Origin of the sequence: Streptomyces sp. NPDC048584 (assembly GCF_043199595.1) — a bacterium.
Taxonomy (GTDB): Bacteria; Actinomycetota; Actinomycetes; order Streptomycetales; family Streptomycetaceae; genus Streptomyces; species Streptomyces edwardsiae.
Genome location: NZ_JBICWF010000013.1, coordinates 152,288 through 208,510, shown reverse-complemented (window position 1 = coordinate 208,510; position 56,223 = coordinate 152,288). Strand labels below are relative to the sequence as shown.

General features: G+C 71.2%; 51 protein-coding genes and 5 pseudogenes (1 of these 56 running past the window's edge). 33 read left to right on the top strand and 23 right to left on the bottom strand.

Translation table 11 applies throughout. The features are described from left to right. Positions 1–86: 86 nt before the first annotated feature. Positions 87–1,247, bottom strand: a complete 1,161-nt coding sequence (gene rhaI, locus ACGFR9_RS27050) for an L-rhamnose isomerase (RefSeq protein ID WP_393213025.1) — start codon at positions 1,245–1,247, stop codon at positions 87–89. Positions 1,248–1,530: 283 nt separating this feature from the next. Here rhaI and ACGFR9_RS27045 point away from each other — a divergent pair, with 283 nt between their 5' ends. The 11 genes and pseudogenes from ACGFR9_RS27045 to ACGFR9_RS26995 all read left to right on the top strand — a co-directional run. Next, on the top strand, positions 1,531–3,048 hold the full coding sequence (locus tag ACGFR9_RS27045; RefSeq protein WP_393213022.1) for a sugar ABC transporter ATP-binding protein: 1,518 nt from the start codon (positions 1,531–1,533) through the stop codon (positions 3,046–3,048). Further along, complete coding sequence (locus ACGFR9_RS27040) at positions 3,045–4,085, top strand: ABC transporter permease (RefSeq protein ID WP_393213019.1); 1,041 nt, start codon at positions 3,045–3,047, stop codon at positions 4,083–4,085. Before ACGFR9_RS27045 ends, ACGFR9_RS27040 begins: the two co-directional genes overlap by 4 nt. After that, the gene (locus ACGFR9_RS27035) at positions 4,078–5,058 is read left to right on the top strand and encodes an ABC transporter permease (protein WP_393213016.1); all 981 of its coding nucleotides are present in this window, start codon (positions 4,078–4,080) and stop codon (positions 5,056–5,058) included. Before ACGFR9_RS27040 ends, ACGFR9_RS27035 begins: the two co-directional genes overlap by 8 nt. A 122-nt stretch (positions 5,059–5,180) precedes the next feature. Beyond that, the gene (gene rhaS, locus ACGFR9_RS27030) at positions 5,181–6,266 is read left to right on the top strand and encodes a rhamnose ABC transporter substrate-binding protein (protein WP_393213013.1); all 1,086 of its coding nucleotides are present in this window, start codon (positions 5,181–5,183) and stop codon (positions 6,264–6,266) included. A gap of 31 nt (positions 6,267–6,297) precedes the next feature. Beyond that, positions 6,298–6,618: an L-rhamnose mutarotase gene (locus tag ACGFR9_RS27025; protein WP_393213010.1), complete on the top strand. Its 321-nt coding sequence runs from the start codon at positions 6,298–6,300 to the stop codon at positions 6,616–6,618. Between the two features lie 14 nt (positions 6,619–6,632). Beyond that, positions 6,633–8,057, top strand: a complete 1,425-nt coding sequence (locus ACGFR9_RS27020; RefSeq protein WP_393213007.1) for a BNR repeat-containing protein — start codon at positions 6,633–6,635, stop codon at positions 8,055–8,057. Positions 8,058–8,137: 80 nt separating this feature from the next. Further along, positions 8,138–9,163 (top strand): LacI family DNA-binding transcriptional regulator, encoded by a 1,026-nt coding sequence (locus ACGFR9_RS27015; RefSeq protein ID WP_393213004.1) that lies wholly within the window; start codon positions 8,138–8,140, stop codon positions 9,161–9,163. 101 nt (positions 9,164–9,264) lie between these two features. After that, a complete protein-coding gene (locus ACGFR9_RS27010; protein WP_393213002.1) occupies positions 9,265–10,566 on the top strand; it encodes an alpha/beta fold hydrolase in 1,302 nt (433 codons plus the stop codon). 42 nt (positions 10,567–10,608) lie between these two features. Continuing rightward, a complete protein-coding gene (locus tag ACGFR9_RS27005; protein ID WP_393212999.1) occupies positions 10,609–11,352 on the top strand; it encodes a PIG-L deacetylase family protein in 744 nt (247 codons plus the stop codon). Further along, positions 11,349–12,239, top strand: a complete 891-nt coding sequence (sigJ, locus tag ACGFR9_RS27000) for an RNA polymerase sigma factor SigJ (RefSeq protein WP_393212996.1) — start codon at positions 11,349–11,351, stop codon at positions 12,237–12,239. Before ACGFR9_RS27005 ends, sigJ begins: the two co-directional genes overlap by 4 nt. A 161-nt stretch (positions 12,240–12,400) precedes the next feature. Further along, a pseudogene (locus ACGFR9_RS26995) lies at positions 12,401–13,188 on the top strand (site-specific integrase); the annotation flags it as partial. A gap of 48 nt (positions 13,189–13,236) precedes the next feature. Here the strand turns inward: ACGFR9_RS26995 and ACGFR9_RS26990 are convergent. The 3 genes from ACGFR9_RS26990 to ACGFR9_RS26980 are packed head-to-tail and all read right to left on the bottom strand — an operon-like array spanning position 13,237 to position 15,159. Further along, positions 13,237–13,734 carry a barstar family protein gene (locus tag ACGFR9_RS26990; RefSeq protein WP_393212993.1) on the bottom strand — a complete coding sequence of 166 codons (498 nt, stop codon included), beginning with the start codon at positions 13,732–13,734 and terminating at the stop codon, positions 13,237–13,239. Then, on the bottom strand, positions 13,731–14,210 hold the full coding sequence (locus ACGFR9_RS26985; RefSeq protein WP_393212991.1) for a MarR family winged helix-turn-helix transcriptional regulator: 480 nt from the start codon (positions 14,208–14,210) through the stop codon (positions 13,731–13,733). Before ACGFR9_RS26985 ends, ACGFR9_RS26990 begins: the two co-directional genes overlap by 4 nt. Positions 14,211–14,244: 34 nt before the next feature. After that, entirely contained in the window at positions 14,245–15,159 is a 915-nt protein-coding gene (locus tag ACGFR9_RS26980) for an NADP-dependent oxidoreductase (RefSeq protein ID WP_393212988.1), read from the bottom strand. 811 nt (positions 15,160–15,970) lie between these two features. Here ACGFR9_RS26980 and ACGFR9_RS26975 point away from each other — a divergent pair. The 7 genes and pseudogenes from ACGFR9_RS26975 to ACGFR9_RS26945 form a co-directional block, all read left to right on the top strand. Next, positions 15,971–16,153, top strand: coding sequence for a hypothetical protein (locus ACGFR9_RS26975; RefSeq protein WP_393212985.1), 183 nt, complete (start codon positions 15,971–15,973; stop codon positions 16,151–16,153). After that, positions 16,153–17,031 carry an XRE family transcriptional regulator gene (locus ACGFR9_RS26970; protein WP_393212982.1) on the top strand — a complete coding sequence of 293 codons (879 nt, stop codon included), beginning with the start codon at positions 16,153–16,155 and terminating at the stop codon, positions 17,029–17,031. The genes ACGFR9_RS26975 and ACGFR9_RS26970 overlap by 1 nt, the downstream gene beginning before the upstream one ends. Before the next feature lie 11 nt (positions 17,032–17,042). Next, entirely contained in the window at positions 17,043–17,873 is an 831-nt protein-coding gene (locus ACGFR9_RS26965; RefSeq protein ID WP_393212979.1) for a hypothetical protein, read from the top strand. A gap of 179 nt (positions 17,874–18,052) precedes the next feature. Continuing rightward, positions 18,053–18,427 (top strand): hypothetical protein, encoded by a 375-nt coding sequence (locus tag ACGFR9_RS26960; RefSeq protein WP_393212976.1) that lies wholly within the window; start codon positions 18,053–18,055, stop codon positions 18,425–18,427. After that, positions 18,424–18,860 (top strand): annotated as a pseudogene (locus ACGFR9_RS26955) (nucleotidyl transferase AbiEii/AbiGii toxin family protein); the annotation flags it as partial. The gene ACGFR9_RS26960 and the pseudogene ACGFR9_RS26955, both read left to right, overlap by 4 nt. A gap of 377 nt (positions 18,861–19,237) precedes the next feature. Continuing rightward, positions 19,238–19,516 (top strand): annotated as a pseudogene (locus tag ACGFR9_RS26950) (RICIN domain-containing protein); the annotation flags it as partial. 12 nt (positions 19,517–19,528) lie between these two features. Continuing rightward, positions 19,529–19,642, top strand: a pseudogene (locus ACGFR9_RS26945) (RICIN domain-containing protein); the annotation flags it as partial. 268 nt (positions 19,643–19,910) lie between these two features. Here ACGFR9_RS26945 and ACGFR9_RS26940 read toward each other — a convergent pair. The 3 genes from ACGFR9_RS26940 to ACGFR9_RS26930 form a co-directional block, all read right to left on the bottom strand. Further along, entirely contained in the window at positions 19,911–24,563 is a 4,653-nt protein-coding gene (locus tag ACGFR9_RS26940) for a hypothetical protein (RefSeq protein ID WP_393212974.1), read from the bottom strand. Between the two features lie 149 nt (positions 24,564–24,712). Continuing rightward, positions 24,713–25,519, bottom strand: a complete 807-nt coding sequence (locus ACGFR9_RS26935; protein ID WP_393212973.1) for a hypothetical protein — start codon at positions 25,517–25,519, stop codon at positions 24,713–24,715. 210 nt (positions 25,520–25,729) lie between these two features. Next, positions 25,730–26,254, bottom strand: a complete 525-nt coding sequence (locus tag ACGFR9_RS26930; RefSeq protein WP_393212972.1) for a hypothetical protein — start codon at positions 26,252–26,254, stop codon at positions 25,730–25,732. Positions 26,255–26,694: 440 nt separating this feature from the next. On the opposite strand from ACGFR9_RS26930, the gene ACGFR9_RS26925 reads away from it, so the two are divergent. From ACGFR9_RS26925 to ACGFR9_RS26915, 3 genes and pseudogenes are all read left to right on the top strand, one after another. Further along, positions 26,695–27,354 (top strand): NADPH-dependent F420 reductase, encoded by a 660-nt coding sequence (locus tag ACGFR9_RS26925; RefSeq protein ID WP_393213140.1) that lies wholly within the window; start codon positions 26,695–26,697, stop codon positions 27,352–27,354. Between the two features lie 87 nt (positions 27,355–27,441). Further along, positions 27,442–27,858: an epoxide hydrolase N-terminal domain-containing protein gene (locus ACGFR9_RS26920; protein ID WP_393212970.1), complete on the top strand. Its 417-nt coding sequence runs from the start codon at positions 27,442–27,444 to the stop codon at positions 27,856–27,858. Between the two features lie 13 nt (positions 27,859–27,871). Next, positions 27,872–29,081, top strand: a pseudogene (locus ACGFR9_RS26915) (IS110 family transposase). A 262-nt stretch (positions 29,082–29,343) separates the two neighbouring features. Here ACGFR9_RS26915 and ACGFR9_RS26910 read toward each other — a convergent pair. Continuing rightward, positions 29,344–30,786: a cytochrome P450 gene (locus ACGFR9_RS26910; protein WP_393212968.1), complete on the bottom strand. Its 1,443-nt coding sequence runs from the start codon at positions 30,784–30,786 to the stop codon at positions 29,344–29,346. Between the two features lie 104 nt (positions 30,787–30,890). On the opposite strand from ACGFR9_RS26910, the gene ACGFR9_RS26905 reads away from it, so the two are divergent. Further along, the gene (locus ACGFR9_RS26905) at positions 30,891–31,499 is read left to right on the top strand and encodes a TetR/AcrR family transcriptional regulator (RefSeq protein ID WP_393212966.1); all 609 of its coding nucleotides are present in this window, start codon (positions 30,891–30,893) and stop codon (positions 31,497–31,499) included. 87 nt (positions 31,500–31,586) lie between these two features. Beyond that, positions 31,587–32,315 (top strand): DUF2470 domain-containing protein, encoded by a 729-nt coding sequence (locus ACGFR9_RS26900; protein WP_393212964.1) that lies wholly within the window; start codon positions 31,587–31,589, stop codon positions 32,313–32,315. Positions 32,316–32,342: 27 nt separating this feature from the next. Here ACGFR9_RS26900 and ACGFR9_RS26895 read toward each other — a convergent pair whose 3' ends face one another. Together ACGFR9_RS26895 and ACGFR9_RS26890 are read right to left on the bottom strand one after the other, a co-directional pair. Continuing rightward, complete coding sequence (locus tag ACGFR9_RS26895; protein ID WP_393212962.1) at positions 32,343–33,581, bottom strand: aromatic acid exporter family protein; 1,239 nt, start codon at positions 33,579–33,581, stop codon at positions 32,343–32,345. 81 nt (positions 33,582–33,662) lie between these two features. Continuing rightward, positions 33,663–34,151: an FBP domain-containing protein gene (locus ACGFR9_RS26890; protein ID WP_393212960.1), complete on the bottom strand. Its 489-nt coding sequence runs from the start codon at positions 34,149–34,151 to the stop codon at positions 33,663–33,665. 160 nt (positions 34,152–34,311) lie between these two features. On the opposite strand from ACGFR9_RS26890, the gene ACGFR9_RS26885 reads away from it, so the two are divergent. Next, the gene (locus ACGFR9_RS26885) at positions 34,312–35,292 is read left to right on the top strand and encodes a phosphotransferase family protein (protein WP_393212958.1); all 981 of its coding nucleotides are present in this window, start codon (positions 34,312–34,314) and stop codon (positions 35,290–35,292) included. A 91-nt stretch (positions 35,293–35,383) separates the two neighbouring features. After that, positions 35,384–36,673, top strand: a complete 1,290-nt coding sequence (locus tag ACGFR9_RS26880; protein WP_393212956.1) for an ROK family protein — start codon at positions 35,384–35,386, stop codon at positions 36,671–36,673. A 9-nt stretch (positions 36,674–36,682) separates the two neighbouring features. Here the strand turns inward: ACGFR9_RS26880 and ACGFR9_RS26875 are convergent, their stop codons facing one another. From ACGFR9_RS26875 to ACGFR9_RS26860, 4 genes are all read right to left on the bottom strand, one after another. Then, complete coding sequence (locus tag ACGFR9_RS26875) at positions 36,683–36,958, bottom strand: hypothetical protein (protein WP_393212954.1); 276 nt, start codon at positions 36,956–36,958, stop codon at positions 36,683–36,685. 300 nt (positions 36,959–37,258) lie between these two features. Continuing rightward, entirely contained in the window at positions 37,259–38,473 is a 1,215-nt protein-coding gene (locus ACGFR9_RS26870) for an aromatic acid exporter family protein (protein ID WP_393212952.1), read from the bottom strand. Between the two features lie 30 nt (positions 38,474–38,503). Continuing rightward, positions 38,504–39,160 carry an HAD family hydrolase gene (locus ACGFR9_RS26865; protein WP_393212950.1) on the bottom strand — a complete coding sequence of 219 codons (657 nt, stop codon included), beginning with the start codon at positions 39,158–39,160 and terminating at the stop codon, positions 38,504–38,506. A 44-nt stretch (positions 39,161–39,204) separates the two neighbouring features. Continuing rightward, on the bottom strand, positions 39,205–40,245 hold the full coding sequence (locus ACGFR9_RS26860) for a PHP domain-containing protein (RefSeq protein WP_393212948.1): 1,041 nt from the start codon (positions 40,243–40,245) through the stop codon (positions 39,205–39,207). Positions 40,246–40,355: 110 nt separating this feature from the next. Here ACGFR9_RS26860 and ACGFR9_RS26855 point away from each other — a divergent pair, with 110 nt between their 5' ends. After that, on the top strand, positions 40,356–40,637 hold the full coding sequence (locus ACGFR9_RS26855) for a hypothetical protein (protein WP_393212946.1): 282 nt from the start codon (positions 40,356–40,358) through the stop codon (positions 40,635–40,637). A gap of 2 nt (positions 40,638–40,639) precedes the next feature. Here ACGFR9_RS26855 and ACGFR9_RS26850 read toward each other — a convergent pair whose 3' ends face one another. From ACGFR9_RS26850 to ACGFR9_RS26840, 3 genes are all read right to left on the bottom strand, one after another. Next, on the bottom strand, positions 40,640–41,185 hold the full coding sequence (locus ACGFR9_RS26850) for a VanZ family protein (RefSeq protein WP_393212944.1): 546 nt from the start codon (positions 41,183–41,185) through the stop codon (positions 40,640–40,642). 59 nt (positions 41,186–41,244) lie between these two features. Next, positions 41,245–41,907: a DUF4230 domain-containing protein gene (locus ACGFR9_RS26845; protein WP_393212942.1), complete on the bottom strand. Its 663-nt coding sequence runs from the start codon at positions 41,905–41,907 to the stop codon at positions 41,245–41,247. Between the two features lie 131 nt (positions 41,908–42,038). Continuing rightward, positions 42,039–42,419 (bottom strand): anti-sigma factor antagonist, encoded by a 381-nt coding sequence (locus ACGFR9_RS26840; protein ID WP_393212940.1) that lies wholly within the window; start codon positions 42,417–42,419, stop codon positions 42,039–42,041. A gap of 319 nt (positions 42,420–42,738) precedes the next feature. On the opposite strand from ACGFR9_RS26840, the gene ACGFR9_RS26835 reads away from it, so the two are divergent. Further along, complete coding sequence (locus ACGFR9_RS26835) at positions 42,739–43,131, top strand: VOC family protein (protein ID WP_393212938.1); 393 nt, start codon at positions 42,739–42,741, stop codon at positions 43,129–43,131. Positions 43,132–43,173: 42 nt separating this feature from the next. On the opposite strand, the gene ACGFR9_RS26830 is transcribed toward ACGFR9_RS26835, so the two are convergent. Together ACGFR9_RS26830 and ACGFR9_RS26825 are read right to left on the bottom strand one after the other, a co-directional pair. Next, positions 43,174–43,485: a DUF4235 domain-containing protein gene (locus ACGFR9_RS26830; RefSeq protein ID WP_393212936.1), complete on the bottom strand. Its 312-nt coding sequence runs from the start codon at positions 43,483–43,485 to the stop codon at positions 43,174–43,176. A gap of 61 nt (positions 43,486–43,546) precedes the next feature. Then, positions 43,547–44,578 carry a glutathione S-transferase family protein gene (locus ACGFR9_RS26825; protein WP_393212934.1) on the bottom strand — a complete coding sequence of 344 codons (1,032 nt, stop codon included), beginning with the start codon at positions 44,576–44,578 and terminating at the stop codon, positions 43,547–43,549. Positions 44,579–44,679: 101 nt separating this feature from the next. Here ACGFR9_RS26825 and ACGFR9_RS26820 point away from each other — a divergent pair, with 101 nt between their 5' ends. Beyond that, positions 44,680–45,645, top strand: coding sequence for a cation diffusion facilitator family transporter (locus tag ACGFR9_RS26820; protein ID WP_393212932.1), 966 nt, complete (start codon positions 44,680–44,682; stop codon positions 45,643–45,645). A 229-nt stretch (positions 45,646–45,874) separates the two neighbouring features. Here ACGFR9_RS26820 and ACGFR9_RS26815 read toward each other — a convergent pair whose 3' ends face one another. Beyond that, positions 45,875–46,507: a LysE family transporter gene (locus ACGFR9_RS26815; protein ID WP_393213137.1), complete on the bottom strand. Its 633-nt coding sequence runs from the start codon at positions 46,505–46,507 to the stop codon at positions 45,875–45,877. 243 nt (positions 46,508–46,750) lie between these two features. Between ACGFR9_RS26815 and ACGFR9_RS26810 the strand changes: the two genes are divergently transcribed. Continuing rightward, on the top strand, positions 46,751–47,719 hold the full coding sequence (locus ACGFR9_RS26810) for an aldo/keto reductase (RefSeq protein ID WP_393212930.1): 969 nt from the start codon (positions 46,751–46,753) through the stop codon (positions 47,717–47,719). Between the two features lie 9 nt (positions 47,720–47,728). Here ACGFR9_RS26810 and ACGFR9_RS26805 read toward each other — a convergent pair whose 3' ends face one another. Next, a complete protein-coding gene (locus ACGFR9_RS26805; protein WP_393212928.1) occupies positions 47,729–48,310 on the bottom strand; it encodes a DUF4232 domain-containing protein in 582 nt (193 codons plus the stop codon). Between the two features lie 14 nt (positions 48,311–48,324). Next, the gene (locus ACGFR9_RS26800) at positions 48,325–50,703 is read right to left on the bottom strand and encodes a SpoIIE family protein phosphatase (RefSeq protein WP_393212926.1); all 2,379 of its coding nucleotides are present in this window, start codon (positions 50,701–50,703) and stop codon (positions 48,325–48,327) included. A gap of 233 nt (positions 50,704–50,936) precedes the next feature. Here ACGFR9_RS26800 and ACGFR9_RS26795 point away from each other — a divergent pair, with 233 nt between their 5' ends. From ACGFR9_RS26795 to ACGFR9_RS26780, 4 genes are all read left to right on the top strand, one after another. Then, positions 50,937–53,183, top strand: a complete 2,247-nt coding sequence (locus ACGFR9_RS26795) for a glycoside hydrolase family 9 protein (RefSeq protein ID WP_393212924.1) — start codon at positions 50,937–50,939, stop codon at positions 53,181–53,183. 113 nt (positions 53,184–53,296) lie between these two features. Further along, complete coding sequence (locus ACGFR9_RS26790; protein WP_393212922.1) at positions 53,297–53,542, top strand: hypothetical protein; 246 nt, start codon at positions 53,297–53,299, stop codon at positions 53,540–53,542. A 3-nt stretch (positions 53,543–53,545) separates the two neighbouring features. Next, positions 53,546–53,923 (top strand): toxin Doc, encoded by a 378-nt coding sequence (locus ACGFR9_RS26785; protein ID WP_393212920.1) that lies wholly within the window; start codon positions 53,546–53,548, stop codon positions 53,921–53,923. Between the two features lie 336 nt (positions 53,924–54,259). After that, complete coding sequence (locus ACGFR9_RS26780; RefSeq protein ID WP_393212918.1) at positions 54,260–55,900, top strand: RICIN domain-containing protein; 1,641 nt, start codon at positions 54,260–54,262, stop codon at positions 55,898–55,900. 130 nt (positions 55,901–56,030) lie between these two features. Here ACGFR9_RS26780 and ACGFR9_RS26775 read toward each other — a convergent pair whose 3' ends face one another. After that, positions 56,031–56,223: the 3' portion of a lactate 2-monooxygenase gene (locus ACGFR9_RS26775; RefSeq protein WP_393212916.1), read on the bottom strand. 977 nt of this gene lie beyond the right edge of the window; only the last 193 of its 1,170 coding nucleotides appear in the window; the start codon falls outside the window, past its right edge; the stop codon is at positions 56,031–56,033.

Below are 56,223 nucleotides of genomic sequence, written 5' to 3'. Positions count from 1 at the left end.
GGGTGGGCAAAGAAGGGGGCGCGGGGAACTGCGCGATCAACCACAACGGACCCGCAGCCCGCGACGGACAAGAACCCGGCAGACGCTCACGCCCCCCAGCCGGCCTGGTCCCCACCAACCCGCTCGGCAACGATCTTCTCGCCCCACCCGGACGCCTTGTACGCCTTGAGCGGTTCGGGGTCCAGCCCCATCTCCCCCCGCACCTCACGAAGAAGCGGACGCACGTCCGTGTTGTACGCGTCCATCAGCACGGCGTTGGCCTCGAGCACATCCCCGGCCCGCTGGGCGTCGTCCAGCGCCGACCGGTCGACGAGCAGAGCCTTCGCCGTCGCTTCCTGGACGTTCATGACGGAACGGATGATCGCCGGGATCTTCGCCTCGATGTTGTGGCACTGATCCAGCATGAACGCCACCTCGGGCGTGAACCCGCCGCCGCGGATCACCTCGTACATGATCCGGAACAGCTGGAACGGGTCGGCCGCGCCGACCATCAGGTCGTCGTCCGCGTAGAATCGCGAGTTGAAGTCGAACGCGCCGAGCTTCCCCTCCCGCAGCAGGGTCGCCACGATGAACTCGATGTTGGTTCCCGGGGCGTGGTGACCGGTGTCGACGACGACCTGCGCCTTCGGCCCCAGCTTCAGGCAGTGCGCGTAGGCGGTGCCCCAGTCCGGGACGTCCGTCGTGTAGAACGCCGGCTCGAAGAACTTGTACTCCAGCAGCATCCGCTGGTCGTCCCCGAGCCGCTCGTACACCTCGGCGAGCGCTTCGGCGAGCCGGTCCTGGCGGGCCCGGATGTCGTCCTGCCCGGGGTAGTTCGTGCCGTCGGCGAACCACAGCTTCAGGTCCTTGGAGCCGGTCGCGTCCATGATGTCGACGCACTCCAGCAGATGGTCCACGGCCTTGCGGCGCACGGCCGCGTCGGGGGCGCAGACGCTGCCGAGCCGGTAGTCGTCGTCCTGGAAGGTGTTGGAGTTGATCGCCCCGAGCCGCACCCCGCGGTCCTCGGCGTGCTTGGCCAGTGCCGCGTAGTCCTCGACCCTGTCCCACGGGATGTGCAGTGCCACGGTCGGTGCCACACCGGTGAACGCGTGCACCTGGGCGGCGTCGTCCAGCTTCTCCTGAGGGGTGCGGGGGACGCCCTGCTGCGCGAACACCTTGAACCGGGTCCCCGAGTTCCCGTACGCCCAGGACGGCGTCTCCACGGCCTGTGTCTTGAGAGCGGCTTTCACCGCGGCGAGCTCGGTCACGTGAGGGCTCCTGTGACATCGGGTCGTAACGACCACTGAGTGAAACGATTCAAGACGGGAAGCTATGGGTCTCCCGGAGGGGTGTCAACCCCTCCGGCGAAGACGGTCCTCCGTTATGGCGAAGGCGGTCCTACGTAATCGGGCAGAGACCTGAAGCTGTCGCAAGTTTTTCGACCGGGACCCATTGACGTGACATGCGTCTCGCGCCTAACGTCCCGGCAACCCAGTTGAAACCTTTCACGGCGTCGCGAGGGCCTCCCGCCGATGTCGTCGAGGAGCCCTCATGACCCACCCGTCCGACACGGGTCCGGCCCCGGTACTCGCGCTGAAGGGCATCTCCAAGTCCTTCGGCGCGGTCCGCGCACTGCGGGACGTCTCCCTGGAGCTGATCCCCGGGGAGGTGCACGCCCTCGCCGGTGAGAACGGAGCCGGCAAGTCCACTCTCATCAAGACGCTCGCCGGAGTGCACCGGCCGGACACCGGCCAGGTGCTGCTCGACGGCGCGCCGGTGGTCTTCCACGGCCCCGGCGACGCCCGCGACGCCGGTATCGCCGTCATCTACCAGGAGCCGACGCTCTTCCCCGACCTGTCGATCGCCGAGAACATCTTCATGGGCCGGCAGCCCCGGCGCGCGTTCGGCCGGATCGACCACCGGGCCACCCACGACGCGACCGCCGCCCTGATGAAGCGGCTCGGCGTCGAACTCGACCCGGACCGGCCGGCCCGCGGTCTGTCCATCGCCGACCAGCAGATCGTCGAGATCGCCAAGGCGCTCTCCTTCGACGCCCGCGTCCTGATCATGGACGAGCCCACCGCCGCCCTCACCGGCAGCGAGGTCGCCCGCCTCTTCGGCGTCGTGCGCACGCTGCGCGAACAGGGCGCCGCGGTGCTGTTCATCTCCCATCGGCTGGAGGAGATCTTCGAGATCTGCCGGCAGGTCACCACGCTGCGCGACGGCGCCTTGATCTCCAGCGAGCCGCTGGCCGGCATGACCGAGGACGACCTGGTCCGCCGTATGGTCGGCCGCGACCTCGAGGAGCTCTACCCCAAGCAGGACGTCACGCCGGGCGGGATCGCCCTGAGCGTGCGCCGGCTGACCCGCGAGGGCGTCTTCACCGACGTCTCCTTCGACGTACGGTGCGGTGAGATCGTCGGACTGGCCGGCCTCGTCGGTGCCGGGCGCACCGAAGTGGCCCGCGCGGTGTTCGGCGTCGACCGCTGGGACGCCGGCGAGGTCGAGGTCGGCGGACGAAGGCTCGTCAACGGCGCCCCGTCCACGGCCATGGCCGCCGGACTCGCCCTGGTCCCGGAGGACCGGCGCGCCCAGGGGCTGGTGATGGACATGTCCATCGAACGCAACATCGGCCTCACCGGACTCCGTACGACCGTGAGGGCCGGACTGATGGACCGCGGCGCCGAACGCGACCGCTCCCTCGACTGGGCCGTCAGACTCCAGGTCAAGTACGCCCGGATCGCCGACACGGTGAACACCCTGTCCGGCGGCAACCAGCAGAAGGTCGTCCTCGCCAAGTGGCTCGCCACCGGCCCCAAGGTGCTGATCGTGGACGAGCCCACGCGCGGTATCGACGTCGGCACCAAGGCCGAGGTGCACCGGCTGCTGTCGCAGCTCGCCGCCGACGGTGTCGCCGTCCTGATGATCTCCTCCGACCTGCCCGAGATCCTCGGCATGGCCGACCGCGTGCTGGTGATGCACGAGGGCCGGCTGACCGCCGAGATCCCCCGCACCGACGCCACCGAGGAAACCGTGATGGCCGCAGCCACGGGGAGGGCCGCCGCATGACGGTCGCCGCTCCCGAAGAAGCCCCCGTCGCCGAGGTGCCCGAGGCCGGCGCCACGCGGCTGGTGGACCGCGTCTTCAAGATGCGCGAACTCGCCATCCTGCTGGTCTTCCTGGTGATGATCGCCGTCACCCAGGCCGGCAACAGCGAGTTCCTGTCCGAACAGGGCATCAAGGACCTGCTGCTGAACGCGACCATCCTGGTCCTGGTCGCCACCGGCCAGTCCCTGGTCGTCATCACCCGCAACGTCGACCTGTCCGTCGGCTCCACCCTCGGCATCAGCGCCTTCGCCGCCGGAATCCACCTCCAGGACGGCGGGAACCCCGTCGTCGCCATCGCCCTCGCCGTGCTGCTCGGCATCGGCTTCGGCCTGCTCAACGGCCTCCTCGTCAGCCTGGGCCAGGTGCCCGCCCTGGTGGTCACCCTCGGCACGCTGTACATCATCCGGGGCATCGACTCCATCTGGGTCGGCTCCCGCCAGATCACCGCCGCCGATCTCCCCGGCGGATTCGTCGACTTCGGCTCGGGCGGCATCTCGGCGGTGCCGTATCCGGCGCTGATCGCGCTGGTGGTGCTGGTGGCGACCGCGTACTACCTCAAGCACTTCGGCAGCGGACGCGAGCTGTACGCGCTCGGCTCCAACCCGGAGGCCGCCCGGCTCGCCGGCATCCCCGTACGCAAGCGGATCCTCGCCGCGTACACCTTCTGCGGCGCCCTCGCCGGCCTGGCCGGCGCCCTGTACCTGGCCCGGTTCGGCAACGTCGACTCCGGCACCGGCACCGGCTACGAACTCACCGTCGTCAGCGCGGTCGTGGTCGGCGGCGTGGTCTTCACCGGCGGGTCCGGCAGCGTCTACGGCGCGGCCCTCGGCGCACTGCTGCTGACCTCCATCAACAGTGTGCTGCCCGCCCTCGGCGTCAGCTCCGTGTGGGTGCTCGCGATCAACGGCATCCTGCTCATCCTCGCCATCGCGGTCGACCGGATCGTCGCGCTGCGCGTGACCTCGGCCCTGAAGAAGAGGAACGCCCGCCATGCCTGAGTCCCTCACGCGCGCGGTCCGCTGGGACACGGTCGTCGGTGCCCTGCTCGTCGTGGTCCTGCTGCTGTCCTTCACCACCGTCGACGGCTTCGGCAACGCGCTCAACCTGTCGTTCCTCATCGGCAACACCCTGCCGATCGCGCTGATCGCCCTGCCCATGACGCTGCTCGTGGTCGCCGGCGAGATCGACCTGTCCGTGGCCTCCACGGCCGGCCTGTCCGGCGCGGTGATGGGCGCCCTGTGGAACCAGGGCATGACCATCGAGACGATCATCCCGATCTGTCTCGTCATCGGCGTCGTCTGCGGCCTGATCAACGGCCTGCTGGTGACCCGCCTCGGACTGCCGTCCCTCGCCGTCACCATCGGCACGCTCGCCGCCTACCGGGGTATCGCGCAGATCGTGCTCGGCTCCGACGCGGTGACCGACTTCCCCACCCAGTACCTGGACTTCGCCGCCGGACGCATCGGCGACACCTTTGTCCCGTACGCCCTCCTGCCGTTCCTGGTGCTGCTCGCCATCGCCGTCGTCGCCCTGCACGCGACCCCGTTCGGCCGGTCGCTGTTCGCGATCGGCGCGAGCGAGGAGGCGGCGCGGTTCGCCGGCATCCGCGTCAAGCGGCAGAAGCTGGTCCTGTTCACCCTGACGGGGCTCATGGCTTCCCTCACGGGAATCTTCTGGGCCCTGCACTACGCCAGTGCGCGCTACGACAACGCCACCGGCCTCGAACTCTCCGTCGTGGCGGCCGTGCTGCTGGGAGGTATCGACTTCGACGGCGGCAAGGGCACGCTCGGTGGCGCGATCGCCGGTGTCTTCCTGCTCGGTGCGCTGCAGAACGTGATGAGTCTGCAGGATGTCTCTGCGCAGTCGCAGATCGTCGTCACCGGTGTGCTGCTGGTGCTGTCCGTGCTCGGCCCCCGCGTCGCACGGCAGGTTGCCCTGGCAAGGGCAGGAAGGCTGACGTCGACGTCATAGGGCTGTTCGACAACCGCGGGCCGGTCGTGACTGATCGCGCCCACGCGGCGGAGCCGCACATCGATACAGCCCCGCGCCCCTTCGGGGGCGCTTCTCCTCACCTTCTTGAAAAGGAACCCATCATGCGCAAGGCAACCCTCCGTCGCACCTGTGCGGCCCTCGCCGCCGTCACCTCGCTCGCTCTCGCCGCCACCGCCTGTGGCGGTACCACCAAGGAGGACGTCAAGAAGGAGGGCGGCGGGGCCGCCGCCTCGGCAGGGAAGGCCGACCCGGACGCGGCCACCAAGAAGGGCCTGACCGTCGGCTTCCTGCCCAAGCAGGTCAACAACCCCTACTTCACCAGCGCCGACAAGGGCGGCGAGAAGGCCGTCGAGGAACTGGGCTCCACCTACAAGGAGGTCGGCCCCTCCAGCGCCACCGACACCGCCGGCCAGGTCTCCTACGTCAACACCCTGACCCAGCAGCAGGTCGACGCCATGGCCGTCTCCGCACAGGACCCGGGCGCCCTGTGCACCGCGCTCAAGCAGGCCATGAAGAACGGCATCAAGGTCGTCACCTACGACTCCGACACCACCGCCGACTGCCGCAACGCCTTCGTCTCCCAGGCCAGCGGCGAGGACCTGGGCCGCACCGAGGTGCGGCTGCTCGCCGAACAGATCGGCTACAAGGGCGAGATCGCGATCCTGTCCGCCGCGCAGACCGCGACCAACCAGAACGCCTGGATCGAGTTCATGAAGGACGAACTCGAAAACCCCAAGTACAAGGACATCAAGCTGGTCAAGGTCGCCTACGGCAACGACGACGCCCAGCAGTCCTTCCAGCAGACCCAGGGCCTGCTCCAGGAGTACCCGAACCTGAAGGGGATCATCTCCCCGACCACCGTCGGCATCAAGGCGGCCGCCCAGTACCTGTCCGGCTCCAAGTACAAGGGCAAGGTCAAGCTGACCGGCCTCGGCACCCCCAACGACATGCGCAAGTACGTCAAGAACGGCACCGTCGAGGCGTTCGAACTCTGGGACCCGGCGAAGCTCGGCGAGCTGGCCGCCCGTACCGCCATCGCCCTGTCCTCCGGCCAGATCACCGGCAAGGAGGGCGAGACCTTCAAGGCCGGCGGCATGGGCGAATACACCATCGGCAAGGACGGCGTGATCAACCTCGGCAAGCCCACCGTCTTCAACGCCGACAACATCGACCAGTTCGACTTCTAGTCCTCATCTCCCCCTGAAGGGGCGGTACTTCATGCAACGCGTCTGTTTCCTGCTCAAGGTCCGACAGGACCGGATCGCCGAGTACCGCGAACGTCATGCCGCCGTGTGGCCCGAGATGCGCGAGGCGCTCTCGGCCACCGGCTGGCACAACTACTCCCTCTTCCTGCGCGACGACGGCCTGCTCGTCGGCTATCTGGAGACCGAGGACTTCGAGGCAGCCAGGTCCGGTATGGAGGCCACCGAGGTCAACACCCGCTGGCAGGCGGAGATGTCCCCCTTGTTCGAGTCCCTCGACGGATCCCGGCCGGACGAGGCGATGAAACCGCTGACCGAGGTCTTCCACCTCGCCTGACGACGGAGCCCGCGATGAGACGACGCACTCTCCTGGCCGGAGCACTCCTCGGCACCGCGGCGGCGCCCGCCCTCGCCGCCGGCACCGCCCGGGCCGCCGCCCCCGGCCCGTCGGTCACCCGCACCGGCACCACCACGCTCGACAGCCGGGCGATCTACTTCGTGTCGTACGACGGCCTGGTCAACAACAACGCGTTCCAGAAGAACGGCCTCCTCACCCACAAGGGCCACCAGTACGCCGCCTGGTACACCGCCGACCGGGGCGCGGTCGTCGCCCGCCGCGCCCTCGGCGCGAGCACCTGGCAGACCGTGCGGGTCGGCCACAGCCTGCGATACGACGACTCCCACAACGTCATCTCCATGGGCGTGTCGGGGACCGACGGCCGGCTGCACCTCAACATGGACTCCCACAGCGACGGCTTCACCTACATCAAGTCCGTCGCCGGACTCCTGGACGACCCCACCGGTCTGAGCTGGACCGCGAGCCGGTTCGGCGCCCCGCAGTCCACCCTCGACGGGCTCGCCCTCACCTCACAGTTCACCTACCCCCAGTTCGTCGCCACCCCCGAGGGCCGGCTCCAGCTCAGCTACCGGGCCGGCGTCTCCGGCAACGGCCGAGGCGCCCTCGCCGAGTACGACGGCAGCCGCTGGACCGCGCTGGGGGAGTGGAGCGCCTCCACCGGCACCTACAGCAGCGAGCACGGCTCCTCCACCGCCCGCAACATGTACCTGCACGGCATCGACTACGACCGCGGCGGCCGGCTGCACTCCTTCTTCACCTGGCGCGAGCAGAACGGCGCCGTGATGTGCAGCGGCGGCGGCATCACCAACCACGACACCGGCTACGTCTACTCCGACGACCGCGGCCGCACCTGGCGCAACGCCGCCGGCACCGTCGTCGGCAGGACCGGCACCTCGGACCGGGTCTCCGTCACCGACGCCGGACTGGTCGTCGACCCGCTGGACCCGGACCACTCCCTGATGAACCAGGAGAGCCAGTCCACCGACTCCGCCGGCCGCCCGCACGCGATCATCTCCTACGTGCCCGGCCGCTTCGGCCAGTGCACCACCGACTACGTCGCCGACCGCACCGCGAACGGCCGCGCCTTCCACCTCCGCACAACCGCCGCCGGCGGCTGGCGGAAGACCGAGATCCCCGTCCCGCTGAACTCGAGCCAGCGCACCAGACTGTTCCTGGACCGCTACGACAACGCCTACGCCGTGTTCCCCTACGGCCGTATCGCCGCCGCCTCCGCGGCCTCCGGGCACGCCGACTGGAGACCGCTGTACGACGGCGCCGGCCTGAACGCCTTCGGCGAGGTCGTCATCGACGAGACCCGCGTCGCCCAGGACGGGGTGCTGTCCGTCATGTATCAGGAGAAGTCCACCGGTACGACACCCTCACCCCTGCACGTCGCCGACTTCCGTCTGCCCGCCTGACCGTGTCCGCCCGGGGGCGGCCCGTGCCGGTAGTGTGAAGGCCCGCCGCGCCGCCCCCTCTCCCTGGAGGTCCCTGCCCGATGGCCCAGTCGGTGGGTATCAAGGACGTCGCCCGCGTCGCCGGAGTATCCGTCGGCACGGTCTCCAACGTGATCAACCGCCCGGAAACGGTCGCCGCCGAGACCCGGGCACGGGTGCTGTCCGCCATAGACCGGCTCGGCTACGTCCGCAGCGAGTCCGCCCGCCAGCTGCGCGCCGGCCGCAGCCGCATCATGGGCCTGCTCGTCCTCGACATGGGCAACCCCTTCTTCGTCGACGTCGCCCGTGGCGCCGAACGCGCCGCCCGGCAGGCCGGGCTCGGCGTCATGGTCTGCAACAGCGCCCAGAACCCGGGCGAGGAGGCCGAGTACCTCTCCCTCTTCGCCGAACAGCGGGTCCGGGGCGTCCTGCTCACCCCGGCCGACGCCACCGGCCGCAACATCGAGGCGTTCCGCCGGCACGGCATCCCCTTCGTCCTGGTCGACCGGGTCGCCGAGGGCACCACCGAGTGCTCCGTCTCCGTGGACGACGTCGCGGGCGGCGCGCTGGCCGTGCGGCATCTCGTCGACGCCGGACACCGCTCCATCGCGTACGTCAGCGGCCCGCCCGGACTGAACCAGGTCCGCGACCGCCGCACCGGCGCCCTGAACGCCCTCGCCGAGGCCGGACTCGGCCCCGACAGGCTGCGCGAACTGCCCACCGAACGCCTCGACGTCGCCGCCGGACGCGACGCGGGCGCCCGCCTCCTCGGCCTCGCCGACCGGCCCACCGCCGTGTTCTGCGCCAACGACCTGCTCGCCCTCGGCGTGCTCCAGGCGCTGTACGCGGCCGGCGTCGGCGTCCCCGACGACCTCGCGATCGTCGGCTACGACGACATCGAGTTCGCGGCCGCCGCCGCCGTACCGCTCACCTCCGTACGTCAGCCGGCGGTCACCATGGGCGCCCTGGCGGCGGAGCTGCTGCTGGAGGAGACCGAGAGCGAGGGCGCGGGCACACCGCACAAGCACCGCAGGGTCGTACTGCGCCCGGAACTGGTGGTCCGGCGCTCCAGCCTCTCGGCCCGCTGACGGGCGGTCAGCAAGAATTCCATGATCCCGGGCTCGTTGGCCGGAGGAACATGTGCTGAACTGGGTCACGGTCCGACAATCCGTTCGTCCCGGGAGCCCCGTTGACCGTCAGCTACCGCCAGCCCGGCGTGGTCCTCACCGACCGCCGGTTCACCGTGCCCCTCGATCACGACAACCCCTCCGGGGAGACGATCGAGCTGTACGCGCGTGAGGCCGTCGCGAGTGACAAGGCCGGCCAGGATCTGCCCTGGCTGCTCTACCTCCAGGGCGGACCCGGCTTCGGGGCGAACCGTTTCATCGGGAAGCAGGCCTGGCTCGGCCGGGCCCTGGAGGACTACCGCGTCCTGCTCCTGGACCAGCGCGGCACCGGTCACTCCACGCCCGTCAACCGGCAGACCCTCCCGCTGCGCGGCGGCCCCGCCGCACAGGCCGACCACCTCACCCGCTTCCGAGCCGACTCCATCGTGCGGGACTGCGAGGCCATCCGCCCCGAGGTGACCGGTGGCGCCCCCTGGACCGTCCTCGGCCAGAGCTTCGGCGGCTTCTGCGCCGTCGCCTATCTCTCCACCGCCCCCGAGGGCCTGGACACGGCCCTGATCACCGGCGGTCTGCCCTCCCTCGACGCCCACGCCGACGACGTCTACCGGGCCGCCTACCCGCGTATCGAACGCAAGGTCGCCGCGCACTACGCCCGCTACCCCCAGGACGTCGAACGCGCCCGTCGTGTCGCCGACCACCTCCTCACCCACGACGTCGTCCTCCCGAACGGGTACCGGTTCACCGTCGAGGCGTTCCAGTCCCTCGGCATCATGCTCGGCGGCGGCGAGGGCAGCCACCGGCTGCACCACCTCCTCGAGGACGCCTTCGTCCGGACCCCGGCCGGCCCCGAACTCTCCGACGCCTTCCAGGAACAGGCGCAGGGCCTGCTCTCGTACGCCGGACACCCGCTGTACGCGCTCGTCCACGAGGCGATCTACGGCCAGGACGCCCGCCCCACCGCCTGGTCGGCCGAGCGGGTGCGCGCGGAGTTCCCCCGGTTCGACGCCGCCAAGTCGCTCGCCGGCGACGAGCCGCTGCTGTTCACCGGCGAAACCATTCACCCCTGGATGTTCGACAACGACCCGGCGCTGCGCCCGCTGCGTGAGACGGCCGGACTGCTCGCCGCCCGCACCGACTGGACGCCCCTGTACGACCCCGCGCGCCTCGCCGTCAACGAGGTCCCGGTCGCGGCGGCCGTCTACCACGACGACATGTACGTCGACACCGCCCACGCGCTGACCACCGCCCGCACCATCCGGGGCCTGCGCACCTGGGTCACCGACGAGTTCGAACACGACGGCCTCCGGGCCGGCGGCCCCCGGGTGCTGGACCGGCTGCTCGCCCTGGTGCGCGACGAGGTCTGAGCCGGGCGGGGCGTTGTCGGTGGGGCGGGTTACTCTGCGGGCATGACCGAGCCGACGATCAGTCAACTCCAGCCCATGCCCGACGACTGGCAGCGCGCGCTGGCCGTGGTCGCCCACCCGGACGACCTCGAGTACGGCTGCTCGGCGGCCATCGCGTCCTGGACGGACGCCGGCCGCGAGGTCGTCTACGTCCTGGCGACCCGTGGCGAGGCGGGCATCGACACGCTGGAGCCGGCGAAGTGCGCGCCGCTCCGGGAGCGTGAACAGCGGGCCGGTGCCGCCGTGGTCGGTGTGTCGGAGGTCGACTTCCTCGACCACGCGGACGGGGTCGTCGAGTACGGACCCGCGCTGCGCCGCGACATCGCCGCCGCGATCCGCAGGCACCGGCCCGAGCTGGTGATCACGCTCAACCACCGGGACACCTGGGGCGGCACCTACTGGAACACCCCGGACCATGTGGCCGTCGGGCGGGCCGTGCTCGACGCGGCCGGGGACGCCGGCAACCGGTGGATCTTCCCCGAGCTGACCGAGCGCGGCCTCGAGCCCTGGAACGGCGTCCGCTGGGTGGCGGTCGCCGGTTCCACCCACGCCACGCACGCCGTGGACGCGACGGACGGTCTCGAGCGGGCGGTCGCCTCCCTGCTCGAACACCGCACCTATATCGAGGCGCTGACCGACGAGGACCCGGAGGCGTACGCGCGCGGGCTGCTGACCGGGTTCGCCCAGGAGACGGGGAAGCGGTTCGGGGACCGTCCCGCGGTCGCCTTCGAGCTGTTCCCCCGGTGACCCCCGCGGAAGGGGAGCTGCTGGCGGAGCGGTTCGAGGAACACCGGGGGCATCTCAAGGCGGTCGCCTACCGCATGCTCGGCTCCGTGACCGAGGCGGAGGACGCCGTCCAGGAGGCCTGGCTGCGGCTGGGCCGCACCGACACGGATGTCATCGACAACCTCGGCGGCTGGCTGACCACCGTGACCGGCCGGATCTGCCTGGACCTGCTGCGTACGCGCGCCGCGCGCCGTGAGCAGCCGATGGACGAGACCTTCGTCCCGGACCCGGTGATCAGGCCCCTGTCGCAGGTGGACCCGGAGCAGGAGGCGCTGCGGGCCGACTCGGTGGGTGTGGCGATGCTGGTGGTCCTGGAGACGCTGGAGCCGGACGAGCGGCTGGCGTTCGTGCTGCACGACATGTTCGCCGTGCCGTTCGACGACATCGCCCCGGTCGTGGAGCGCGGCCCGGCCGCGACCCGCCAGCTCGCCAGCCGGGCCCGCCGCCGGGTCCGCGACGCGACCCCGCCCTCCGATCCCGACCTCGGCCGCCAGAGGCAGGTCCTCGAAGCGTTCATGGCCGCGGCGCGCGCCGGAGACTTCGAGGCCCTGGTCGCGGTCCTCCACCCGGACGTGGTCCTCCGCGCGGACGCGGGCGCGGTGGTCCGCGGCGCGGCCGTCTCCAAGGTCCTCCGCGGTGCGAAGCCGGTGGCCGAGTCGGCGATGCTGTTCGCCCGTTTCACGGCGGCAGGCCAACTGGCTCTGCTGAACGACTCGATGGGCCTCCTGACCGTGGTCGACGGCCGCCTCGCCTCCACCCTGTCGATCACCATCACCGACAACCAGATCACCGCCATGTACATCCTCGCCGACCCCACCCGCCTGACCCACCTGACGCCCCACCCCTGACCCCCACCGGCCCTGGGTTCGGCGGACTCGACTGGCCGGCCGGGAAGGCCCACATCACGGGGGGGGCGACTCGATGCCGACGATCGGGCCGTTGGGGTAGGAGTCGCGCGCGGCTCCCGCACTCTCCATGTTCATCGGCTCGGCGACGACGGCCTCGTCCCGGCGAAGCGCTGGAGTTGCTGTGGGGCCGCTCGGCGGTGAACACCTGGAACTCCTGCCGGGGCGCGGTGCTGTCCTGGACCGGCTGGTGCGCGGAGCGCGGCTATGACGGACCAGCAGTCCCGGCCTGGGCGAAGCGGCTGCCGCCGCCGGACTCGGACACTCCGGCGCGCTCAAGGTCGGCGATCGACTGGCTGGTCGCTCGTCGGGACATCCACCTGCGGGAGAAGACGCTGTGGCGGATGCTCTACGAGATGTGCGCCCGCTCGGAGGAGGTCTTGGAGATCAACATCGAGGACTTGGACCTGGCCGGCCGGCGGTGCAGGCGAAGGGCGCCCAGCCCAAGGTCCGCCGCCGCGGCGGCGCCCGCGAGGACTACGTGCTGGAGACGGTCCACTGGGACGCCGGTACCGCCCGGCTGCTTCCCCGGCTGATCAGGGGCCGCACCCGTGGGCCCGTGTTCGTCACCCACCGCCGTCCCGGCCCCGGCAAGGTCGTCAGCCTGTGCGACGTCTGCCCGGACACCGGGCTCGCCCGCCTCTCCTACGGGCAGGCCCGCGCCCTGCTGGACGAGCACACCGCAGTGCGCGGGCAGGCCACGGGATGGGACCTGCACGAGTACCGCCATTCCGGCCTGACCCATCTCGGTGAGGCCGGGGCCAGCCTGCTGATGCTGATGGCGAAGTCACGGCACAAGAAGACGGAGAACGTCCACCGCTACTTCAACCCGTCCCCGGAGGCCATCGCCGAGGTCACCAGCCTGCTCGCGCCCGGCAACAGCAGGCGATGAAGTCCGCTCGGCTTGTCGCGGAGTCGAATTCGTTCGGGCGTCTGCGGCTCACCGGAGTGCGACCGTGACGCCGCGCCGTTCGAGGAGCCGCACGATGTCCTCGAAGTAGGAGAGCCCGTCCTCCGGATCCTCCACGACGTCCGCCAGCGCGCGGCGTGCGATCTCGGAGTCGTGCCAGGTCAAGGTGAAGGTCACTCCGAATCCACCGCCCAGGCAGTCCTTGAAGGCGTTCCACTCCCGGCCGAAGTAGCGGCCGGGTCCGAGCAGGGCCTCGGCGATCGCGCGGTGCAGCCCGGGGACGTCCGTGACGAACCGGCCGTCGAGGTGGTACTCGCCGCCGGAGTGGTCCGGCCGGGGCGCGGGCACCTGCCAGGCACGGGTGGTGAGGTCCAGCCACGCGGCCCTGCCCTGCTCATACGCGTCGTCGAGGCGTCCGCGGAGGGTTGTCGCCCCGGGCGGCGAGGGCTGCCCCCGGGGCGCCCTCGCCCCGCGCGGGGCAGGGGGCGGTTCGCCCGGTGAGTGGGCCGCCTGCCCGTGCCCGGTCAATCGACAGGTGCCTGCCGGCTGTGGTCCCTGACCGACTTCTCGATGGTGCGGGCACACGTGGTGAACATCTCGACCTGGTCAGGGGTCAGGTCGCGTACGGAGATCTGCTCCAGGGCGCGCCACATGTCGGCGATGGGCTCCCGCAGGGCGCGGCCGGCGTCGGTGAGGTGGACCACCATGACCCGCCGGTCGTGGGGAGCGGGTTCCCGGGTGAGCAGTCCGGCTTCCTGCATGCGGCGCAGTGACTTGGAGACGGTGGAGTGGTCGAGGCCGACACGCTCCAGGAGTTCCGCCTGGGTCCGGCCGTCGCGGTCGAAGAGCTGCATCAGCAGCAGCTCCTGTCCCGGGTGCAGGTTCATGGCGCGCAGCATGGCGGCGGCGTGGCCGCGGTGTGCGCGGGCGAGCTGGAAGATGGCGTAGCTCAGTCGCCCGTCGCGTGCCGCGTCCGGCAGCTCGGGTGAGGTGGTGTCGGACATCGCTGCTCCCTGGTGACGCGGTTGGACCGGTCGGTCAGTCGACGGTGAGGACGATCTTGCCGCGGTTGTGGCCGCCGTCGCTGGCCTGCTGCGCCTTGGCGGCTTCCGCCAGCGGGTGGGTGGCGCTGATCGTGGTCACCAGTGTGCCGTCGGCGGCCTGCCGGGCCAGTTCGGCCAGCCGTGCAGCGGAGCGGCGCTGCGGGCCCTCGGCGAAGACGACGCCGAGTTCACGGGCGCGGAAGTCGGCGGTGGTGACGATCCGGTCGGTGCCGCCGCGCAGGGTGATGGAGTTCTCCAGTGCGCCCTTGCCCGCGGCGTCGAAGACGGCGTCCACCCCGTCGGGGGCGAGCTCGCGGACCCGCTGGACCAGGTTGTCCCCGTAGACCAGCGCGGTCGCGCCGAGCGAGGTCACGTACTCCTGGTTGGCCGGTCCGGCGGTGCCGATGACGCGGGCGCCGCGTGCGACGGCGAGCTGGACGGCGATGGTGCCGAGCGCGCCGGACGCTCCGTGGATCAGCAGCGTCTCGCCCGAGGCGAGGCCGAGCAGGTCCAGCACGCGTTCGGCACCGTCGCTCGCCACGGGCAGGGCGGCGGCGTGTGTCCAGTCCAGGCCGGCCGGCTTGGGCGCGAGGACGGCCGCGGACGCCAGGGCGTACTGGGCGTAGGAGCCGGTGTCGGACCAGCCCAGGACCTCGTCGCCCACCTTCAGGTGGTCGACGTCCTCGCCGACGGCGTCGACCACACCGGCGATCTCCCCGCCGGGCACGGCGGGCAGCGTGGTGGGGAAGATCGCCTCCATGACACCGGAGCGGATCTTGCCGTCCACCGGGTTGACGCCGACAGCCCGTACCCGCACACGGACCTGGCCGGGGCCGGGCCGAGGGATGTCGATCTCCGCCTCGTGCAGGACCTCGGTGCCGCCGAACGCGTCGAAAACGATGGCCTTCATGGCTGCTGTCTCCTCAGGTGGATCGCCGCACCGGCCACGTCTGTGGCCAGCCACATAAAAGTGACACCGATTATGTGGCTAGCCAAGTAAATGCTTCGGGTGAGCTCCCGGAGGTCACCCGCACCCTGCGTGTGGCGCCGCGCCCGCCGTACCCGCGGTACCCGCCGTGCACGGGCCCCTCGCCCGCTGCCGGCCGCTCGCCGGCGACCGGGGCGCACCGGCGGTCCCGGCTCGGCGCAAAGCCCGACGCGAGTACGGGAACCGGCCCTGCGCGTCAGCGCCGACCGGACCACGGCTGTCCCGGCGCCGGGACTGTCGAACGGTGGCTCCGGCACGCGTTCGGTGGTGCCGGTGAATCGTGGTGCACGCTCCGTCACTTGGCTGCGAGGTGTCCCAGGCGCACGGACAGTGGATCGTGCGGCCCCCTCTTCCTTCTTCAGCACAGGGGGCCGCACGTGGTGCGGCGTCGAGTGGCGCCTGTGAGCATCCATGATGAGGGATCGCGTGCAATTGCAGAGCAGAAGTGCTGTTTTTCCCCTCAAAGGGATGAACCCCCGCGCTACGGGGTCCGCGAGGCGGGTGGCGGGGCGTAGCGGGAGATGGCGAATCTTCTTATTGTTCCGTAATCCCATGATCACATAGCGTCGGACGGCTGTGTGCGGCCATTCTGGCGGTCCCTCCTGATGGCGCCTCAGCACCGCCCGACGGAGGGCTTATTGGTGCCGTTCGATCACAGGAACAGAGTGCGATGTCGAGTAAGAAGGTGGTGGCCGCTGTCGTCCTGGCGGCGGCCCTTACATGGAGCACGGTGATGACCGTGCTCGGGCACGCGGCCGCCGCGGCGGTCCTGCTGCCCTCCCTGGGCCTGCTCGTGCAGCAGGTCGTCCAGGCGCTCACGGCGTCCGACGGACGTTCCCGTCCCGCGGACGCCGTACCGTCCTCCGCCGGCGACCCGGCCGGACTGGGGCGGGACGGTCAGGAGGCGCCGCGGTGATGCCGTCGTCCGATGCCGCCCAGCCCCCACCACACAGCGCAAGACGGGGCCGCCCGCCGGCCCCCATCTCCCCGGAAGCGGGCCCGCTGCACCGCGCCTGGCTCGAACCCGTCCGCAACGTACACCGCACCAGCGGTCTGACCCTGGACGATCTCGTCGACCGGTCCGGTTACTCCAAGACCCGGATCAGCGAACTCCTGCGCGGAAACGGCTACTACCCCGCCTGGGAGATCACCTTCAGCGTGATCCGCGCCCTGGACATCCCCACGGAACCCATGCGCCGGCTGTGGACGGCCGCCGCCCGCGAAGCCCACAAGGGGCCGGAGTGGATCCGCCAGTGCATCGAACAGGTCGCCCACGAGGCCGAAGGACCCCCACTGCCCTACCAGGCGTTCACCGACACCATGTACCACCCCTACCTGGAATACGCCCGCGCCTTCCTCCTGACCGACCGGCGGGCCCGGGGTGTCGTCGCGGAGACCAACGACATCCTGTGGCTCTCCTGGAGCGAAGCCACCGCCAGCGCCAACCTCAACCGCTACGCCTGGCTCCTGCTGCGCTCCCGGGTCATGCTCCGCACCCCCCGCCACGAAGGCCACCCCGACCTGCGCGCCGCCGTCTTCTCCACCCGCGAGATCCGCACCCGTCAGGACCCCGGACACATGATCGCCCTGTCCGAACTGGTCGATCTCTTCGACGCCGTCAGCCGCCTGCCCGACGACCAGATGGACGTAGCCGTCCTGCACTACCTGTGCGGCATGCCCGACCAGCGCATCCCCCACGTCCTCGGCCTGAGCCCCGCCATCGCCCACGCCGTCGACCACCACGCCCGCGCCACCGTCGAGGCCCTCCTCGACGCCCCCGACACCCGGGAGTGACCCCGCCCGCCATGTCTGCCATCGACCAGCTCCTCGCCCGAGCCCGCCTGCACCACCACCCCGACGTCCCCGACGACACCGTCCCCCACGACGACGGCACCTGCCCCGCCCCCCTGCCGGCCGCGGCACCGCCCGCCGGCCCTGACCGCCTCGCCCCGGCCGCGGCCCGGCAACTGCACACGCTGTGCGAAACCGCCGTCACCGCCCTCACCCCCGACGTCCTGGCCTTCCTCACCGACCAGGTCCCCGACCACCACAGCGCCTGGCTTTTGGGCTGTGCCCTCCACCTCGCGGGCATCGAGGACGGCGCCCGCTTCTGGTGGCAGTACGCCGCCGGCGACGGCCACCCCCCGGCCTGCTACACCCTCGCCCTGCACCACCGCGTCCGCGGCGAACAGCACGCCGCCGCCTTCTACGCCCAGCAGACCGGCCTCGACCTCGCCCCCGAGGACGGGGCGCCGGAACCCCTCGCCGTCGCCGGCACATGCCCGCCCACGGACATCCGCTTCGACGCCGGACTCCCCACCGTGCTCCGCATACTCAGCGAACTCACCGCCCCGGGCCGCCGACGCCGGCCCCACCGCATCGACGCCCTGACGAACTACGTCGCCGACGCCGTCACCCCCCACTACGACCGCCACCCGAACATCGAACTGCCCGTCCCCGAACCCCGGTTCGCCGACAGGGTCGACTTCCTCCTCACCGCCGCCCCACCGTGGAGGGCCCGCACCCGCACCCCCCGCGCCACCGCACCCGCCCTGCCCGTCCGCTCGGACCACGACCGGAACGGGAACTCCCGGGCACGGCCGTCCTGCACACATCGGGGCGCCGCCACGTCCTGACCCGGACACCGGCCGCGTGGCAGCGGGGCGATCGCTCCGCCGTGCGGTCGGGCCAGGCCAAAGGGCGGACCGGGACCGCGAAGGCATGGTGCGCGATCCGTACCGACGATGCTCCTCGGCCCCCGCGTCCGGTACCGGGCCCCGCGCGGCCTTCGACGGACTCGGCGAACGGAGGGATAATGCCGGGCGTGGACCCGCTGCACCACCGCTCGCTCGAACCCTCCGCCGCAGATGTGCTGCGTGCCCGGTACGCGGGCCGTCTGCCCCGCCGACTGGACGAGCTGACCGGACCGGTGCACGGGCGGGTCGGGCTCCCGCTGCACATCGCCTGGTCCGGCCTGCGCGCGTACGACCTCGACCGGCCGCGTCAGCGGATGAGCCTCTACCGGACGGTCCTGGCCGAGGGACGGCGCCAAGACGTTCTCACCTTCCTGAACCGGGACCTGCTCGCCTCCCAGTGGCCGGCGCTGCGCACCCTGGTCAGCAGGCACATCCGCGATGTGTGGGAGGACGCCTTCCCCGAGCTCGCCCGTGAGGCGTCCGCCGTCGCGTGAACCTCAGCGACCTGCACCGCCGTCTCCTGTCCGACGTCCTCGCCGTCGGCACGCCCTACCCGCTGGTCATCACCGGCGGATACGCGACGTCGCCACGGAGAACCCCGCCCCCATGGCGGACATCGCCGAGCACCTGCGCCGGGCACTGACCGAACGGGGCTGGCGTGTGACGATGATCGGCGTCGACCCGCTGGCGGCACGCCTCGTGGCGGCCGACCCGGACACCGGTGAGGACTGCGAGGTGGACGTCCTCAAGGAGAACCTGTGGGCCGCGCCGCTCACCACCGAGTACGGCCCCGTCCTCGCTCTCGACGACGTGATCGGCACCAAGGTCCGCGCCCTCGCCGACCGCGGCGCGGTCCGCGACCTGATCGACGTCCACGCCGCCTCCGTCCATCACACGGCCACCGAACTCGAGCGGCTCGACCGGCGGCTCGGCGAGGACGAGGCCTCCCAGGACACCTGAAGGCCGCGGCGGACCGCGTCGACGCGAAGTAACCCCCGGGAGAACCGTCTCTCCTCCAGCAAGCGCAGAAGGGCCCGGGCCGGAGGCTCTTTCGGCCCGGGCTGTTTCGAGCCCGGCTGGTTCCCGGCCGACCGCTGCATGCCACCAGCGGCCGTGACGGCCCCTGTTCTCCCGAAGCTACGGCGAAGTGAGAAATAGCTTTCTGTAATCAGAGTGACGTTCGGTCAGGGAGGGCGAGGTGGGGCTGGGGGACTTCGCTGCCCTTCAGTAGCGCGACCGCAGCCCCGTGTAGTTACTCAGAGCTACATGCCAACTGGCCGTAGCTACACGAGAACAGGGCCTATTACCGGTTGGCCAACCGCAACAGTGGCAAGGTCATGGACGTCAAGGCACCCAACACCGACAACGACGTGAAGATCGGCCAGTACACCTGGAACGGCAAGCCCTGGCAGCAGTGGCGCTTCGTCGACGTGGGCAGCGGCTACTTCCAGATCGAGAGCCTCAACAGCGGCAAGTGCCTGGACGTGAACCGCGCGTCCACCGCCGACGGCGCCAGCATCATCCAGTATCGCTGCCATGCCGGCATGAACCAGCAGTTCGCCTGGGTCGCCACCGACGGGTAGTTCCAGCTCAGGGCCCGCCACAGCGGCAAGTGCGTCAACGTCGTCGGCGCCTCGACCGAGAACCTCGCCCTGCTTGAACAGCGCACCTGCGGCACAGCCGCCAGCTTCCAGTGGTCGCGTTCCTGACGACCCGCTTCCACCCCGTCACGACACCGGCAGAGAGACAAGAAGCACACCCGGGCTTTTTCACCCGGCTGGCGGCGATCCTGGTCGCCGCCAGCCTGTTCTTGGCCTGGCGGAGCTGGGCTGAGACATGCCCCAGCCCCGAACTCTGCTACCGAACCGGCCTCACGGGCCGGGGCAACTGAGCGGTTACTCGCGGGAAGGGGGCCGCACTCGACGCCGAACAACTCCTCGACTCCGTATGTCGATGATGGCGAGCTTGACGACCAGCTCAGCAGACGTAGAAGGTCTGTGGCTCGACCTCCTGGCCGTGCGTGTTGATGGGGACTGTCAGGTACGGAGAGCCGATCGACGTGGTGTTCCAGTATCCCGTACTACCGATCTCCGCATAGGTGCCGGAGGTCATCGTCCGGCAAACGGTGAGCATGTTTGAGAGAACGGTGCCCTCTCGCCGATTCTCACCACTGGGGATCATTTTCAACTGGGTTGAACTCTCCGACGGATAGCGTGTCCCTCCCCGCACGACCTCGTATCCGTCAATCTTGTCCCAGACCGCCCCGAGTTCGCTCGTGTAGAAGGGGAACTCGTCGCATTGGTGGGTGGTCGTGCCTCGGGGTACTGGACATGGATTCGGCTGGTAGGGCTGGTTGTCCATCCAGCTCCGCGTCTTGACGACATTACTCTTGTTGTCTGTACTAGCGTAGTTCTGTTGAACCCACAGGGGGTTCTTGTCCATTGCTTCCGCGTCGTTGATGGCCGCGCCGGCAGCGTCGTGCGTCGTGACGAACAGGATCTGGTTGGTCATGCACGGATCGCCGACTACGCCGCCCCTGCGAGTGTAGTCAAGGCAGAGCCGTGCGGCCGTGAGCGCCTGGTCCGGGGTTACGGTCCACTTCTCGATACCGGTTGGGCGGCTGGCCACGTAGTTGAGGATGCGTTGTTGGACGGCGGCCGGAGTGCTCGGGCCTCGCAGCTGTGTGCTGACCAGGTCAGCGAGTTGTTCCTGTCCGAGAGCGGTGGGGTGGAAGCTGGCAGGGTCTACGGTTGTGCCGTCGAGCATGCCGGGATTTGACCACCTGTAGTCCTGGGTCCAGCTGGTGCAGGGCCACTTGCTGACGCCTTCCCTCCATCGCTGGGTGGCGTTGACGAAGGTGATGTTGATTCCCTGCCCATGGAGTTCATCCACTGCCTTGGTAATGGTGATGTTGAGAAGTTCGGCGAGGACGTTGAGGAAATGCTGCTCGTCGGGGGTGATCCCCACGCATGTTCCTGTCGGATCGCCGGGGCGGTCGGGAAACAACTGTGGGTAACCCAGGGCGATGATCTGTGCGTTGGGCGCCTTGTCGTGGATGGCTTGGTAGGTCGCCTTGAGGTGGGTGGGGAGACGTTCACGGATCAGCCACTTCTCGTACGACCGCAGTGGCTCAGGGTCGACCGCTCCGTTGTCACGGGTCAGTTTGTGGGTGTCGCTGAAGCAGTGGTCGAGTGAGAGGGTGCAGCTGCGCATGACCTCGGCGAAGCGCACGTCGTTGCCGCCCGCCGTCACGGTCACCAAAGAGGTGTCCTCGTCCAGGTAGCCCTGGTCGACCTGGGGCAGCTCGCCGTTCTCCGTGGACGAGCTGAGCCCGGTGTCCTCCCAGTCGGTGTGACCCGCCGAGTCCTCCGGCAGGGGCGGCACGTTGTACGACGTCGTGGTGATGTCCGTCGTCCGGGCGCCCGAGCAGGCTATGAAGGCGAAGCTGGCTGTGCCTTCGGCGGCCTCCTGCGCGATCGTCTTCGTATGCCCGGGCAGCTTCACCTGGGTGGGGTAGGCAGCGGTCTGCGATCGATGACACCTGTTCTCCTGGCCGTTGGAGCGTTCGTAGTCGCTCTCCGGCTGATAGGGCGCCAGCCCCTCTCCAGAGGAGTACGAATCGCCCATCGCCACATAGAAGGCGGAGGGTTTCGAGGTGGGGATGAACTGGGCCGCGTCGAAGACGATGCTGTCGTCGCCCCGGCCGTCGGGAGTTTCGGTGCTCAGCGACAAGCCGGCCGGGCCAGACAGCGGGAACACACCGAGATCGACCCAGCCGTTGGCCTGCTTGGCCTGGTTGACGACCCGGTGGCGGCTGCGCCCGTTGCCCAGATGGATGATGTAGGTGGCTTGTCGCGTCCAGGCCCCTGTCTCCGGGATGAAGACCTTGATCCGTGTCCATCCCTGGATCGGCTGGGCGGGTTTCCAGGTCCCGGAGACCTTGAGCCGTTCTTCGTAGCCCTCGGGCAGGTAGTTGGGCCCGCGGGTGTGGGCGGACCAGAAGTGACCGCCGAACCCCGAGCCGAACTGATGGAAGTCGATCTTCGACGGTCGCAGTCCTGCCGGGTCGGCGCCGAAGTCCAGCGTGAACGCCCCGCCGTTCGACCATGTGCGGGGGCAGTCTGGTCTGATCGAGGGCACGTCGTCGCCGACGTTGTCGATCAGGATGGCGTTGGAGGGGACGCCGGAGGTACTGCAGTACGGCGGATAGGACGCGCCATCGGTCTGGTAGGCGTAACCGGGATCGAACCGCAGGAGTTCACGCCCGCACTGGGCGGAGCAGTCGCTCTTCCAGGCCTTCGGGCCGTGGTACCAGCACCGCAGGTCGTATTTCCCTTGCGCGTCCTTGTGCGCGCAGGGACCGGCCGGCTCGCCGACGACATCCCCGGCGTCGGGGGTGTAGGAGCCACCGGGCACACAGTCGTTGCTCGCGTCGCAGAACGTGGTCGGCGGCGGTTGGACCAGGGTGCGGTTGATGGGGCTGGAGGCCGCGTCACCCGGCCACCAGGCGGGCCGATAGGCCACCACGTACTTGTTCGGCGCCTCGGGCAGCTCCATGGGGTGTCCGGCGAAGCCGAGCACCTTCTCCTGGTAGGGCCAGTCCTGTGGATGGGCGGCGTCGGCCATCGACTTGTCCAGGAACGAGGACCGGTTGGCCGGGTAGTGCGGGTTGGCCGGGTTGTTATGCCAGCCGACCCCCCACGGGGACCCGTCGCCCTTGTCGGGGTAGAAGCCCGAGTTGTAGGCCCAGATCGCGAAGTACCAGTTCTCCAGGTACTGCGGCTGACCGTTGTTGATCACCAGACCGGCTTGGCGGGTCTCGTTCCACTTCCGTTGCAGGATCTGCAAGCCCGCAGCGATGTTCGCCGCGAAGTCCAGGGCCACCGCGCGCTGTGTCTGGTACGGCAGCGCGACCTCCCCGGGCCGCTCCCTGCCGGCCAAGCGCATCCTGTCCGTGACCTGCATGATGCCGTAGCCGCAGTCGGCCTCGTCCCAACGGATGTCCCAGTCGTCGGTCTCACTGAAGTTGTAGACGTCTCGGCCGTAGAAGTTGCCGATCAGGGGGTTGCCGGTCACTCCGGGCATGGCACGTCCCGTCGCCTGCCACAGGTTCGACTCCTGGCTGGTGATGCCCAGCATGATCTGTGCCGGCACGAAACCGCCGCCGTTCAGCTCAACGGGCGGGAAGAGACCCTGCGGTGTGTAGGCGGGCATACCCAGGCCCTTCCAGTTGGCCTCGCGCTGCACCGTGAGCACCTTGCGTACTGCTTGGTCCACGGCCCACTCCACTTGCCGAGGCTTGGGCTGCAACGCCTGATTGCGCGGATCGTTGCGTGGCACCGCGCAGGTCCGTTCCTCCTCCACAGGATTCGAAGAGGAACCGGCTACCTGATCGGTCGTGCCCACCGCACTTTTGGGTGCTGCTTCACTCCGCTGGGACGCGCCCGGAAGCGGCTTGAGCTTCGGGTGGCTGGCTCGCCCGGACCCGGACGCGTCCAGGACGTCGGCACCGGGAATCACGGTGAAGCGTGCGTTCTTGCCGGTCGCCATGACATGTATGCGCACGTTGACGGCCTTGGAGGTGTCGGAGTGCGGGTCGGCGACTCGGGGATCCTGCTGCCCGGCCCGTGCGGTGGCTACGATCAGGGACATGTCACCGCTGGAAGGTCTGGAGCCTTTCGGCGCGTCGACCACGTGCACGGCGGACGGTGCCTTCGCCGTGGCTCTCGTCCTTCCGGTCACATACGCCGTTCCCCGCGCGCCCGCAGTCAGATCCACGTCGGCGAGCCTTCCGGTCGCGACCGTTGTGACCCTTCGTCCTGCCTCCGTGGTGCCCGCCAGATGCCGCACCAGCGCAGTGTTCCGTTGGCGGTCGAGGTAGGTGATGCCGTCGTCGGAACCGGCCACCAGTTTGAAAGGGATGGAAGCGGTCCGTACGAGTGCGGACCGTTTGCCCTTGGCGTCGATGCGTACGAGCCGGTTGACGTCCGCCGCCACGATGCCGTTCCTCACTGGCACGGCGGAGGTCACCTGACCGGTCACCGTAACGGGGGCCGCGGTCCTGGCGGACTCGGCGTCCACGCGGATCAGCCGCGTCCTGGACTCACCTTCCTGGCCTTCCTGTGTCACCACGGCCGCCTCGTCGGCCCCGCAGCCGGGACTGTAGTACGCGAGAGTCGACAGGACGGGAAGTTTGGTGACCGTTCCTGTCTCCAGGTCCACTGTCGCGGTGAACGCGCCGCGAGAGAACAGCTCAGCGCGGTTGGTGAAGGACCGTGGTGCATACGCGACGACCACGCGGCGGCCGGACCCCGTGAGGCACGCATTGCCGATCCACTGGTCGGTTTCGAACCCGGGTTCCGACAGAGTAGCCGCGGTCCACCAGCCGTAACCGCTCCGGGCGTTGGCGACCAGGATATGCAGGCCCCTGGCGTCCCCGGAGGTCGTCCAAGCCCGGTCCTCGGACGTCCGCCATCCCGCTCCCAGGATGTCGTCGCGCTCGTTCGGCTGTATGCGCGCCTGGCCTGGCGCCTCTCGCGTCGGGGCGCGGGACGAGACACCCGCGACAGCCCCCGCCGCGACGGACGGAAACGCTGTGATCAACATGACCGCCGACACGGCGGCTGCCATGAACCGGAACAGCCCCCGACGGGAAAAGGTGCCTCTTCTACGTACGAACATCACTGACCCCTCCACCGAACGGCGCGAGACGGAGCGCGGACAGAGCGGTGCTTAGGTGACCGTCGACGACCAGGCGATCACTTGTGTGCTGCGGGCGTTTACGGCGTGCTGGCAGTTCCGTTCAGGACATCGGCGGCATTGCGGAGCCGCACGCGCAGCCTCTCCTCAAGAGAGTCGAACAGCGACCTGCGTGCGCTGACGGACGCCTGTTCATAAGCGTTGAGAACCGCCAGGCGCACGCCCGCATAGTTGACCTTCTGACGGCACGCGAGGTCTGCGCGGGCCGTGGCCAGCTCGGCGGTCGTCACATGCCGCCCAGTCCACCTTGCGTCGTCACGGGCGTCGTAAGGGCTGGTGTATCGGAACCCTTTCGCGCGCATGCAAGCACTCCACTCCCGGGTGACCTGGACGACCCGGCTGTCTCTCAGGGCCTGTTCTCCGTCCTGGTTGGCCAGATCCACCGCGACTGCATCCGCGGCCTGCGGGGCGCCTTTGCTCAGGGCCCGCGAAGCCTCGGCCGAGCACCCGCCAGAGGCACGGGGCGCGGGGGACCGCGAAGGGGCCTCGGACCCACCCGTATAGGCCGCGGCCTGGGCGGGAGTCAGTTTCCGGGGAACCGGCCGCTCACCGACCGAAGCAGCGAGATCCTTCTCCAGCTCCGGCGGGTGATAGCCGAATTCGTTGGTGAGGACGGGGTCGAGATGCCCCAGATCCCAGGCTTGCAGCGTGACGCGTACCTGCCTGACCGGGTCGACCTCCCAATCAAGTCCCTTCCGGCGCATGCAATTCCGGACCAGGACGTTTTCCGCCTGGGTCAGCGTCTGCCGATGGCGCCATGACCCAATGTACGTGTCGGCGACGGTGACGAAGTCCCCCAGGGCCATGGGATGCGTGACACCGGTCACCAGACGCGGCTCCTTGGCTGGAGCAGGGACCGGACTGCCGGTGTTGCAGGCAACGGCGGCCATGAGCGTGGCGAGAACTAGTCCAGCCTTGACGTAACGAGAGGAAAGCACCAGTACTCCCCGGTTTACGGCACTGCCCACGGCGGGGCAAGAGAGACAACGACAGGCCCTAGCGCCCCGACCGTCCAGGCCGATTCGGCTGGAAACCGGCTAGTACGAGACGTACCAGCCGAAGCACTTATCGGGAACCGCCCTGTTGGTGGTGTGCGTGTGCCCGCATGCCGAGAACACCCGGCTTCCCCAGGGACTCGCCGAGGAATATACGGAGTTGATACCCGTCGTATAGGCATACGTCTTGCCGCTTCCCACGGAGGCGACGCACCGGTTCGCGCTGTCGTTCGGGTCGTAGTCGCTCCACCAGAGCTCGACCGTGGCACCCGTCGGCAGCGTGTCCGCATACCTGCCGGTCTGAATCTTCGCCCAGTACACGCCCGCCTGGCCGTAGCCGGCTTTGTTACCTCTGTTCAGCTTCAGCGTGCTGGCGTCGTCCGCCCTGTAGCCGAAATAGTCCTGATCCACCGTGCTCACATTGGACATGCCCGACGAAACGCTGATCTTCGGGCCACAGGTGGTATAGATGTCCTGTGCCGCAGCTGTCGTCGCCGGGACGACCGCAAGCCCCGCGCCCGCGAGCATTGTGGCCGCCAACACTGCTGATGCTCTCTTCACGCGCATCACACTCACTCCTCAAGTCCGTTCGTGTCTGTCCGGGCAGCGACGATCCTGCCCGTCCGGCCTTCGGGGAACCTTGCATGAACCTTGAACACGCTGGTCGGAGCGCCACGGCTTCGCCCGGTGAGCCGGGCGGGTTGGTTCACGGACGACCTCCTCGGTTCCAGTCGGGGCGTCGTGTGACGGTGATGCCCTAGCCGACGAAGACCGCGTCGAAGGCGGCGGTGGGGTGCACGCCGCGTGCACGGCCACGATCCGACGCATTCCACGCACCGCAGAACTCGCCCCACGCCGTGCCGTCACCCGGCACCTGCCAGTGGGCCACCTTCCGCGACGACGGGGGACGGGCCGAAGGCGTTGTTCGACGCGGCGGCGGGGTGGCTGCGCGAGGGCCGGGTGCTGCTGACAGCAGGGCGCGGAAGGACGCCGAGAACATGACGACTGTGGGATTCATCGGAAGCGGATCCATCGGCAGCACCATCGCGCGGCTCGCCGTCGAGGCCGGAAATCAGGTCGTGCTCAGCAACTCGCGCGGTCCCGGGACGCTCGCGGACACGGTCGCGAGGCTGGGTCCGAGGGCCTCCGCGGCGACGAGCGAGGAAGCCGCGGCGGCCGGTGACATCGTCGTGGTCACGGTGCCGGTCACGGCCTTCCCCGACCTTCCCGCCGCGCCACTGGTGGGAAAGACGGTCATCGACACGTGCAACTACGGCCCCGAGCGTGACGGGCACATCCCCGAGCTCGACAGTGGGTCGCTCACCTCGAGCGAACTGCTGCTGCGCTACGTCCCGGACGCCGGACTCGTGAAAGCGTTCAACACCATCTACTTCAAGCACCTGCTGTCATTCGCCCGCCCGGCGGGGGTGGCCGACCGGTCGTACCTGCCGATCGCCGCGGACTCGGCGCCGGCGAAGGCGGCGGTCACCGACTTCATCGACTCCATCGGGTACGGCGTGGTGGACGCGGGACCGCTGGCCGACGACTGGCGGCAGGCGACGGGCACGCCGGTCTGGGGCACCCCTTATGGGCCGTACTCGAACGAGAAGGGCCGGCCCGCCGGCGACGACGTCATCCGCGCGGCACTGGCCACCGCCACGCGGTGACCGCAAGCCGGCGCGGGCCGGCGACGGCGTCGACCAGGTCCAGGCGCTGTCGCACGACCAGCACGTGAGCACGACCAGGAGAGGCACATGACCGACCACCCGCCGCTGATCGCTGTGACCGATGCGGAACTCGAAGACCTGCGCGCGCGGCTGCGCGCCACCCGGTGGCCCGTCGATGGCTGGGAAGCGGGCGCCGACACCACTGAGGTGCGCCGCCTTGCGGAGTACTGGGCCACAGGCTATGACTGGCGCACCCACGCGGCACGGATCAACGCCCTGCCGCACCACACGGCCGTCATCGGCGGCACGCCCGTCCATTACCTCCGGTTCAACGGCGAGCGACCGGGCGCCCTGCTGATCGTGCTGACCCACGGCTGGCCCAGCACCTTCCCGGTCCGGCCACTGCCCGGTCCGGCGCAATGCCGGACAGCTCGCGGGGGGCAGGTCTGCATAACGTGGATGCGCGCGTACGACACCGCCGCCAAGGCCAGCACGCTCAACTGACCTGGAAGGCGAGATGTTCGACACCGAAGACGTGGGCGTGTTCCTCGGCTTGGACGTTGGCAGGAGCACCCATCACGGCCATGGGCTCACCCCGGCCGGGAAGAAGGTCCTCGACAAGCAGTTACCCAACAGCGAGCCGAAACTGCGGGCCGTCTTCGACAAGCTGACCGCCAAGTTCGGCACCGTCCTGGTGATCGTGGACCAGCCCGCCTCCATCGGCGCCCTCCCGCTCACCGTCGCACGGGACGCCGGCTGCATGGTCGTCTGCCTTCCCGGACTCGCAATGCGCCGGATCGCCGATCTCTACCCGGGCGAGGCGAAGACCGATGCGAAGGACGCCGCGGTCATCGCCGACGCCGCCCGGACGATGCCGCACACACTGCGCTCGCTTGAGCTCACCGACGAGATCACTGCCGAGCTGACCGTGCTGGTCGGCTTCGACCAGGACCTCGCGGCCGAGGCCATCCGCACCTCCAACCGGATACGCGGCCTGCTCACCCAGTTCCACCCCTCGCTAGAACGCGTCCTCGGCCCCCGCCTGGACCACCCCGCCGTCACGTGGCTGCTGGAACGCTACGGCTCCCCGGCTGCCCTGCGGAAAGCCGGCCGCCGCAGACTCCTCGAAGTGATCCGGCCCAAGGCCCCGCGCATGGCCTCCCGATTGATCGACGAGGTCTTCGACGCGCTCGACGAACAGACCGTCGTCGTTCCCGGGACCGGCACCCTCGACGTCGTGGTCCCGTCCCTGACCCGCTCCCTGGCTGCCGTTCACGAACAGCGCCGGGCTCTGGAAGCCCAGATCAAAGGCCTGCTGGAGGAGCACCCTCTTTCCCAGGTCCTGACCTCGATGCCGGGGGGTCGCGGTCAGGACCGCCGCCGTGCTGGTGGTCACCGTCGGCGACGGCACCAGCTTCCCCAACGGCGCCCACCTCGCCTCCTACGCCGGACTTGCCCCAGCCACGAAGTCCTCGGGGACCTCGATCCACGGCGAACACTCACCCAGAGGCGGAAACCGGCAGCTCGAACGGGCCATGTTCCTCTCCGCGTTCGCCGCCCTGCACGACCCCGCCTCCCGCACCTACTACGACAAATGCCGGTCCCGGGGAAAGGCCCACACCCAGGCCCTCCTCCGCCTCGCCCGCCACCGCATCAGCGTCCTGTTCGCCATGCTCCGCGACGGCACCTTCTACGAACCCCGCACCCCCGAAGCAGCCGTCGCATGACCAGCTCGGCTTGACGAAGGACATAGAGGCACCCCCGCACCCAGCCGCCCTCCCGCGGGCAGTCGTGCCGCTGGGGCGGCACGGGTGGGCGCGACGGCACCCCGCCGGTGCCGGGCCGCGCAACCCCACCCCCGGCCAGCCCCCAACGGGCCGCACCCCGCCGGTGCCGGGCGGCGCGGACACCCCCGGCCCACACCAACGTGCCGGCACCCCGCGAGCGCCGGGCGGCACGCCCCGCACCCCGCAAGGCCCTACCCCCCACTCACCCCCGCCGCTCCAACCACACCCGCAACCCCTCCGGCATGAACGTCAACCGCTCGGCCACCCGCAACCGATACCCGGGTTCGGCCCGCAGCTCATAACGCCGCAGCAACAACCCCAGCACCAACACCGCCTCATGCAACGCGAACTGCCGCCCGATACACGCCCGCGCCCCCGTCCCGAACGGCTTGAACACATGTGCCGGCCGCCCCCGAACCGCCCCCGCCTCGAACCGGTCCGGATCGAACTCCTCCGCGTCCGCCCCCCACACCCCCGGATCCCGGTGCAGCATCGGCGTCAACACCAACGTCCAGGCCCCCCGCCGCATCGGATGCACACCCCCCAGCACCGTGTCCCGAACAGCCTCCCGGGCGAACGCCGGCGCGGTCGGCCACAGCCGCAACGTCTCGTCCAGCACCCGCCGCACATACCGCAGCTTCGCCACCTGCTCGTACCCCGGCGCCGCCACGTCCCCCCACACCCGGTCCACCTCCGCACGCGCACGCTCGGCGACATCGGGCCGCAGCGACAGATAGTGCAGCGCGAACGACAGCGCGCCCGACGTCGTCTCGTGCCCCGCCACCAGAAACGTGATCACCTGCCGCCGCACGTTCTCCGCCGACAACCGCTCCCCGGTCTTTGGATGCGCGGTCTCCAGCATCCGGTCCAGCAGATCCCCGTCCCCACCGCCGGAAACCCGCCGCTCCCGCACCACCCCGTCGACTATGCGCTCGAGAAGCGCGATGTCGGCCACGTTCCGCCGCCCCGCGCGGCGCAGCAGCAGCGGAGCCAGCGGCCCCGGCACACTGTTCAGCCGCTGCGCATGACTCAGCGTGCCGACCATCGCGGAGACGAACGGATGCGGACGCGCCCGTTCGAAGGACCCGAAGTCGTGCCCGAACCCGGTCCGCGCGATCGTCTCCAGCGTCAGCTTGGTCATGTCCCCGGGCACGTCCACCGACCGCTCCCCGGCCGCGGCGAGGTCCCAGTGCTCCGTCAGCCGCTCCGCCACCGACAGCATCATCGGGTGGTACCCGGCCATCGCCTCCCGGCTGAACCCGGGCGCCAGCACATCGTGCGCCAGCTGCCAGTTCGGTTCGTGGTTGTACGCGGTGAACAGCCCGTCGCCCGCGACCGGCCGCAGATTGGCGATCCCCAGCCCCACATGCTTGGCGAACCGTGACTCGTCGGCCAGATCGGCCACCAGATCCGCGCCCCAGGTGAACACGAACTCCTTGCCGAACGCGCTCCGCCGGAAGATCGGGCCCAGCCGGCGGGCGTACTTCAGCGAGTCCTGCAGGGGCGTCGCCCTGCTCGCCCCGACCAGATCGCCGAGCAGCGGCAGCCGGTACGGCGGCCGGGGGATGCGGTACAGCTCCGGCCAGCCCCGCTCCGCGCTGCGGAACCCCTTCGGCGGTACGGCCCGTGTCGTCGTCTCCGCCATGACGCCATCCCCTTCGACCCGGCGAATCCACGTGTTGTACGTGAGTTCAATAAGGCGGTTCAGTCTGGTCCGGCGGCTGAACGGGCGTCAAGTACAGTGCGGGAATGGCCGTGAACCAGGGCGGGCGCACACGGCGCAGGCTCAGTACCGAGGAGCGCCGGGAGCAGCTTCTGTCGGTCGGTGCTCGGCTGTTCTCGGAGAGCCCCTACGACGAGGTGTGGATCGAGCAGGTCGCCGAGATCGCCGGGGTGTCGCGCGGACTGCTGTACCACTACTTCCCGACCAAGCGTGACTTCTTCGCGGCGGTGGTGGAGCGGGAGAGCGAGCGGATGCTCCGGATGACGACGGCGGTCCCCGGCGTCCCGGTGCGCGAGCAGTTGGCGGCGGGTCTCGACACGTATCTGGGGTACGTCGAGGCCCACGCGCACGGCTATCGCGCCTTCCACCGCGCCGACGCGGCGGGGGACCGGGCGGTGCGCCGGGTCTACCAGCGGGCGCTGGCCGCGCAGGAACGGCAGATCCTGGCGGCGCTCGCCCGGGACCCCGAGTTCGGTCCGGTCCTCGAGACCCGGCCGGACACCCGGCTCGCCGTGCGCGGCTGGCTGGCCTTCACCACCGCCGTCTGTCTGGAGTGGCTGCGCGGCTCGGGGCTGGACCGCGAGCAGGTGCGCGACCTGTGCGTGCGTGCCCTGCTGGGTGTTCTCGCGCCCTGAGACCGGTCTCAAAGTCGCGCCATCCGGTTGGCGCACACCCCGATCTCCTATAAGTTAGGCAAGGCTTACCTAAGAGGAGGTTCGGGGATGGCTGACGACACGCACGGCTGGACGGCCGCGCCCGGTGCGGCGGAACGGGCCCGCTCGGTGCTCGCCGCCGCGTGGTCCTGCGCGGTGAACGCGGAGGGCACCCGGGAGGAACTCGTCGGCACGCACAGCGTGACCGACGACGGAGAGGTGCTGCTGCATGTGCCCGAGGACAGCGCCCTGCTCGCCGCCGCGATCTGCGCGCCCCGCGGCGAGCCGTCCGCCGTGCTGGAGTTCGCCGACGTCGCCCCCGTCCCCCTGCGCAACAGGATCCGCGCCCGGCTGTGGGTGGCCGGCTGGTTCACCGTGCGGGACGGGCACCTCGTCCTCCGGCCCACGCGCGTGGTGCTCCGGCAGTCGGCCGGCGCCGTGGTGGTCGACGCCGACGAGTTCACCGCCGCCGCGCCCGACCCGCTCGCCACCGCCGAGGCCCGGCTGCTGAGCCATCTGGCCGACTGCCACGCCGACGCCGTGGAGCGGCTGACCCGTCTGGTCGACCACGGCAGTCTGCACGGCGCGGTCCGGGTCCAGCCGCTCGCCGTCGACCGGCACGGACTGACCCTGCGCATCGAACGCGTGCGGTCCGGCGGTGACGTACGGCTGCCGTTCCACGCGCCGGCGGACGACGTCTCCCAGCTCACCGAGCGCATGCACGTACTGCTCGCCCAGGCGAGCGCCGCCTCCTGCCGCCGCCCGCTGCAGCGGCAGCGCGCCGACGGCGAGGCGTGACCCGGAGGGGCCGGTCCCGCGCGCAGATCATGCGGAGCGGTGGGAGGCGCCGCCGCCGCGCCTGCGGCGCAGCCGGTCCCCCAGGCGGGTGAGCCGCGGCAGCCGCCGGCGCTGCTCCTGCGAGTGCCGGTCCAGCTCCTCGAACAGCCGGCGCGTGCGGTGCTCGGTGTCCATCTCGTCGAGGATGCGGTTGACCTCGGTCAGTACGGCGCCCAGCAACTGCCACTGACGGGCGTCGCGCCGGGCCTGCTCGAAGAGCAGCCGGGCCAGCCGGTCACGGGTGGCGGCCGCCTGCCGCAGCTGGGCGGCGAGCCGCTCCTCCGCCGACTCGGCGTTCGCGCTCACGCTCGTGGTCACCAGCACCGCGAAGCTGACCACGCCGTCCGCGATCTCGGCCAGCAGTTCCTCGAACGCGGCGCCCGTCTCGGGATCGAACAGCCGCTGCCCCTCGCGCTCCTTGGCCAGGTCGGTGAGCGTGCGCGCCAGCACCCGCAGTACCACCGTGCAGATCTCCAGCGTGTCCAGCCCGGTACGCAGCACCACCCGGTGCAGCAGGCCCTCACGGACCCGCGGATTGAGCCGCAGGCTGTCCTCCGCCTGTCTGAGGTCCGCGTCCACCTCGACGATGTCGTGGTCCAGCCGCCGTGCCTCGTGCAGCCGGGCCGCCGCCCGGTCCGGGGGCGTACGGCCCGCCGCCTCCTCGCCGATCCGCAGCATCAGCTGCCGCACCCGCCGGGCCAGCTCCTCGATGGACTCGCCGGCCTCCTCCACCCACACGGGCGGCGCCAGCAGCAGATTGAACGCCATCCCGACGACCGCCCCGATCAGTGTCTCCACGATCCGGGCCCAGGCGGTGTCCCCGTGCGTGGTCACCCCGAGCACCAGCATCGCGCTGATCGCCACCTCGGGCACGAACTCGTCCACCCGCACCAGATGGCCGATGATCAGCGACGCCAGGATGAGCAGACCCAGACTCCACCAGGTCAGACCCACCAGGAGACTGAAGAGGATGGCCACGACGACACCGGTCACCACGGAGTTCACCCGGCGCATCCCGGTGGTGAGCGTGGAGTACAGGGTGACCTGGACGACGAGCAGGGCGGTCAGGGGGGCGGTCAGCGGCGCGGCCTCCGGACTGAGCCGGGTCGCGATGGCGTAGGCGACCGTCGCCGCCGCCGACGACCGCACCGTCTGCACGGCCACCGGGTCCCGGTGCAGCTTGACGAACCGGACGGCCGGCGCGGTCATCTCACGTACCACTCGCATCCTCCGACGCTTCCCCCTCCCCGGACACGTCGAACGTGTTCACCGGGTACGGCAGTCGCCCGGGGGACAGGCCGGCCGGGTCTACAGCTTGTCGAGGAAGGCGAACAGATGGCCCCTGGTGCGGGCGATCTGCTCCTCCACGGTGAGGCTCTCCTCGAAGCGGCCCCCGCTCTCCGGGACCTTCTTCCCGCGCAGGTACAGGGAACAGGCGAGATCGGTGCACATGTAGGCGCCGACCGAGTTGCCCTCACGCCCGGCCGGGCCCGCCTTGCGCGCGGTCATCAGGGCGACACCGCCGCGCGGATGCGTGGTCAGGCACAGGGAGCACATGCTGCGGTGCAGAAACCCCCGCTGGGCGGGCTGGAAGCGCATGGCCACCCCGACGAGACGGTCCTCCCGCTCGGTGACGAGATAGCTGCGGTCGGGCGCTCCGGGATCGCGCCAGCCCAGGAAATCGAGATCGTCCCAGGCGCGTTCGCCCAGGTCACGCGGCACAGCCAGCCGCTTGGCCGCACCCTTCGAGCAGTTGATGAACGAACCGCGGATGTCCTGCTCGGTGAGTGCTCTCATGGGGGCGTCTCCGGTGGATTGTTTCGAAACCTAGGGGGTCTAGGTTTCTGGTTCAGGGTAGGGATCCGGCGCCGGCGGGAGCCAGCGATTTTTCCCGGGACCGCACACCGCGCCCTTCCGTACGCTGTACGGCAGTCGCCGAGAGGGAGGGGTACGGACGATGGGGGACTCCTGGGAGCGGGCCCGCCGGGTGCTCATGGAGGCGGGACTGCCGTCCGGTGCGCTCACCGGCGTACGGCCGATGAGCGGAGGCACCTACAACACCGTCGAGGAGCTCCGCCTGACCGACGGCAGCCGCTATGTGCTGAAGATCCCGCCCGCGGCCGCCACCCCCGGCCTGCGGTACGAACGCCGACTGCTCGTCGCCGAGGCGGACTTCTGCGCCGGCGCCGCCGAGGCCCGGGTGGCCGCCCCGCACGCCGTCGCCCTCGACGGGGACGGCTCCGTGCCGTATCTGCTGATGACCGCCTGCCCGGGCGAGCCCTGGACGCAGGTGGCGCCGGCCGGCGCGGAGCGGGCCGCTCTGCGCACCGAGCTCGGCCGTCAGGTTGCCCGGCTGCACCGGGTCGCCGGACCGGCGTTCGGCTACCCGTCCGGCGCCCTCGGCCCGCTCGCCCCCGCCTGGCGCACCGCGTTCACCGCGATGACCGACGCCGTGCTCGCCGACGCCCGGTACTACGGGGCCTGGCTGCCCCGCCCGGCCGACGAGGTCGCCGCCGTGCTCCGTACCGCCGCCGGGGCGCTCGACGAGGTCACCGTGCCCGTGCTCGTCCACTTCGACCTGTGGCCGGGCAACATCCTGGTGGAGCGCACGGCCGCGGGGGAGGCCCGGATCGGCGGGCTCATCGACGGGGAGCGCATGTTCTGGGGCGACCCCCTCGCCGATCTCGTCTCCCTCGCCCTGCTCGGCGACATCAGGACGGACGACGCGTTCCTCGCCGGCTACGCGGAGGCCGGAGGGCGGGCCGTGTTCGACCGGGCGGCCCTCGCCCGCCTCGCCCTCTACCGCGCCTACCTCTACCTGATCATGCTGATCGAGACCGTTCCGCGCGCGGCCGGAGGGGACCACGTGCGCTGGGTCCGGGACACCGTCGCCCCGGAGCTGGACGCCGCGCTGGACGAAATCGGCCGGCTCTGTTAGTTCACATCATGAAATAAGGGTGGGAGAAAGTCGCGCCCGGTCGGTCCCCGGCGGTATGTTGCAGGTCGGGCAGGGTCTTGGAAGGAGCCACATGGCGGGGCGGAACGGGCGCACGGTGCGCGATCTCAGGCGGGCCAACCGTACGGCCGTGCTGCAGCGGCTGTACTTCGACGGCCCGCTGAGCCGGTTCGAACTCGGCCCCGCGACCGGGCTCAGCTCCGGCTCCGTCAGCAATGTCGTCGCCGACCTGGTCGCCGACGGCCTGGTGGAGGAGGCGGGCAGCGTCGACTCCGACGGCGGCCGCCCCCGCACCCTGCTGCGGGTGGCACCGCTCAGCGGCCACATGATCGGCGTCGACGTGGGGGAGACCCGGGTCCGCGTCGAACTGTTCGACCTGACCCTCACCGAGCTCGCCCGCGCGGAGCTCCCGCTGGAGCAGCAGCGCTACGAGGTCGAGGTCATCGTCGACCACATCCGCTCCGGGATCGCCGAGGTGCTCGCCGGCGCGGGCCTCGCCCCCGAGCGGCTGCTCGGCGTCGGCATCGGTGTCCCCGGCATCGTCGAGCACACCCCCGACCGGGGCGCCGTCGTGCACGGCCAGACCATCGGCTGGGACGCCATCCCCCTGGAGGCGCTGCTGCGGGCCGAGTCCCTGCTGCCCGAGACGGTGCCGTACTTCATCGACAACGGCGCCAAGACCCTCGGCCAGGCCGAGATGTGGTTCGGTGCCGGACGCGGCGCCCGCAACGCCCTCGTGGTGCTCTTCGGCTCCGGCGTCGGCGCCTGCCTCGTCACGCCCGAGGTGGAACACGGCCGGGCCGTCGAGTGGGGACATCTGACCGTACGGGTGAGGGGGCGCCGCTGCCGCTGCGGCGCGCTCGGCTGTCTGGAGGCGTACGCGGGCGCCGAGTCGCTGCTCGCGCGCTGGCGCGAGGAGGGCGGCGCCGTGCCCGGGGACACGGACGAGGAGACGGCGCTGACGGCGATGCTCGCCGCCGCCTACCCGGCCGGCGAGGCCGCCCCCGACCCGGTCGCGCTCGCCGTCCTCGAGGAGACCGCCGAGTACCTGGGCGCCGGCCTGTCCGACCTGATCAACCTCTTCCAGCCGGAGCGCATCCTGATGGGCGGCTGGGCCGGCCTCCAGCTCGGCTCCCGCTTCCTGCCCGCCGTACGCAAGCACGCGCTGTCGTACGCGCTGCGTCATCCGGCGGAGAAGGTCACGATCGAACTGGGCCGTCTCGGCCCCGACGCGGTCACCGTGGGCGCCGCGATCCTTCCCCTCGCCGACTTCTTCACCCGGGGCGGCCGTCGTCCCGACCCCGGCCCCCAGTCCCCGCCCCCCGCCTGGCACACGGCCCTTCGGGACCGCACCCCTCGGTAGGACGGCTCCTCACGCGGAGGACTCGTCCGGAACCGGGTGGTCCGGGTTGGGGGATGCCGGGTGCGGGTCGCCCTGGCGGCCTGTGCCGGCCTCGTCCGTGTCGGGGACGTCCGATGCGGTGTCGTCCGGTTCGTCCGCGCCGCCGGTCTTCCTCTCGCTCTCCCGTTCCGCGACGGCGGGCGCGACCTCCCAGGGGTCCTCGCCGGGGCCGGCCTGCTGGTCGGGCAGATCTCGGGGGACTCCGGCGCCGTTCTCACCGGGGCCTTCGAGGCGGTGGTCGGTCACGGCGCTCTCCCTTCATACGTACGCGAGCCCACGCGAGTACCTCCGCGAGAGCCGGTGAAACCCGCTGCGGACAGAGGGAAGCCCCGGCCGCGACGGGGGAATCACGGCCGGGGCGGCTCAAGGTGGGCGCGGACGGCGGTCGCCTCTCGGCGAAAGGCTCCACAGGGCTTCAGCCGAACGATCGTCCCTGTGGGCGGATGGTGAGGCCCGGGGACACTGTCCCGTCCGCACCCACGTTCTGTTCAACGGAGACCCGTCCCCGGGTGTTCCGCGTACGGTCGGCGACCTGCGTGACGTGTGTCACCGGCCCCGTGTGCCGCCGTCGAGGTCGGCCCACAGATTCTCGGCCTGAAGCACCAGTGTGCCCAGGACGGCCGTGCGCGCGGCACCCTCACCGGCCTGGGCGCGCAGGTTCTCCTGGAGCTTCCCGTGCAGGTCACGCATCACGGCCTCGGTCCGCTCGTCCAGGAGGGCGTCCACGGGCGTGCCGCCGTGCAGCAGCCGGTCCGCCTCCGCGCGGCAGGCGTCGCCGAGCAGCGCCAGCAGCTCCGCGTAGCAGCCCAGCACCGCCGCGTCCGGCGTGGCAGGGGTGCGTTCCTCGTCGGCGGCCACCACGAGCGTGCGGGTCAGCGCGGTGACATGTCCGGTGACGCGGCCGAACCGTTCGTCCTCCCGCTCCGGCGGCAGCGCGACGGTCGGCGCCCGGTGCACGGCGCGCAGGGCGCCCGAGGTCAGCCGCAGGCTCTCCCTGCTCCAGCCGCGGGCCGAGCGCAGCGCCTCCAGCCGGTCCTGCAGCCGTGCCGCGGCGGCGAGCCGTCCGGCGGCGGTCCCCGCGTCCCACTCGCCGTCGCGCAGATCCGCGGCGACGGCGTGCAGCACGTCACCGGCCTCGCGGGCGAGCGCCGCGAGGTTCTCCCGTACGTCCCGCAGATGGATCGGCGGCAGTACCAGCGCGTTGACGGCGACCCCGATGACCGCGCCGAGCGCCGCCTGCCCCAGCCGGTGCCCCACCTCCAGCGCGCCGAACGTGCCCGTGGCGAGCGTGAAGACTGCCGTGGTGGCGGCGTAGATGCCCTGGTCACCGAAGCGCGGCCAGTTCGAGAGCAGCACCAGCACCGGCACGGACAGCGCCAGGGCGCCCGTGATGTCACCGGTGACGGCCTGCGCCCCGGACGCCACGAGCGCCCCCACACAGATCGCGGTGAACTGCCGTGCCGCCTGCAACAGCGAGCTGTAGACCGTGGCCTGCACCAGCACCAGCGCCACCCAGGGCGCCATCAGGGCCATCGGGTCGCCGAGCCACACCTGGGCCAGCAGCCACGCCAGCAGCGCCGCCGCGGCGGCCTTCAGCGACTGGACCAGCAGATCCCGCTCCCGACCGGGGCCCCGCCACGCGGCCCGGGCCGCCCGGCCGACGGACCGCACATCCCAGCGCACGGCCTCCCGCACCCGCGCCGACGCAGCCACCCGGCCGACGTCGTCACGCCGCCCCGTCTCATTCCGCACGGACACCATGCCCAGCGGGTGTCCCGTCCGCCCGGACCCTCATGCCAGGGGACCCTCCGACAGGGACGCCAGGAGGTGCGCCGGGTCGTCGTAGACCGCGTCCGCGCCGGCCTCCACCAGGTCGGCCCGCGGAATACCGCCGCACAGTACGCCCACGCAACGCACCCCGGCCCTGTCACCCGCCCGCATGTCCCACACCGTGTCACCGACGAACACCGCCCGCTCCGCGGACACCCCGGCCAGCTCGAGGGCGTGCTCGACGGGTTCCGGCGCGGGCTTGCCCTCCTCGACGTCGTCGGCGCTCGCCGTCGCGGCGATCGCCTCGTCCGCGTCGATCGCCCGGCGCAGCGCGCTCAGCTCGGTGCCGCCGGCCGAGGTGGCGAGGACCACCGTCCAGCCGTCGCGGTGCAGCCGCTTCAGCAGCCGGCCCGCGTCGGCGAACGCCGGCAGCCGGTCGAACCACTGCCCGTACAGCGTCTTGTGCGCGGCGCTCAGCTCCTCGTCGCGGTCGGTGTCCCGGTCCTCGCCCAGCAGCCGGGCGACCAGGTCGGAGGAGGGCAGCCCCACGGCCCGGTGGACGGCGTGCATCGGAACCCGGTGCCCCGCCTGGCGGAAGGCCTCCCACCAGGCCGTCACATGCAGATGGTTGGTGTCGACCAGCGTGCCGTCGACGTCGAACACGGCCGCCCGCTCCATACCTGTCCTCTCCTCGGGGTCCTCGGAGCGATACGGGTACCACCTCAGCCGCCTGTCACTCCGGAGGGCACCTTCCGCTCCCGGGTCCAGGCCAGCAGGTCCTGCCGCGACCATGTGGTCACCACCCGTTCGGGCGGCACCCCGCACTCCTGCGCGCGGGCGCATCCGAGGATCTGCCAGTCCAGCTGGCCCGGCGCGTGCGCGTCGGTGTCGACGGAGAAGAGCACACCGGCCGCCACCGCCCGGCGCAGCAGCCGGCGCGGCGGGTCGAGCCGCTCGGGCCGGCTGTTGATCTCCACGGCGGTACCGGTCTCGGCGCACGCGGCGAACACCTCGTCCGCGTCGAACTCCGACTCCGGCCGGCCGCGCCCGGTCAGCAGCCGGCCGGTGCAGTGCCCGAGGACGTCGGAGTGCGGGTCACGTACGGCGGCGACCATGCGGCGGGTCATCGACCGGGCGTCCATGCGCAGCTTGGAGTGCACGGACACCACCACGACGTCCAGCAGCTCCAGCAGCTGGGGTTCCTGGTCGAGGGAGCCGTCCTCGAGGATGTCGCACTCGATGCCGGTCAGCAGCCTGAACGGCGCCCAGGTCCCGTTGAGCTCCGCCACCACCTCCAGCTGCTCGCGCAGCCGGTCGGCCGAAAGGCCCCGCGCCACGGTCAGCCGAGGCGAGTGGTCCGTGAGTACGGCCCACTCGTGGCCGATCCGGGCCGCGGTACGGCCCATCTCCTCGATCGGGCTGCCGCCGTCCGACCAGTCGGAGTGCAGATGGCAGTCCCCGCGCAGCAGCTCCCGCAGCTCCCGCCCCGCCCGGCCCCCGGGCTCCCGGTCCGCCTCCTCCTCCAGCTTCCGCAGATAGCCGGGTACCTCCTCGGCCAGTGCCTCCCGCACCACCTGCGCGCTCTTCGGACCGACCCCCTTGAGCGTCTCCAGTGTTCCGGCCGCCGACCGCTCGCGCACCTGTTCCCCGCCCAGCTCCGCCAGCGCACGCGCGGCGGTGCGGAAGGCCCGGACGCGGTACGTGGGCGCCAGGGACCGTTCCAGCAGAAAGGCGATCCTGTCCAGCGCCTCGAGGGGTTCCATCGCCACCTCCTCGCTCCAGGGTTGCCCAGCGGGCGTACGGGCGCACGGCGGGGCGCTCGCGGATGTCGTGTCCGTGCCGTTCACGCCGTTTCGGCTCTACCCTCGAAGACATGACCGAAAGTGCGAGTCCGTACATGTCGCAACCGCGGATCACGGTCCTCGGGGTCCAGCCCACGACCCCGCCGTTCCGGATCGTGGAGATCGACGGACAGATGGTCGGCGAGGCCAGGAACGTCACCGACGTGCTGCTCGCCGCCGCGGCGTTCGGGATCACGGTCCACGACCTGGACGATCCCGACGTGGTCCGCTGGGTGGGCGGCGACAAGTTCACCTGGACCTCGCGCCGCACCCCGCGGACCCCCCAGAAGCAGAACGAACGGCCCCAGGCCTGACGTCAGGTCCTGGGCCGCCGCGCGTGCACGGCACGGCTCAGGCGCCGCCCCAGGAGCAGATAGCCGAGGAGCGCCCCGCCGGTGTTCAGGATGACGTCGTCGACGTCGAAAGCGCGTCCGGTGACCAGGGCGCCCTGCGCGAACTCCACCAGCAGCATCACGACGGCCGTCAGTACCAGCACCCGCAGGAATCCGCGCGTGCGCGGGGCGACGACCGGCGCGAGCACCCCGAAGGGCACACCGAGCAGGATGTTCCCGCCGATCTGGCGTACGGCGTCGCGCAGCGCGGGCTGGTCCAGATAGGCCCGCAGCGAGCGGCCCGGACGCAGATTCGTATGGGTCAGCGCCTCCGAGGCGGGGGAGGGGTGCAGCGTGAGCCGGGCCAGGACCGCCGCGAAGGCGACCATGAAGAGGAACGCGCACACCATCGCCAGCAGCCGCGGCAGCAGCGGGAGCGGACGCCCCCGGCCGTCCTCCGGGGCGCCGCGCCCGGACTTTCGCGGACGTCGGCGCAACAGGGAACGCGGATGTGGGGCGGCCCGGGCCATTCGGTCCTCCAGTCGTCAACTTGCTTGTGTGGTACGGCGCTTACCCCCGCCGGTGCCGGTCAGTCGCCATAGCCGACCCGCACCTCCTTGAACCCCAGGGAGCGCAGCAGCCCCTCCAGCATCTCCGTGGTGTTGGTCTCGGCCCGGGCCGTGAGCCCGCTCTCCTTCGCCGCGTCGCCGATATGGCGCACGGCGAGCTTCTGCACGGCCTGTTCGCTGTTGGGGTTGTCCGAGAAGAGGTCGCCGAGCCGGTCGAACAGCCCGCGCTGCTTGGACACGGCGTAGGAACGCTCGGGGTCGAGGGCCGGTGTGCCCAGGCGGGCGTGGGGCAGCCGCAGGGTCGCCGACGTACGGTCGTCGTTCACCCGTACGTCGTCCTTGTCCAGCTGTCCCAGGTCGACATAGGCGTCCACGGTGCCCGCGCCCACGTACAGCGTGCGGCTGCCGCGGACGGCGTCCGGCAGGAACTTCGTGTCCTTCTCCAGGTCCACCACCACCTGGAAGTTCCCGGAGGCCGCGTCGTAGCGGCTGATGTCCTGGATGGACTCCAGGAGCGCGGGTCCGGAGCGGTCCTCGGTCTCGGTGCCGAACAGGTCCTTCAGGCCCGGCAGCACGCTCAGCCGGAGCCCGGCGAACAGCACGGCGAGCAGCAGCACCACCGCGGCCAGCACCTTCACCCACCCGGGTACGCGTGCGGCCAGTGGTTTGACTGGAGTCGTCATGGCGACGGCCCTCCTTCCTCCTGACCGAATGCCCCTCAGTTCCCGTGACAGACCGGGGAGTCGGGGAACGGTGGACCGCACCGGGAGCACGGAGGGGGCGCACGGCGGGGGTCGGGCCGTGGACCAGGAGGTCACAGCGGGCCGGACGTGGCCTCCGGCTGTTCCAGGGCCGCGTCGAGGGTCGGCCAGGGGTGCAGCAGCCGGGACGTGCCGGTGATCCGCAGCATGCGCAGGGTCAGCGGGTGGGCGCACACCAGGCACAGCCGGCCGGTTCCGTCCGCGAGCCGGAGCCGGGCCCGGTACAGCAGACGCAGTCCCGAGAGGTCGAAGAACTCGACATGGGTCAGGTCGATCACGATCCGGGCGTCCGGCCGGGCGGTCGCCCGGTCCAGATGCGGGACGATCTCCTCGGCCGCGGCGATGTCGATCTCGCCGCGGAACTCCAGCACCGTGTGTCCCCGGTCGTGGTGGACGCGCAGATGCCGGGTCAGCGGCGCAGGTTCGTACCGCACGACGCCATCGCCTCCAGCTCGCTCCGTGCAACGGGGGAGGGGATTCAGCCCCAACACCGGTTCCCTCCCTGCAAGTTACCTTCGGTCGAGTGCATTTGAGCATGTTCGATTGACATATGTCTTCGATTTGCGACCGAGTTCTTCCGAACCGGTCGGTCGGTCCCCCGGGCCCTCTCCGGAGTGTGACGGAATCCTCACCTCCGGCAGTGGCCGAACCCCATCCCCCGGTCCGGCCGCGACTGAATCCGCCGAGCCGGGACAGGTGTTCTCCACAGGCCGGGGCAGGAGCGCCCCGCGCCACGGACCCCATGGAGAAGACATGAGCCTGGTGACGGCCGGCGTCGTGGTGCTCGACTGTGCCGAGCCCGAGAAACTCGCCGAGTTCTACAAGGAGTTGCTGGACGCGGAGGACCTCGACGCCCATGTCAACCGGGTGGAGATCCGGGCCGCCGACGGCTTCCGCCTGGCGCTGCGTCGCGACGTCAACGCGACCGCCCCCAGCTGGCCCCGTCCGGAGAACTCCCTCCAGGCCCACCTGGAGTTCGTCGTCGACGACCTGGACGCGGTGGAACGCCTGATCGTGGGCCTCGGCGGCCGGCCCATGGAGACGGGTGACGCGACGGGGCCCACCGAGGAACGCGGCTACGCCGACCCCGCGGGCCACTCCTTCACCGTCCGCCGGGGCACGTCGACGGCACCCAAACAGGGCTGACCCACCGTCATGGGGAGACGGTGGGCCGACCGTACGGCCGGGTCAGTCGCGGCCGCCCGGCTCCTGGACGGGCCAGCTGCCCGTGTGGCGTTCGACGGCCCTGGCGCCGGCCCGGTCCACGGCACTGCGCACCACCGCGAAGATGGCGCCCTGGATCGCCGCGGCCAGCAGGATCTCCCCCCAGCGGCGGTCGCGGTCCAGCGCGTCCGGCGCGTCGTCCTCGTGCCGGATCAGCTTCCAGGTCTTCTGGAACGCCATCTTCGCCACGGTGCCGCTCGTCCAGCTCAGCGCGAAGCCCAGGGGCTTGTACGCCATCGGCAGCTTCTTCTTCGCCTTCTTGTCCTTCTTCGCCACGGGGATCTCCTAGGGTCGCTTCGTCGTCGCGTGGTGGATGGATCGTCAGGGGCCGGGCGGCTCAGGGGCGGCCCCGCGCCGGCACCTCCTCGGCGGCCGGCGCCGGCCGTGGCGGGGTGCCGTCCCCGAACGGCCGGCCGCCCAGCTCCTCCCGGTGGTGGGGCGTCGTCCAGCCGGAAAGGCCGGGACCGAGGGGCACGATGCCGGACGGGTTGATACCGGTGTGGACCTGGTAGTAGTGGCGCTTGATGTGGTCGAAGTCCACCGTGTCGCCGAAACCCGGCGTCTGGTACAGATCACGGACGTACGCCCACAGCACCCGGTTCTCGGCCAGCTTCCACCGGTTGCACTTGAAGTGACCGTGGTACACCGCGTCGAACCGCACCAACGTGGTGAACAGCCGGATGTCCGCCTCGGTGATGGTGTCGCCGACCAGGTACCGCTGCCCCTCCAGCCGCCGCTCCAGCAGTTCCAGCCGGCGGAACAGCGCCGCGTACGCGGCCTCGTACTCCTCCTGGCCGGTGGCGAAGCCCGCCCGGTAGACACCGTTGTTCACGTCCTGGAAGACGTCCTCCATCAGCGCGTCGATCTCGTCGCGCCGCGCCCGCGGATACAGGTCGGGCGCACCCTCCCGGTGCAGCGCGGTCCACTCCGTGGCGAGGTCCAGGGTGATCCGCTGGTAGTCGTTGGTCACCAGTCTCCCGCTGGGCACGTCCACGACCGCCGGGACACTCACCCCGCCCGGGTGGTCCGCCTCCCGCCGGTCGTACGCCTCGCTCAGATACCGGATGCCGAGCACCGGGTCACGGCCGTCCGGGTCCAGGGTGAACCGCCAGCTGCGGTCGTCCTGGACCGGGTCCGCGACGGCCAGGGACAGCGCGTCCTCCAGCCCCAGCAGCCGCCGGGACACCAGCGCCCGGCTCGCCCACGGGCAGGCACGGCTCACCACGAGCCGGTAGCGCCCGGCCTCCACCGGCCACCCGTCGCGCCCGTCCGCGGTGATCCGGTCCGCGAAGTGCGCCCTCGACCGCTTGAACCGCTTCCTGCCGTAAGCGCTGTTGCCGCCGCCGCCCCCGTCGTCGCGGCCACCCATGATGATCTCCTTCCCGCCGGCCGGAACGTCCCTGTGACCGCGTTCCCCGTTTTCCGCCCCCGGCACGGTGTGACCTAGGCCGACCGGGGCAATCGGCCCCGGTGAGTACACGATCGGATCGCAGAACCCGCGTCACCGTGCTGGTGGCACTCGCAGCCAATCTGGTGATCGCCGCGGCCAAGGCCGTAGGCGGACTCCTCGCGGCCTCACCCGCGCTGCTGTCGGAGGCGGCGCACTCGGTGGCCGACAGCCTGAACGAGGTGTTCCTGCTGGCCGCGCTGCGCCGCAGCCGCCGCCCCGCCGACCGGCGTCACCCCTTCGGCTACGGAAAGGAGCGGTTCTTCTGGTCGCTGCTCGCCGCCGTCGGCATCTTCGTGATGGGCGGCTGCTTCAGCTTCTTCCAGGGCGTCGAGGCCCTCAGGAACGGTGCCGACGAGACCCGGAGCGGCTATGTGGCCGGGCTGATCGTGCTCGCCGTCGCCCTGCTCGCCGAGGGCGGTTCCCTGCTGCGGGCCCTGTACCAGGTACGCGAACAGGGCGGCCGGGTCCGCGACCTGCGCGACCCGGCGCTGCGCACGGTGGTCGCCGAGGACGGCACCGCGGTCCTGGGCGTCACCCTCGCCATGGCGGGCATGGCCCTGCACATGGTCACCGGTGACGTGGTGTGGGAGGCGTCCGCCTCACTCGCCATCGGCACACTGCTGGTCTACGTCGCCTACCGGCTGGGCCGCGACGCCCGCGACCAGCTGATCGGCGAGGCCGCGGACCCGGAGGCGAGCGACCGGATCCGGGAGCTGCTGGCCGAGCAGCCCGAGATCGACAGCGTGGAGGCGCTCTTCACGATGAAGACCGGCATGGACACCGCCCTGGTGGCGGCCCGCGTCGACCTGGTGCCCGGCATGGACAGCGAGCGGGTCGAGGAGGTCGCCGTACGCATCAAACGGTCCATCGCCCGTGAGGTACCCGAGGCGGGACAGATCTTCCTCGACGTCACCGAACGCGGCGACCCGGAGGCCCGGGAGGCATGGGAGAGCCCCGCCGCGACGGGGGAACGGGGCGGGGCCTGACCCACGTGTGCCCGTTTCCCCCCACTTCACGCATGCCCCTCGACCCCACCACACAGCCGCGGGCCCCGGTGCCGGCGAACACCGCGGGCAATGGTGCCGCCATGGCGGCACGGGTGGGCGCGGCGGCACCTCGCCAACGCGGGCAAGTGACACCCGGCCAGGCCCCCGAGCACCGGCACCGGTGCTCGGGCCCGTACCCGCCTCGCAGGAGACATGGCTTCCGGGCCGGTCACACGGGCGTCACGGCCATCCGCCCCGCGAGCGCGGCCATCACCCCGGCCGCCACAAGCCCCGTGACCAGCCGCCCCCGCCGCCCCGTCAGCACCCGGCCCAGCAGCGCACCGCCGCCCGCCAGCAGCACCTGCCAGCTGGCCGACGCGGCGAACGCCGCCGCCACGAACACCGTCCGCTCCACCGGCCCGGCCGCCCCACCACCACCGGAGCCGAGCACGAGCGCCGCGAAGTAGATCACCGTGGTCGGGTTGAGCAGCGTGATCCCGAGCAGCGACAGGAACGCGCGCGCGGCGCCCGGGGGAGCGGCCCCGGGCCCGGCGGCAGTCAGCCCCCCACGGTAGCGACGTACCGCACCCGCCACGCCCCACACCGCCAGCGCGAGCAGCACCAGCACACAGACCCACCGCATCGGCCCCAGCACCGGCCGCAGCGCCGACGCGAGGGCCGTACCGCCGGCCGTGGCCGCGAGCGCGTACAGCCCGTCGGCCGTCGCGACACCGAGGGCCGCGCAGACTCCGGTACGCAGGCCGGTACGGGCGGTGAGGGAGACCAGATACGCCCCGACCGCGCCCACGGGAACCGCGATGCCGTAACCGGCGAGCAGTCCCGCGAGCAGCGCGGCCGTCACCAGCGCGGCGGAGTCGGACCTCCCCATCGGCCGCACCGCTGCTGTCGCCCGGCCACAGAAGCGGCGGCGGACGGCGGCAGCGGCAAGGCGTTCGTGGACATGGCCGGATCATGGCGCCGCGAGTCCCGTAGGGGCAATCGGTTTTCCCGCCCACGCGATCCGGCACCCGGCACCCCCTTCGAGTGCGCGCCAACACGTACGCTCCCTCTGGCAGCGACCCTCCCGCAGACAGGAGCAGCAACGATGCAGTACGTGAAGCTCGGTTCGACGGGCCTGGACGTGTCTCGGATCTGCCTCGGGTGCATGACCTACGGCGTGCCCGACCGCGGCAACCACGAGTGGACCCTCGACGAGGAGGCGTCCCGCCCGCTGATCCGGCAGGCGCTGGAGGCGGGCATCACCTTCTTCGACACCGCGAACGTGTACTCCGACGGCACCAGCGAGGAGATCGTCGGCCGGGCCCTGCGCGACTTCGCCGGCCGGGACGACTACGTGCTCGCCACGAAGGTGCACGGCCGGATGAGGCCCGGACCCAACGGCGGCGGCCTGTCCCGCAAGGCGATCATGACCGAGCTGGACCACAGCCTGACCCGCCTCGGCACCGACCACATCGACCTCTACCAGATCCACCGCTGGGACCCGCACACCCCCGTCGAGGAGACGATGGAGGCGCTGCACGACGTCGTCAAGGCGGGCAAGGTGCGCTACATCGGGGCCAGTTCGATGTACGCCTGGCAGTTCTCCAAGGCCCAGTACACGGCGGAGCTGCACGGCTGGACCCGGTTCGTGTCCATGCAGAACCACTACAACCTCCTCTACCGCGAGGAGGAGCGCGAGATGCTGCCGCTCTGCGCCGACCAGGGCGTGGGCGTCCTGCCCTGGAGCCCGCTCGCCCGGGGCCGGCTCACCCGGGACTGGGACGCCACCACCGGCCGCAGCGCCACCGACGTGTTCGGCGGCACCCTCTACCAGGAGGGGGACCGTGCCGTCGTCGAGGCGGTCACCCGGATCGCCGAACGCCGCGGCGTCCCGCGCGCCCGGATCGCCCTCGCCTGGCTGCTGCACCAGGAGACCGTCACCGCGCCCATCATCGGCGCGGCCAGGCCGCACCACATCGAGGACGCCGTGGCCGCCGTGGAACTCGGACTGACCGACACGGAACTCGAGGAACTTCGGCAGCCCTACGCCCCGCACCCGGTCGCGGGCCACTGAGCGAGGCCCCTACGGTCCGGTGCCCGGCTCCAGCGTCGTGAGGAACACCGAGGACGCGTTGCCGGACACCGGGACCGCGCCGGCCCTCCACGGCACCTTCAGGGGGTCGTGTTCGTCCGGCGGGGTGACGAGGAGCGCCGCAGGGGTGGCCGTACGGGCGCCGCTCACACCGGGGCTGGAGTAACGCAGCCCCGCCCAGGCACTGGCGCCGGGCGCCAGCGTGACGGTCACCGGGTCGCCGGGGGTGCGCTTCGGGTCCCGGCCCAGCTGCCCGCCGGCCGCGTCCACGAAGGCGGCGCCCGGATAGCCGTACAGCGTGCAGGTGCGGGACGACACGTTCGTCAGCACGACGGGGAAGTTGCGCTGGCCCGCCCCCGGGTCCATCCGGCCGACGGCGGCGCTCAGACCTGCGGTACGGCACCGGGGGACCGGGGCGTCCGTGAGCCGGACCGGTGACGTGGAGCGGGTCTCCGCCGTACGCGCGGAGGGCTCGGGGGCCGCGGGGCCGGCCGTACCGCTCCCGCTGCCGCAGGAGACCAGCGCGCCCAGCAGCACCACCGCCGCGCCCACCCGCCGTGACCCGTTCGCCATCGACCGTCCCCCCGTCACATCTCGTCCACCAGGGCCAGTTCCGCCCAGATGGTCTTGCCGTCGGCGGTGTGCCTGCTGCCCCAGCGCTGGGTCAGCTGGGCGACCAGCAGCAGCCCCCGGCCGCCCTCGTCCCAGGTCTTCGCCCGGCGCAGATGCGGCGCCGTGTGGCTGGTGTCGGACACCTCGCAGATCAGCGTCGAGGCGTCGTGGATCAGCCGCAGCCTGATGGGCTGGGCGCCGTACCGGATGGCGTTGGTGACCAGCTCGCTCACCACCAGCTCCGCGGTGAACGACGCCTCGGTCAGCGCCCAGGTGCCCAACTGGTCGAGGACCTGCTTGCGGATGGGCGCGACCAGCGCCGGATCGGCGGGGATGTCCCAGGTGGCGACCTGCGCGGTCGGCAGTCCGTGGGTACGGGCCAGCAGCAGGGCCACGTCGTCCGTCGCACCGCCCGGCGACAGCACCGTGTTCAGTACCCGGTCGCAGGTCTCGTCGAGCGGGCCGGAGGCGCTGGACAGCGCCTCCCGGAGCAACGCGTGACCGGCCTCCGTGTCCCGCCCCCGGGACTCCACCAGACCGTCGGTGTAGAACGCCAGCACCGATTCGTCGGGCAGTTCCAGCTCGGCCGACTCGAACGGCAGCCCGCCCATGCCCAGCGGCGGCCCGGAGGGCAGTTCCAGATGCTGGGCCGGGCCGCCCGGCGCGATCAGCACCGGCGGGGGATGCCCCGCCCGCGACAGGGTGCAGCGCCGCGACACCGGGTCGTACACCGCGTACAGACAGGTCGCGCCGACCTCGCCCGAGCCGGGTTCGTCGCCCGACTCGTGCGACAGATGGAGCACCAGGTCGTCGAGGTGGGTGAGCAGTTCGTCGGGCGCGAGGTCGATGTCGGCGAGGGTGCGCACCGCCGTACGCAGCCGGCCCATGGTCGCCGACGCCTGGATACCGTGCCCGACGACCTCCCCGACCACCATGGCCACCCGCATCCCCGACAGCGGGATCACGTCGAACCAGTCGCCGCCCACGCCGGAGCGCGCGGCCGGCAGGTAGCGGGTGGCCGCCTCCACGGCGGCCGTGCGCGGCAGCGTGCGGGGGAGCAGGCTGCGCTGCAGCGCCAGGGTGGTCTCCCGCTCACGGGAGTAGCGGCGGGCGTTGTCGATGCACACGGCGGCGCGCGCGGTCACCTCCTCGGCCAGCAGCACATCGTCGTGGGTGAACGACTCCGGGCGGGCGTAGCGGGTGAAGGCGGCCACCCCGAGGGTCGTACCGCGCGCCTGGAGCGGCACGGACAGCATGGAGTGGACGCCGTACTCCCGGACCTGACGGGCGCGCGGTGCGTCCACCTCGAGCCAGGGGTCGAGATCACCGGAGGGCACCGACGCCACGACGCTGTGCCCCGCGAGCAGGGAGTCGGCCTGGGGCGCGGCGGCCGGATACACGACCAGCTCGCCCATCCGGGCGACCGCCTCGGGGTTGCCCGGTGTGAGCGACTGATGGGCGACCCGGCGCAGCGAAACCGGTGCGGTCAGCGGGCCGGTGGGCTCACCGCCGGGCTCCTCGGGCTCCAGCAGGTCCACGCTGACGAAGTCGGCGAGCGCGGGCACACACACCTCGGCCAGTTCCTGCGCCGTCCGGGTGATGTCCAGGGTGGTGCCGATCCGGATGCTGGCCTCGTTGACCAGCTGCAGCCGCTCCCGGGCCCGGTACTGCTCGGTGAAGTCGTGGGCCGTCACGCACACGCCCCGCGCCCGCCCCGACTCGTCGGTGAGCGGGGCGAGCCGGGCCAGCCAGGCGTGCGCGCGGCTCTCGCTGGTGGCCTTCATGTGCGTCTGCATCTCGTGCGGCCGGCCGGTACGCAGCGCCTGCCGCAACTGCCGCTCGAGCTCGGTGTGCTGTGGCCGGCCGCCGATGTCCGTGGGCCGCAGTCCGCGCAGATGGGAAGCCGGCAGCGCGAGCAGGTGCGCCATGGCGTCGTTGACCCCGCGCAGCCGCAGCTCCTCGTCGAAGACCATCGTGGCGCAGGGCGACTGGAACACGGCGGTGCGGACCAGCGGGTCGTCGGGGAGTTCCTGGTCGGTGTCCTCCAACGGGGTGACGGCGAGCCACTCGCCGGGGCCGCCGCCCGCCGGCTCCCGGTGGTGCGCGAGCACCCACACCGTGACGGTGCCGCCGTCACGGTGCCGCAGCGCGAGCGTGCCGCTCCAGCGGGCGACGGGCGGCCGCGACGGGCCCTGGACGCCGGCGAGCAGATCGGCGGCCGGCCGGCCGACGACCTCCTCGGCCCTGTGTCCCAGCAGCAGTCGCGCACCCTCGCTCCACCGCGCGAGCGTGCCGTCGGCGGCGATGACGGCCCGGGCCGTCACGGCATCGTCGAACGGGTCGTCCGGCCTCATCGTCGCCACTCCATCGCGCACACTCACCGTGAACCGGTGCATCGCCTGAGTTCCAGCCTAGTGGGTCCGCGCCCCACGCGGACTGCGAACCTCCGCTCGGGGTGACCCACACCAGTCCTGTCCCAACCGTTGACGGAGTGTCACACCTGCCACAACCATGGTCCGCGTACGGAGATGGGAGCGCTCCCAAAAACGCGCTCATACCCCCGCACCTCCCCAAGAGGAGCCCAGACGTGAACAGACGCAGAACCGCCGCTCTGCTGTCCCTGACCGGACTGCTGGCGACCGCGCTCACCGCGTTGCCCGCCACCCCGGCCGGGGCGGACGAGGTCGAGCAGGTCCGCAACGGCACCTTCGACAACGGCACCGACCCCTGGTGGGCCTCCGCCGGCGTCACCGCGGGCCCGTCCGACGGCCGCCTGTGCGCCGACGTCCCCGGCGGCACCGCCAACCGCTGGGACGCGGCCGTCGGCCAGAACGACATCACCCTGGTGAAGGGCGAGACGTACCGCTTCTCCTTCAGCGCCGCCGGCTCCCCCGCGGGCCATGTCGTACGGGCGATCGTCGGCCTCCAAGTGGAGCCGTACGACACCTACTACGAGGTGTCCCCGCAGGTCAGCGTCTCCGGGGACAGCTACTCGTACACCTTCACCTCGCCCGTGGACACCGCGCGGGGACAGGTCGGCTTCCAGCTCGGCGGGAGCGCCGACCCCTGGCGGTTCTGCGTGGACGACGTGTCCCTGCTCGGCGGGGTCGCCCCCGAGCCGTACGAGCCCGACACCGGGCCCCGCGTCCGCGTCAACCAGGTCGGTTATCTGCCCGCCGGGCCGAAGAACGCCACCCTGGTCACCGACGCCACCCAGCGGCTGCCCTGGCAGCTCAAGGACGACGCCGGCCGTGTCGTGCGGAAGGGCTGGACCCTACCGCGCGGCGTGGACGGCTCCTCCGGGCAGAACGTCCACTCCGTCGACTTCGGCGGACACCGGGGGCGCGGCACCGGCTACACCCTCGTCGTGGACGGCGAGACCAGCCGGCCCTTCGACATCGGCACCGGCGCCTACGAGCGGCTGCGGCTGGACTCGGCGAAGTACTACTACACCCAGCGCAGCGGCATCGAGATCCGCGACGACCTGCGCCCCGGCTACGCCCGCCCGGCCGGGCACGTGGACGTCGCCCCCAACCAGGGCGACGGCGCGGTGCCCTGCCGGCCCGGGGTCTGCGACTACACCCTCGACGTCACCGGCGGCTGGTACGACGCCGGCGACCACGGCAAGTACGTCGTCAACGGCGGCATCAGCACCTGGGAGGTGCTCAGCACCTACGAACGCGCGCGGCACGCCCGCACCGGCGAGGCGGACAGGCTCGGCGACGGCACGCTGGACATCCCGGAGAGCGGCAACAAGGTTCCCGACATCCTCGACGAGGCCCGCTGGGAGCTGGAGTTCCTGCTGAAGATGCAGGTCCCCGAGGGCGAACCGCTGGCCGGCATGGCCCACCACAAGATCCACGACGAGCAGTGGACCGGGCTGCCGCTGCTGCCCGGCGCCGACCCGCAGAAGCGCGAACTGCACGCGCCGAGCACCGCCGCCACCCTCAACCTCGCGGCCACGGCCGCCCAGGCGGCCCGGCTGTACCGCCCCTACGACAAGGAGTTCGCGGCCACCGCGCTGGCGGCGGCCCGCAAGGCCTGGACGGCGGCCCTCGCCCACCCGGACCTGCTCGCCGACCCGAACGACGGCATCGGCGGCGGTGCCTACAACGACGCCACCGTGGCCGACGAGTTCTACTGGGCGGCCGCCGAGCTGTACCTCACCACCGGAGAGCATGAGTTCAAGGAGTACGTGCTGAACTCCCCGGTGCACACCGCCGACATCTTCGGCCCGCTCGGCTTCGACTGGGCCCGCACCGCCGCGGCCGGCCGGCTCGACCTCGCCACCGTGCCCAGCCGGCTCCCCGGCCGGGACAAGGTCCGCCGCTCCGTCGTCCAGGGCGCCGACGGCTATCTGGCCACGCTGAAGGCCCACCCGTACGGCATGCCGTACGCGCCGGACGGCAACGTCTACGACTGGGGCTCCAGCCATCAGGTCCTCAACAACGCGGTCGTCCTCGCCACCGCCTACGACCTCACCGGCGCCGCGAAGTACCGGGACGGCGCACTGCAGAGCATGGACTACATCCTGGGCCGCAACGCCCTGAACATCTCGTACGTCACCGGCTACGGCGAGGTCAACGCGCACCGTCAGCACAGCCGCTGGTACGCGAACCAGCTCGACCCGAACCTGCCCGACCCGCCCGCCGGAACACTCTCCGGCGGACCCAACTCCAGCATCCAGGACCCGTTCGCCCAGTCGAAACTCCAGGGCTGCGTCGGCCAGTTCTGCTACATCGACGACATCCAGTCCTGGTCCACCAATGAACACACCATCAACTGGAACGCGGCGCTGACCCGCATGGCCTCCTTCGTGGCCGACCAGGGCTGACCCTGGGCGAAAGGGCCGGTGACCGCACGGTCACCGGCCCTTTCGGTACCCCTGCTCATATCGGTTGACCTGCGTGTATTTACGATTCAGTACCCGAGCGGTACCGTGAGGGCATGCCAGCTCTCAACGTGGAGTTCAGCGAGCGCGAGCTCGAGGACCTGCGGCAGATCGCCAAGGAACGTGGTACGTCCATGAAGGCGCTCGTACGGGAGGCGGCCGCCGCGGACATAGCCCGCCACCGCGCCCTCCAGGAGGGTGCCGAGGCATTCCGCCGGTTCTTCGCCTCCCACGCCGACGAGTTCGCCGCCGCCTTCCCCGACGACGAACCTCCCGCCGACGGCACCGGACGGGCCGCCTGACCGATGGCACCCGTGCTCCACATCGACGTGCCCTGGCTGCTCCAGCGGCACGAGGAGGTCCTCCCGGAGCAGCCCACCGTCAACGACTTCTCCGCCCTGGTCGCGGCCGTGGCCCGCCATCGCGTCGACCCGCCCCGGCCGGGCGTCGACTCCGATCCCGCCTGGCGGGCCGCGGCTCTGCTGCACACCCTCGTGGTGCTCCGTCCGCTGCCGTCGGCCAACGCCCGGTTCGCCTGCGCCACCGCCGTCGCCTACATGTTCGTCAGCGGGGCCGGCATCGACCCGCCCTACGGCGCCCTGGTCGATCTGGCGCGCGCCCTGATCTCCGGCGAGGCGGATGTCTACGCCGCCGCCGACCGGCTGCGGTCCTGGCGGATCTGAACCGGGCGCGGGGTGTCCGGGCCCGGAGGTGAACCCGGGAAAACCCCCGTCGAAAGGCGGGGCGACCACCCCGGACGGCGCTTCCTTTCTGACTTTTTGTCAACGCGACCCGGGTTGACCGGCCGCCTTGTTGGCCGAGCGCCGGTTGTGCGAGAGTGAGCCACCCGTGCGGGGGGTAAAGGCCGGGGCCGCACACGAGTTGACGCACCGGGTCCGATTCACCGCTGGTGAATTCGCACCCCCCGTTCCCCGCCAAAAAGGTATGCACCGACAGGGCTCCTTTTCGGTGACGGAAACCCTCGAATGTCACATGCGCTGTGGGAAGGAATCATCTCAGTGCACACCCCCCACCCCCCTCGACCTCCGTACCCGCCGCCCGGCGGGGACCCGGGGGAATCCGACGAGTTTCTCGCCGTCCGGTTGCGGGGCCGTCCGGACGGCGAGGCCGGCTACTCCGTCGCGCTGCTCACGGCACGGCACTGGCAGTCGATGCACGAGTACGCGGCCATCTGCCTGGCCACGTCGGGGCAGCTCGCCGCCACGGTCACCGCGGCCGCCCTGCACCGGGTGCTGGACCGGGTCGCCGTCGGCGAATCCGCCGTCGTACTCCGGCCGATGCTGCTGGTGGGCGTGCGGGACACGGTCCGGGAGTGGGCCGCGGACGATCGAATAGCCGGAGTTATGCCGGAGTTGCAGAAACCGGCGGGCGGACGCGGCATGCGCGCGGCCACGACCATGACTCCGGAAAACCGGACACTCGCCCAGCGGGCATTCCGGGCGCTGCCGGCGCGTACGCGCTGTTTGCTCTGGCATGCCGAGGTCGAGGCTGAGCCGATTTCCGTACCGGCCGGTCTGCTGGGCATCGACCCCGACATCGCGGCGGGCGCACTCGAACAAGCGCGGGACAAATTCCGTCAGGGTTGTGTCCACGCTCATCAGGAACTGGCACCGACCAAGGACTGCCGCTTCTACAACCGTCTGCTCGACGTCCCGATCCGGCGGGGTGGAGCCCTGTTGCCGGACGTACGGCAACATCTCGCGGAGTGCCGCTTCTGCCGGAACGCGGCCGAGCAACTCAGCCACTTCGAGGGCGGCCTGGGCCCGCTGATCGCCGAAGCGGTGCTCGGGTGGGGCGCGCGGCGCTATGTCGACTCACGCCCGGGGCGTGCGAGCGTCGGGCCGCGCGGGGGGCGTGCGGCCCGACGCCGGCGCCAGGGCGGCGACGGTCGGTCCGGCGGCGGCCGGCACCGGGTGCTGTCACGGATCCCGGTCCCCGCACGCTTTTCGGGCCTCACCCTTCCGGACCCGGTGCGCTCCACCAGGACCCTGCTGACCGGTATCGGCGCGGTGTCCGCCGGGGTGCTGGTGAGCGTGCTCATCGCCGGGTCCTCCACTCCGGACGGCGGTGCCACCGACCCGACGGGCACCACCGCGGCGGGAGGGCGCGCGGCCGTACCGTCCGCGTCCCCGCCCGGTGCCGCGGGGCTCCCCACGGCACCGGAGCGGACACGGTTGCGCAACATCGCCTCCGGCCTCTGCCTCGACACCCGGGGCGAGCCCCAGGACGGCTCCGGGACCCGGCTGGCGGACTGCACCTCGGCCTGGACCCAGCAGTGGACCTACGAGGAGGACGGGCTGCTGCGCAGCGTGGCCGACCCCGGTCTGTGCCTGGACTCGCACAAGGACGCCGGTGTCGTCGTCCTCGGCACCTGCCCCGACGCGGGCGACCGGCGGGGCGCCGACGTGCGCTACGACCTCACCGTGCAGGGCGAGTTGGTGCCCCGCTGGGACGTCCAGCTGGCCCTCACCCCGGCGACCCCTGACGCGAACGCCGACATCGTCGTCAAGGTACGCGACCGCACGGTGAACCAGCGCTGGACCCCCGAACCGGTCCGCTCCACCACGGGCTCCCTGTCCATCACCGGGACCCACACCCCGCCGGCCCGCCACGCAGGGCTCGCCGAACCGGTGACGTGACCCTCCCGCCGGGGCGGGGCCGTACGCGATGGCCCTGCTCCGGCCGACCGCCGTGTGCCGGGCGGAGCCGAACCGGCGGGACCCGCCACGCGGCCCCGGCCGGGCGGGGCCCCGGCTCGCGACGGGCCGGTCAGGACGTGACGTCCGTGAGGTCGGCCGGGCCGACGGCCGCCGGGGTGGCGTGGCCCGAGAGGGCCAGGGTGAGGTCGAGTTCCGCGAGGAGGCAGCGGATGACGTGTTCCACGCCCGCCTGGCCGTCGAGACCGAGCCCGTAGACGTACGGGCGTCCCAGCAGGACGGCCCGCGCGCCGAGGGCGAGCGCC

Bases quoted from the DNA above. Each gene is read 5' to 3' on its own strand.
- ACGFR9_RS27045 (WP_393213022.1), top strand. From the start codon at position 1,531: ATGACCCACCCGTCCGACACGGGTCCGGCCCCGGTACTCGCGCTGAAG.
- ACGFR9_RS27040 (WP_393213019.1), top strand. From the start codon at position 3,045: ATGACGGTCGCCGCTCCCGAAGAAGCCCCCGTCGCCGAGGTGCCCGAG.
- ACGFR9_RS27035 (WP_393213016.1), top strand. From the start codon at position 4,078: ATGCCTGAGTCCCTCACGCGCGCGGTCCGCTGGGACACGGTCGTCGGT.
- rhaS (WP_393213013.1), top strand. From the start codon at position 5,181: ATGCGCAAGGCAACCCTCCGTCGCACCTGTGCGGCCCTCGCCGCCGTC.
- ACGFR9_RS27025 (WP_393213010.1), top strand. From the start codon at position 6,298: ATGCAACGCGTCTGTTTCCTGCTCAAGGTCCGACAGGACCGGATCGCC.
- ACGFR9_RS27020 (WP_393213007.1), top strand. From the start codon at position 6,633: ATGAGACGACGCACTCTCCTGGCCGGAGCACTCCTCGGCACCGCGGCG.
- ACGFR9_RS27015 (WP_393213004.1), top strand. From the start codon at position 8,138: ATGGCCCAGTCGGTGGGTATCAAGGACGTCGCCCGCGTCGCCGGAGTA.
- ACGFR9_RS27005 (WP_393212999.1), top strand. From the start codon at position 10,609: ATGACCGAGCCGACGATCAGTCAACTCCAGCCCATGCCCGACGACTGG.
- ACGFR9_RS26985 (WP_393212991.1), bottom strand. From the start codon at position 14,210: ATGTCCGACACCACCTCACCCGAGCTGCCGGACGCGGCACGCGACGGG.
- ACGFR9_RS26980 (WP_393212988.1), bottom strand. From the start codon at position 15,159: ATGAAGGCCATCGTTTTCGACGCGTTCGGCGGCACCGAGGTCCTGCAC.
- ACGFR9_RS26975 (WP_393212985.1), top strand. From the start codon at position 15,971: ATGACCGTGCTCGGGCACGCGGCCGCCGCGGCGGTCCTGCTGCCCTCC.
- ACGFR9_RS26970 (WP_393212982.1), top strand. From the start codon at position 16,153: ATGCCGTCGTCCGATGCCGCCCAGCCCCCACCACACAGCGCAAGACGG.
- ACGFR9_RS26965 (WP_393212979.1), top strand. From the start codon at position 17,043: ATGTCTGCCATCGACCAGCTCCTCGCCCGAGCCCGCCTGCACCACCAC.
- ACGFR9_RS26960 (WP_393212976.1), top strand. From the start codon at position 18,053: ATGCCGGGCGTGGACCCGCTGCACCACCGCTCGCTCGAACCCTCCGCC.
- ACGFR9_RS26940 (WP_393212974.1), bottom strand. From the start codon at position 24,563: ATGGCAGCCGCCGTGTCGGCGGTCATGTTGATCACAGCGTTTCCGTCC.
- ACGFR9_RS26930 (WP_393212972.1), bottom strand. From the start codon at position 26,254: ATGCGCGTGAAGAGAGCATCAGCAGTGTTGGCGGCCACAATGCTCGCG.
- ACGFR9_RS26920 (WP_393212970.1), top strand. From the start codon at position 27,442: ATGACCGACCACCCGCCGCTGATCGCTGTGACCGATGCGGAACTCGAA.
- ACGFR9_RS26910 (WP_393212968.1), bottom strand. From the start codon at position 30,786: ATGGCGGAGACGACGACACGGGCCGTACCGCCGAAGGGGTTCCGCAGC.
- ACGFR9_RS26905 (WP_393212966.1), top strand. From the start codon at position 30,891: ATGGCCGTGAACCAGGGCGGGCGCACACGGCGCAGGCTCAGTACCGAG.
- ACGFR9_RS26900 (WP_393212964.1), top strand. From the start codon at position 31,587: ATGGCTGACGACACGCACGGCTGGACGGCCGCGCCCGGTGCGGCGGAA.
- ACGFR9_RS26895 (WP_393212962.1), bottom strand. From the start codon at position 33,581: ATGCGAGTGGTACGTGAGATGACCGCGCCGGCCGTCCGGTTCGTCAAG.
- ACGFR9_RS26890 (WP_393212960.1), bottom strand. From the start codon at position 34,151: ATGAGAGCACTCACCGAGCAGGACATCCGCGGTTCGTTCATCAACTGC.
- ACGFR9_RS26885 (WP_393212958.1), top strand. From the start codon at position 34,312: ATGGGGGACTCCTGGGAGCGGGCCCGCCGGGTGCTCATGGAGGCGGGA.
- ACGFR9_RS26880 (WP_393212956.1), top strand. From the start codon at position 35,384: ATGGCGGGGCGGAACGGGCGCACGGTGCGCGATCTCAGGCGGGCCAAC.
- ACGFR9_RS26870 (WP_393212952.1), bottom strand. From the start codon at position 38,473: ATGGTGTCCGTGCGGAATGAGACGGGGCGGCGTGACGACGTCGGCCGG.
- ACGFR9_RS26865 (WP_393212950.1), bottom strand. From the start codon at position 39,160: ATGGAGCGGGCGGCCGTGTTCGACGTCGACGGCACGCTGGTCGACACC.
- ACGFR9_RS26860 (WP_393212948.1), bottom strand. From the start codon at position 40,245: ATGGAACCCCTCGAGGCGCTGGACAGGATCGCCTTTCTGCTGGAACGG.
- ACGFR9_RS26855 (WP_393212946.1), top strand. From the start codon at position 40,356: ATGACCGAAAGTGCGAGTCCGTACATGTCGCAACCGCGGATCACGGTC.
- ACGFR9_RS26850 (WP_393212944.1), bottom strand. From the start codon at position 41,185: ATGGCCCGGGCCGCCCCACATCCGCGTTCCCTGTTGCGCCGACGTCCG.
- ACGFR9_RS26845 (WP_393212942.1), bottom strand. From the start codon at position 41,907: ATGACGACTCCAGTCAAACCACTGGCCGCACGCGTACCCGGGTGGGTG.
- ACGFR9_RS26835 (WP_393212938.1), top strand. From the start codon at position 42,739: ATGAGCCTGGTGACGGCCGGCGTCGTGGTGCTCGACTGTGCCGAGCCC.
- ACGFR9_RS26825 (WP_393212934.1), bottom strand. From the start codon at position 44,578: ATGGGTGGCCGCGACGACGGGGGCGGCGGCGGCAACAGCGCTTACGGC.
- ACGFR9_RS26810 (WP_393212930.1), top strand. From the start codon at position 46,751: ATGCAGTACGTGAAGCTCGGTTCGACGGGCCTGGACGTGTCTCGGATC.
- ACGFR9_RS26805 (WP_393212928.1), bottom strand. From the start codon at position 48,310: ATGGCGAACGGGTCACGGCGGGTGGGCGCGGCGGTGGTGCTGCTGGGC.
- ACGFR9_RS26800 (WP_393212926.1), bottom strand. From the start codon at position 50,703: ATGAGGCCGGACGACCCGTTCGACGATGCCGTGACGGCCCGGGCCGTC.
- ACGFR9_RS26790 (WP_393212922.1), top strand. From the start codon at position 53,297: ATGCCAGCTCTCAACGTGGAGTTCAGCGAGCGCGAGCTCGAGGACCTG.
- ACGFR9_RS26785 (WP_393212920.1), top strand. From the start codon at position 53,546: ATGGCACCCGTGCTCCACATCGACGTGCCCTGGCTGCTCCAGCGGCAC.